54 protein-coding genes and 1 pseudogene are annotated in these 52,544 nt (G+C 65.3%); 33 read left to right on the top strand and 22 right to left on the bottom strand.

What is annotated here, in order from left to right; translation table 11 throughout:
- Window positions 1–12: 12 nt before the first annotated feature.
- The 4 genes from ABD53_RS03965 (at window position 13) to ABD53_RS03950 (ending at window position 2,821) form a co-directional block, all read left to right on the top strand.
- Window positions 13–516: a GNAT family N-acetyltransferase gene (locus ABD53_RS03965; protein WP_047864409.1), complete on the top strand. Its 504-nt coding sequence runs from the start codon at window positions 13–15 to the stop codon at window positions 514–516.
- 114 nt (window positions 517–630) lie between these two features.
- The gene (locus ABD53_RS15675) at window positions 631–2,262 is read left to right on the top strand and encodes an ATP-binding protein (protein WP_053057649.1); all 1,632 of its coding nucleotides are present in this window, start codon (window positions 631–633) and stop codon (window positions 2,260–2,262) included.
- 76 nt (window positions 2,263–2,338) lie between these two features.
- Complete coding sequence (locus ABD53_RS03955) at window positions 2,339–2,554, top strand: DUF2795 domain-containing protein (RefSeq protein WP_047864408.1); 216 nt, start codon at window positions 2,339–2,341, stop codon at window positions 2,552–2,554.
- Window positions 2,555–2,632: 78 nt separating this feature from the next.
- Window positions 2,633–2,821, top strand: a complete 189-nt coding sequence (locus tag ABD53_RS03950; RefSeq protein ID WP_047864407.1) for a hypothetical protein — start codon at window positions 2,633–2,635, stop codon at window positions 2,819–2,821.
- Between the two features lie 336 nt (window positions 2,822–3,157).
- Here the strand turns inward: ABD53_RS03950 and ABD53_RS03945 are convergent, their stop codons facing one another.
- The 4 genes from ABD53_RS03945 to ABD53_RS03925 form a co-directional block, all read right to left on the bottom strand.
- The gene (locus ABD53_RS03945; RefSeq protein ID WP_160309619.1) at window positions 3,158–4,375 is read right to left on the bottom strand and encodes a DUF4352 domain-containing protein; all 1,218 of its coding nucleotides are present in this window, start codon (window positions 4,373–4,375) and stop codon (window positions 3,158–3,160) included.
- 448 nt (window positions 4,376–4,823) lie between these two features.
- Window positions 4,824–5,309 carry a DUF4188 domain-containing protein gene (locus ABD53_RS03935; protein ID WP_047864404.1) on the bottom strand — a complete coding sequence of 162 codons (486 nt, stop codon included), beginning with the start codon at window positions 5,307–5,309 and terminating at the stop codon, window positions 4,824–4,826.
- Between the two features lie 127 nt (window positions 5,310–5,436).
- Window positions 5,437–5,709, bottom strand: a complete 273-nt coding sequence (locus ABD53_RS17410; protein ID WP_200900269.1) for a hypothetical protein — start codon at window positions 5,707–5,709, stop codon at window positions 5,437–5,439.
- 157 nt (window positions 5,710–5,866) lie between these two features.
- On the bottom strand, window positions 5,867–6,298 hold the full coding sequence (locus ABD53_RS03925) for a hypothetical protein (protein WP_047864403.1): 432 nt from the start codon (window positions 6,296–6,298) through the stop codon (window positions 5,867–5,869).
- A 235-nt stretch (window positions 6,299–6,533) separates the two neighbouring features.
- On the opposite strand from ABD53_RS03925, the gene ABD53_RS03920 reads away from it, so the two are divergent.
- From ABD53_RS03920 to ABD53_RS15670, 5 genes are all read left to right on the top strand, one after another.
- On the top strand, window positions 6,534–7,100 hold the full coding sequence (locus ABD53_RS03920) for a PadR family transcriptional regulator (protein WP_047864402.1): 567 nt from the start codon (window positions 6,534–6,536) through the stop codon (window positions 7,098–7,100).
- Window positions 7,101–7,212: 112 nt separating this feature from the next.
- Window positions 7,213–8,415: a GNAT family N-acetyltransferase gene (locus ABD53_RS03915; protein ID WP_047864401.1), complete on the top strand. Its 1,203-nt coding sequence runs from the start codon at window positions 7,213–7,215 to the stop codon at window positions 8,413–8,415.
- A gap of 139 nt (window positions 8,416–8,554) precedes the next feature.
- The gene (locus tag ABD53_RS03910) at window positions 8,555–9,568 is read left to right on the top strand and encodes a TIGR03557 family F420-dependent LLM class oxidoreductase (RefSeq protein ID WP_047864400.1); all 1,014 of its coding nucleotides are present in this window, start codon (window positions 8,555–8,557) and stop codon (window positions 9,566–9,568) included.
- A gap of 20 nt (window positions 9,569–9,588) precedes the next feature.
- Complete coding sequence (locus ABD53_RS03905) at window positions 9,589–9,942, top strand: DoxX family protein (protein ID WP_047864399.1); 354 nt, start codon at window positions 9,589–9,591, stop codon at window positions 9,940–9,942.
- A 190-nt stretch (window positions 9,943–10,132) separates the two neighbouring features.
- Complete coding sequence (locus tag ABD53_RS15670) at window positions 10,133–10,696, top strand: class E sortase (RefSeq protein WP_053057648.1); 564 nt, start codon at window positions 10,133–10,135, stop codon at window positions 10,694–10,696.
- A gap of 111 nt (window positions 10,697–10,807) precedes the next feature.
- Here the strand turns inward: ABD53_RS15670 and ABD53_RS03895 are convergent, their stop codons facing one another.
- Window positions 10,808–12,388 carry an amidohydrolase gene (locus ABD53_RS03895; protein WP_047864398.1) on the bottom strand — a complete coding sequence of 527 codons (1,581 nt, stop codon included), beginning with the start codon at window positions 12,386–12,388 and terminating at the stop codon, window positions 10,808–10,810.
- A 213-nt stretch (window positions 12,389–12,601) separates the two neighbouring features.
- On the opposite strand from ABD53_RS03895, the gene ABD53_RS03890 reads away from it, so the two are divergent.
- The 4 genes from ABD53_RS03890 to ABD53_RS03875 are packed head-to-tail and all read left to right on the top strand — an operon-like array spanning window position 12,602 to window position 17,246.
- Entirely contained in the window at window positions 12,602–14,317 is a 1,716-nt protein-coding gene (locus tag ABD53_RS03890; protein WP_047864397.1) for an ABC transporter ATP-binding protein, read from the top strand.
- Window positions 14,317–15,096, top strand: coding sequence for an energy-coupling factor transporter transmembrane component T family protein (locus ABD53_RS03885; RefSeq protein WP_047864396.1), 780 nt, complete (start codon window positions 14,317–14,319; stop codon window positions 15,094–15,096). Before ABD53_RS03890 ends, ABD53_RS03885 begins: the two co-directional genes overlap by 1 nt.
- 49 nt (window positions 15,097–15,145) lie before the next feature.
- The gene (locus tag ABD53_RS03880) at window positions 15,146–15,994 is read left to right on the top strand and encodes a QueT transporter family protein (protein ID WP_047864395.1); all 849 of its coding nucleotides are present in this window, start codon (window positions 15,146–15,148) and stop codon (window positions 15,992–15,994) included.
- Window positions 15,984–17,246 (top strand): adenosylhomocysteinase, encoded by a 1,263-nt coding sequence (locus tag ABD53_RS03875; protein ID WP_047864394.1) that lies wholly within the window; start codon window positions 15,984–15,986, stop codon window positions 17,244–17,246. The genes ABD53_RS03880 and ABD53_RS03875 overlap by 11 nt, the downstream gene beginning before the upstream one ends.
- 20 nt (window positions 17,247–17,266) lie before the next feature.
- On the opposite strand, the gene sugE is transcribed toward ABD53_RS03875, so the two are convergent.
- Together sugE and ABD53_RS03865 are read right to left on the bottom strand one after the other, a co-directional pair.
- Window positions 17,267–17,587 (bottom strand): quaternary ammonium compound efflux SMR transporter SugE, encoded by a 321-nt coding sequence (gene sugE, locus ABD53_RS03870; protein ID WP_047864393.1) that lies wholly within the window; start codon window positions 17,585–17,587, stop codon window positions 17,267–17,269.
- 151 nt (window positions 17,588–17,738) lie between these two features.
- The gene (locus ABD53_RS03865; protein ID WP_047864392.1) at window positions 17,739–18,293 is read right to left on the bottom strand and encodes a hypothetical protein; all 555 of its coding nucleotides are present in this window, start codon (window positions 18,291–18,293) and stop codon (window positions 17,739–17,741) included.
- Window positions 18,294–18,522: 229 nt separating this feature from the next.
- Between ABD53_RS03865 and trxB the strand changes: the two genes are divergently transcribed.
- Entirely contained in the window at window positions 18,523–19,533 is a 1,011-nt protein-coding gene (gene trxB / locus ABD53_RS03860; RefSeq protein WP_407690102.1) for a thioredoxin-disulfide reductase, read from the top strand.
- Window positions 19,534–19,627: 94 nt separating this feature from the next.
- Here the strand turns inward: trxB and ABD53_RS16420 are convergent, their stop codons facing one another.
- Window positions 19,628–19,852, bottom strand: a complete 225-nt coding sequence (locus tag ABD53_RS16420) for an SMR family transporter (RefSeq protein ID WP_084709271.1) — start codon at window positions 19,850–19,852, stop codon at window positions 19,628–19,630.
- A gap of 69 nt (window positions 19,853–19,921) precedes the next feature.
- A complete protein-coding gene (gene polX, locus ABD53_RS03855) occupies window positions 19,922–21,640 on the bottom strand; it encodes a DNA polymerase/3'-5' exonuclease PolX (protein WP_053057647.1) in 1,719 nt (572 codons plus the stop codon).
- Window positions 21,641–21,795: 155 nt separating this feature from the next.
- On the opposite strand from polX, the gene ABD53_RS03850 reads away from it, so the two are divergent.
- The 5 genes and pseudogenes from ABD53_RS03850 to ABD53_RS17170 all read left to right on the top strand — a co-directional run.
- A complete protein-coding gene (locus ABD53_RS03850) occupies window positions 21,796–22,500 on the top strand; it encodes a phosphatase PAP2 family protein (RefSeq protein ID WP_047864390.1) in 705 nt (234 codons plus the stop codon).
- A 7-nt stretch (window positions 22,501–22,507) separates the two neighbouring features.
- A complete protein-coding gene (locus ABD53_RS03845; protein ID WP_152670559.1) occupies window positions 22,508–22,822 on the top strand; it encodes a hypothetical protein in 315 nt (104 codons plus the stop codon).
- A 173-nt stretch (window positions 22,823–22,995) separates the two neighbouring features.
- The gene (locus ABD53_RS03840) at window positions 22,996–24,447 is read left to right on the top strand and encodes a cation diffusion facilitator family transporter (protein ID WP_047864388.1); all 1,452 of its coding nucleotides are present in this window, start codon (window positions 22,996–22,998) and stop codon (window positions 24,445–24,447) included.
- A gap of 80 nt (window positions 24,448–24,527) precedes the next feature.
- Complete coding sequence (lepB, locus tag ABD53_RS03835) at window positions 24,528–25,145, top strand: signal peptidase I (RefSeq protein WP_084709269.1); 618 nt, start codon at window positions 24,528–24,530, stop codon at window positions 25,143–25,145.
- Between the two features lie 227 nt (window positions 25,146–25,372).
- Window positions 25,373–25,525 (top strand): annotated as a pseudogene (locus ABD53_RS17170) (signal peptidase I); the annotation flags it as partial.
- A 150-nt stretch (window positions 25,526–25,675) separates the two neighbouring features.
- Here the strand turns inward: ABD53_RS17170 and malQ are convergent.
- Complete coding sequence (gene malQ, locus ABD53_RS03830) at window positions 25,676–27,214, bottom strand: 4-alpha-glucanotransferase (protein WP_084709268.1); 1,539 nt, start codon at window positions 27,212–27,214, stop codon at window positions 25,676–25,678.
- Window positions 27,215–27,529: 315 nt separating this feature from the next.
- Here malQ and ABD53_RS17405 point away from each other — a divergent pair, with 315 nt between their 5' ends.
- Window positions 27,530–28,312 carry a glycine/sarcosine N-methyltransferase gene (locus ABD53_RS17405; protein ID WP_200900267.1) on the top strand — a complete coding sequence of 261 codons (783 nt, stop codon included), beginning with the start codon at window positions 27,530–27,532 and terminating at the stop codon, window positions 28,310–28,312.
- Window positions 28,312–29,157, top strand: coding sequence for an SAM-dependent methyltransferase (locus ABD53_RS17400; protein WP_047864386.1), 846 nt, complete (start codon window positions 28,312–28,314; stop codon window positions 29,155–29,157). The genes ABD53_RS17405 and ABD53_RS17400 overlap by 1 nt, the downstream gene beginning before the upstream one ends.
- Before the next feature lie 117 nt (window positions 29,158–29,274).
- Here the strand turns inward: ABD53_RS17400 and ABD53_RS03815 are convergent, their stop codons facing one another.
- The 6 genes from ABD53_RS03815 to ABD53_RS03795 all read right to left on the bottom strand — a co-directional run bounded on the left by ABD53_RS03815 (window position 29,275) and on the right by ABD53_RS03795 (window position 36,122).
- Window positions 29,275–29,796 carry a peptidylprolyl isomerase gene (locus tag ABD53_RS03815; RefSeq protein WP_047864385.1) on the bottom strand — a complete coding sequence of 174 codons (522 nt, stop codon included), beginning with the start codon at window positions 29,794–29,796 and terminating at the stop codon, window positions 29,275–29,277.
- 93 nt (window positions 29,797–29,889) lie between these two features.
- The gene (locus ABD53_RS03810) at window positions 29,890–31,002 is read right to left on the bottom strand and encodes a polysaccharide deacetylase family protein (protein WP_160309617.1); all 1,113 of its coding nucleotides are present in this window, start codon (window positions 31,000–31,002) and stop codon (window positions 29,890–29,892) included.
- Window positions 31,003–31,090: 88 nt separating this feature from the next.
- Window positions 31,091–32,398, bottom strand: a complete 1,308-nt coding sequence (locus ABD53_RS03805; protein WP_053057645.1) for a putative glycoside hydrolase — start codon at window positions 32,396–32,398, stop codon at window positions 31,091–31,093.
- 38 nt (window positions 32,399–32,436) lie between these two features.
- Window positions 32,437–33,792, bottom strand: coding sequence for a hypothetical protein (locus tag ABD53_RS03800; protein WP_200900266.1), 1,356 nt, complete (start codon window positions 33,790–33,792; stop codon window positions 32,437–32,439).
- 393 nt (window positions 33,793–34,185) lie between these two features.
- Window positions 34,186–34,368 carry a hypothetical protein gene (locus ABD53_RS16790; RefSeq protein ID WP_152670557.1) on the bottom strand — a complete coding sequence of 61 codons (183 nt, stop codon included), beginning with the start codon at window positions 34,366–34,368 and terminating at the stop codon, window positions 34,186–34,188.
- A gap of 68 nt (window positions 34,369–34,436) precedes the next feature.
- Window positions 34,437–36,122 carry an ABC-ATPase domain-containing protein gene (locus ABD53_RS03795; RefSeq protein WP_084709266.1) on the bottom strand — a complete coding sequence of 562 codons (1,686 nt, stop codon included), beginning with the start codon at window positions 36,120–36,122 and terminating at the stop codon, window positions 34,437–34,439.
- Window positions 36,123–36,295: 173 nt separating this feature from the next.
- Between ABD53_RS03795 and ABD53_RS03790 the strand changes: the two genes are divergently transcribed.
- The gene (locus ABD53_RS03790) at window positions 36,296–37,306 is read left to right on the top strand and encodes an alcohol dehydrogenase catalytic domain-containing protein (RefSeq protein WP_047864482.1); all 1,011 of its coding nucleotides are present in this window, start codon (window positions 36,296–36,298) and stop codon (window positions 37,304–37,306) included.
- Window positions 37,307–37,615: 309 nt separating this feature from the next.
- On the opposite strand, the gene ABD53_RS03785 is transcribed toward ABD53_RS03790, so the two are convergent.
- Entirely contained in the window at window positions 37,616–38,506 is an 891-nt protein-coding gene (locus ABD53_RS03785) for a LysR family transcriptional regulator (protein WP_047864383.1), read from the bottom strand.
- 114 nt (window positions 38,507–38,620) lie between these two features.
- On the opposite strand from ABD53_RS03785, the gene solA reads away from it, so the two are divergent.
- The 5 genes from solA (at window position 38,621) to ABD53_RS03760 (ending at window position 43,980) form a co-directional block, all read left to right on the top strand.
- A complete protein-coding gene (solA, locus tag ABD53_RS03780; protein ID WP_084709263.1) occupies window positions 38,621–39,808 on the top strand; it encodes an N-methyl-L-tryptophan oxidase in 1,188 nt (395 codons plus the stop codon).
- Complete coding sequence (locus ABD53_RS03775) at window positions 39,801–40,616, top strand: M24 family metallopeptidase (RefSeq protein ID WP_047864381.1); 816 nt, start codon at window positions 39,801–39,803, stop codon at window positions 40,614–40,616. Before solA ends, ABD53_RS03775 begins: the two co-directional genes overlap by 8 nt.
- The gene (locus ABD53_RS03770) at window positions 40,613–41,053 is read left to right on the top strand and encodes a M24 family metallopeptidase (RefSeq protein WP_047864380.1); all 441 of its coding nucleotides are present in this window, start codon (window positions 40,613–40,615) and stop codon (window positions 41,051–41,053) included. Before ABD53_RS03775 ends, ABD53_RS03770 begins: the two co-directional genes overlap by 4 nt.
- A 165-nt stretch (window positions 41,054–41,218) precedes the next feature.
- The gene (locus ABD53_RS03765; protein ID WP_235401293.1) at window positions 41,219–42,550 is read left to right on the top strand and encodes an aromatic ring-hydroxylating oxygenase subunit alpha; all 1,332 of its coding nucleotides are present in this window, start codon (window positions 41,219–41,221) and stop codon (window positions 42,548–42,550) included.
- A complete protein-coding gene (locus ABD53_RS03760; RefSeq protein ID WP_047864379.1) occupies window positions 42,547–43,980 on the top strand; it encodes an aldehyde dehydrogenase family protein in 1,434 nt (477 codons plus the stop codon). The genes ABD53_RS03765 and ABD53_RS03760 overlap by 4 nt, the downstream gene beginning before the upstream one ends.
- A gap of 8 nt (window positions 43,981–43,988) precedes the next feature.
- On the opposite strand, the gene trpS is transcribed toward ABD53_RS03760, so the two are convergent.
- The 3 genes from trpS to ABD53_RS03750 all read right to left on the bottom strand — a co-directional run bounded on the left by trpS (window position 43,989) and on the right by ABD53_RS03750 (window position 46,739).
- Complete coding sequence (gene trpS, locus ABD53_RS03755; protein WP_047864378.1) at window positions 43,989–44,981, bottom strand: tryptophan--tRNA ligase; 993 nt, start codon at window positions 44,979–44,981, stop codon at window positions 43,989–43,991.
- 125 nt (window positions 44,982–45,106) lie between these two features.
- Window positions 45,107–45,928 (bottom strand): restriction endonuclease, encoded by an 822-nt coding sequence (locus ABD53_RS16410; protein ID WP_084709261.1) that lies wholly within the window; start codon window positions 45,926–45,928, stop codon window positions 45,107–45,109.
- 91 nt (window positions 45,929–46,019) lie between these two features.
- Entirely contained in the window at window positions 46,020–46,739 is a 720-nt protein-coding gene (locus ABD53_RS03750; RefSeq protein ID WP_047864377.1) for an IclR family transcriptional regulator, read from the bottom strand.
- A gap of 47 nt (window positions 46,740–46,786) precedes the next feature.
- On the opposite strand from ABD53_RS03750, the gene leuC reads away from it, so the two are divergent.
- The 5 genes from leuC to ABD53_RS17165 all read left to right on the top strand — a co-directional run bounded on the left by leuC (window position 46,787) and on the right by ABD53_RS17165 (window position 51,366).
- Window positions 46,787–48,196 carry a 3-isopropylmalate dehydratase large subunit gene (leuC, locus tag ABD53_RS03745; RefSeq protein WP_047864376.1) on the top strand — a complete coding sequence of 470 codons (1,410 nt, stop codon included), beginning with the start codon at window positions 46,787–46,789 and terminating at the stop codon, window positions 48,194–48,196.
- The gene (gene leuD / locus ABD53_RS03740; protein WP_047864375.1) at window positions 48,196–48,783 is read left to right on the top strand and encodes a 3-isopropylmalate dehydratase small subunit; all 588 of its coding nucleotides are present in this window, start codon (window positions 48,196–48,198) and stop codon (window positions 48,781–48,783) included. Before leuC ends, leuD begins: the two co-directional genes overlap by 1 nt.
- A 470-nt stretch (window positions 48,784–49,253) precedes the next feature.
- A complete protein-coding gene (locus ABD53_RS03735) occupies window positions 49,254–50,405 on the top strand; it encodes a glutathione-independent formaldehyde dehydrogenase (protein WP_047864374.1) in 1,152 nt (383 codons plus the stop codon).
- Between the two features lie 108 nt (window positions 50,406–50,513).
- Window positions 50,514–51,089: a type 1 glutamine amidotransferase domain-containing protein gene (locus ABD53_RS03730; protein WP_047864373.1), complete on the top strand. Its 576-nt coding sequence runs from the start codon at window positions 50,514–50,516 to the stop codon at window positions 51,087–51,089.
- A gap of 133 nt (window positions 51,090–51,222) precedes the next feature.
- Complete coding sequence (locus tag ABD53_RS17165) at window positions 51,223–51,366, top strand: hypothetical protein (protein WP_160309616.1); 144 nt, start codon at window positions 51,223–51,225, stop codon at window positions 51,364–51,366.
- A 70-nt stretch (window positions 51,367–51,436) separates the two neighbouring features.
- On the opposite strand, the gene ABD53_RS03725 is transcribed toward ABD53_RS17165, so the two are convergent.
- Window positions 51,437–51,886 (bottom strand): PIN domain-containing protein, encoded by a 450-nt coding sequence (locus tag ABD53_RS03725; protein WP_047864372.1) that lies wholly within the window; start codon window positions 51,884–51,886, stop codon window positions 51,437–51,439.
- A gap of 9 nt (window positions 51,887–51,895) precedes the next feature.
- On the bottom strand, window positions 51,896–52,186 hold the full coding sequence (locus ABD53_RS15665; RefSeq protein ID WP_053057642.1) for a hypothetical protein: 291 nt from the start codon (window positions 52,184–52,186) through the stop codon (window positions 51,896–51,898).
- A 162-nt stretch (window positions 52,187–52,348) separates the two neighbouring features.
- Here ABD53_RS15665 and ABD53_RS17775 point away from each other — a divergent pair, with 162 nt between their 5' ends.
- The gene (locus tag ABD53_RS17775; protein ID WP_268778266.1) at window positions 52,349–52,480 is read left to right on the top strand and encodes a hypothetical protein; all 132 of its coding nucleotides are present in this window, start codon (window positions 52,349–52,351) and stop codon (window positions 52,478–52,480) included.
- Window positions 52,481–52,544: the final 64 nt, after the last annotated feature.

Genomic DNA, 52,544 nt, shown 5'->3' with positions numbered 1-52,544 from the left:
TAGTCGGAGGGGGTGGGCGGCGTGCTGATAGGCACCTTCGACACCGGGGCGCACTACTCGTATCTCGTGCGCCGGCACGGTCCCGGTCTCGCCCTGAGCACCCTGCGCCGGTCCGTCGGGAGGCCCGGCCTGGCGTTAGAGCTGTTGCGGACGCGGCTGCTGCGCTACCTGCGGGGGATTTTGCGCTCCCTGGGCTACGCGGCGGGCGGGAAGCAGGACGCCGCCGTGCGAGACGGGGAGCGAGTCGGGTTTCTGGCCTACGTGGCGGTGGATCACGGGCTGCGGGGACGGGGCGTCGGGGGCCGGCTCTTCGAGACCTACGAGGAGCTGGCGCGCAAGGCCGGGCTCGACAGGCTAGAGCTGGTCACGCTACCCGACGAGCGTGGGGCCGCCCCGTTCTTCGAGAGCATGGGCTGGGAGAGGAAGGGTGAGATCACGAGCCGCAGCGGCGAGCGTTACGCTTTCTTTAGCCGGGATCTTAGCCGGGATCTCGGCGGAGAAAAGGAAGTTTCCTAGAGTCCCGTAAAGGCTGTTGGCCACGGACGACGGTGGCGCGAGCCGTGGTTTAGAATCAGGCGCTATGGTGAGGATGCCCGACGCGACGATTCTAAAGGCTCTAAAGAGTCTAAAGTGCCCAACCGGCCTGACGATCCCGGCGGGTGGGCCGTGAAGGTCGAGGTCACGTTCCCGATCCGGACCGAAGGCCCCACTAGGCGGGCCGCCTCTCTGGCGGCCGCAGATCCCAGCTACCGCTCCTACGCGCCGGACGTTTCGGAGTCTCCGAACTCTCCGAACGGCTCCGGCCTGCCGGAGGCTGCGGTCGAGATCGGTCTTCCCGAAGGCTGGGGCGAGCTGGACCAGCTCATGGAGCTGCTGCGGGGCGAGGCTGCCGGGTACGCCGTGGACGGCGAGGAGGTGCCGGTCGAAGAGCTGCGCGAGGGGCTGCGGTGCTTCTTCAGAAAGCAGCGCGCCGGCCTGCCCGAGGAGGAGTGGTGTACTCCGCCCGGTCTGGCCGGGCGTCAGATGTTCGGCTGCAAGCAGATCCACGTCTACGACAACGAGCACGCCACGAAGAACTCCTGGTACACCTTTGGAGAGATGGGAGCGGACGGCGTCTTCCGGGTTGACCGCGAGAGGATAACCGACCGCGTCCTCACCGACCTCGGGCCCTGCGCCCACTGCCCGATACTCGACCTCGACGCCGTGGCCGAGACCATCGCTCGGCTGCCGGAGACCATAGATCCGAACCGCGACGAGGGCTGGCGCTACCGGGGCGGGGGGGACGTCTCCGGCTGGTCGGTCGCCAAAGATACCAAGGATACCAGGGGCACCAGGGAGAACAGTGCCCCCGAGCCCCGGAGGGACGGCGCGGGCGGCGAGAGCTTGGTGGAGCGTTTCGCCCGGAACCTGCGGGGAGCGCCCGCCGCGGCCCCGGGAGGGGGCGCCGGGACCCGAAACGTGCCCGACACCCGCTACGAGGACGTCGGCGGCATGGACGAGGCGATAACCCTGATCCGGGAGGCCGTGGAGCTCCCGGTCACGAACCCGGCGCTTTTCGAGAGGCTCGGCATAAAGCCCCACCGGGGCGTCCTGCTGCACGGACCGCCGGGCACCGGCAAGACGCTCCTGGCCCGCGCCGTGGCCCGCGAGACCGGGGCGCACTTCATAGCCGTTTCGGGGCCGGAGATCCTGAACAAGTACTGGGGCCAGAGCGAGGCCCGCCTGCGAAACATCTTCGCCGAGGCCAAGAACCGCTCCCCGGCGATCATCCTCTTCGATGAGCTCGACTCCTTCGCCTCGGCCCGCGACTCTGCCAGCGAGAGCTTCGAGGCCACCCTCGTCTCCCAGCTACTCTCCCTGATGGACGGCCTCTCGGAACTGGGCCGGGTCTGCGTCGTGGCGACGACCAACCGGCCGTCGTCCGTGGACCCGGCGCTCCGGCGTCCGGGACGCTTCGACCACGAGGTGCGCGTCGGGCTGCCGGACGAGGCCGGCCGGACGAACATCCTGCGCATCCACTCCCGCCGCATGCCGCTCGCCCCCGGCATGAACCTTGAAGATGTGGCCCGTTCCATCGGCGGCTACTCCGGGGCGGACATAGAGGCGCTGTGCCGGGAGGCCGCGATGGCCTGCCTGCGGCGCTCGGTGGATCTCAAGGACGTCTCGCGTCCGGTCTCCGCGGCCGACGTGGACGGCCTTACCGTCACCGAGTACGACTTCCGCAACGCCATGAAGCGTATAGTCCCCACGGCCCGCCGCTAGTATCGGACGCGGGCTGTTAGAGTAGGGGTAAGGTGCAGATAGTGCCATCTGTAAAGCCAGAGATAGGAGCCGCAACGTGGATTTCATTCGCAAATACCTGCCGGGCGGGCTGGAGAAGTACATCGAGGGCATAGAGTTCCCCATAGGCAAAGAGGACGCCCTGAACAAGCTGCAGGAGAACGGCGCGCCAGGGATGGTGATAAGCCAGCTGCAGCAGCGCCTTCCGGAGGGCGAGTACGGGAGCCCGCAGGAGGTGGTGGACGCCCTGAAGAATCAGGGGAGCCAGGGATAGCGCCGGCCTCGTATCGGCCCCGCACACGTCCTATAATGTGGGGTGGGTAGAGGGAGCGAACACGGAGGATAGACTGCAATGATCGAGGAGATCAGGATCGGGGACTGGATCAGCTGGCCCGGGGTGCTGGGCAAGGACCAGGGCAAGGTAATCTCCACCGACGGAGAGAGCTACCACGTCCAGACCCAAAAAGGCGATAACCCGCGCTACACGACCATCCCCAAGAGCAAGGGCGTAAAAAAGATAGAGCCCCCCAGAGGATGGTAGAGGTAGCCGCTCTCAGGCTGCCTCCGCGGGCCCAGAAAACCTCTAACCTTCGAGGTACTGCCGGATGGTCTCACCGTATCCGGTAACGAAAACGTGTCGCCTCGGAGCGGAAGCGCGAGGACTGTTAGATGTAGGCGTGGGCAGACAGGATCCTCTGCAAGGTTCTCAATGAAGGCTACGAGCGCCAGGTCAAGGAGACGGTGAGAGCTTTGGAAGATGGACCTAAACGTTTCTATAGAAGTAACTAGGGTAGTTTTCAGTAGGCAGAGAGTTCTGGTCGCCGCTAGCTGCTTTTCTGACTGCTCTTGGTCGCCTTAAACAGCCGCCTTTAGCTATTTAGCTACTGTTGGCTCGGACGAACTCCTCGAAGGTCGCATCCGGCATGTACAGCGGCATCCCGCCTTCGGGGTACTGCACGACCCACATGCCGTCCTCGTAGACGAAGGTCGTCTCGCGGATCTCGCTGTAGCCGGTGGCGTCTATCGTTAGCTCTCGTTCTACGTTTGCTATGGGCTGCTCCGAAGAAAGCGTGCTCTCGTCGAGGTCCACACTCACGAGTTCGGTAGTGGTGGAGTTCGTGTCCTCGAACCACCCATTTCTCCTGGCCCACTCCTCTTCGGTAAAGGCGGACTGGGTGCGAGAGTCGCGGTGGGCGTAGGTGTAGCTCCAGTCACCGGCGTTCACGGCCTCGTAGTAGCCCTCGACCGCTAACCGAACATCCTCTTCTATCTCCGTTGGGGAGCCGGTGAGCGGGGCGCTATCCTCCCCGGAGGAGTCCGAAGCTTGTTGGGATTCCTGGGACTCCAAATCTATGCGGGCGGTATCGTTACCTAGGAACCCCGAACTCACCTCTAGCTCGAAGTCACCGGCTCCGGGCGGTATCTCGTAGATGGTCTGTACGTCCCGGCTAAGGCCCGGGTTCACCCGATCGACCATGTACAGCGCCGTCTCGTCGGGCAGGTAAAAGGCGGCGTCTGAGTCGGTCTCGTAGCGGTTGCCTTCACCGTCGTAGAGGTACAGCCCCAAGTCGGAGACCGTTACGGGTTCGCTAGAGTTGTTGGTAAAGGTAAAGGAGAGCACCATGAAGTTGCCTGTGAGCGGCTCGTCAAGGCCGTAAGGGTCCTCCAGGCGGCTGACACGCTCGGCGTCCGTAACGGTGTAGCTCACCTCGCCGACGCTCACCTCGTCGCCGATAGTTGCGAGCTGCTGGTCCTGTTGAGATTGCTCCGGCGCCTGTTGGCTCTCTTGTTGGTCGGAGTTCGCGTCCGAGCTTCCATTACCATCATTACCTTCGTTGGAGCTGTTAGAGGGTTCGGAGCCTTGGGTCTGCTCTTGTGGCTGGTCGGGGTCTTCGGAAGGTTGCTGGGTTTGCTGGGTCTCACCGGCTGCGTTGTCCTCTTCGACTGCGTTGTCTTCCGGGCTCGCGGCCTGTTCGCCACAACCCGCAAGGAGCCCTAGAGAACATACTAAGAGGATAATCAAAGCCGCCCGGCGGTAGCTAGAGGGGAGTGTGGAGGTGAGGCTCACAAAGCTCGTAAGGTTCGTAGGCTTCATAGGTTCGCAAGTCTCCAAAGCTAGTGGTTTCTCCAGTTTCTCAAGGTCTGGTAACTCCATTGATTCTAACGATCCTCTAAACTCCCAGGGTTATCCTACATCGCTACGCATTGAGCGACCGTCTGGATTACGCTCTCCACTGCAGATTCGAGACAGGTGCAGTAACCGGCGTTTCTGACGGGAGCGAAGCTCTGCCATCAGTCCGCACTAAGTTTGGACCCAAAGGGAGCATCGGCAGTACGCTAGTGGACGGTGTTCAGGCACCAACCGTTCAATTCGGCTACGTGGTAAGACTAGATGACGGGAGCAAAACCTCGGTCGGCAAGTACACCGTCACGAAACCGACCCATCCGAGACCCGGAGCTAGTATCACCCGCTCTCGGCTCGCTACGTTCCTACTAGCTCCACGCTCGCCTCGCCCTCTGGCGTGAGCACGATGCGGAAGGCTCTACGTCTGCCGCTCTCTTAGCAGACGGCGGCGGGCGGTCTCCCGGCCTCCGACCGCCGGAACATGCTCCGTAGCCTTTGCCAGCCCGAACTCCGGCATGTTTGCGTAGATGGCCTCGTAATGTCCCGGCTCGATTAGGTAGGTCTCGTGCCAGATGCCCACGCTCCCGCTCTGCCGGGCTTCCCTGTTGAAGCGCTGCCACGCGGGCATGTGCGGGTCTTCGGGGCTACGGGCGAAGTGTTCCAGATCCTCAAAAGAGCGCCAGTACTGGACCAACATTACCTCGCGCCAGCCAAGGTAGGTCTGTGCATGGAGGAAGCCCTTCTCGGGATGCCGGTAGAGCTCTCGCAGCATCGGACCCATGGCGCTGGCCGTGGGCACCCACTTGCGGAAGTCGCGGAACCGGTTTATCCGCAGACCTATAATGAAGACCACGAACGGCTCGTCGGTCCTGGCGGTGAAGCGTCCCGGCATTACTCGGGCCATGATGCGTACACGCTCCTCTCCTGTTTTCCGCGTTCAATGGGGCCAGGGCCTTCGTAAATCGGAACCCGCCTCCCGATAACGAACACCACGAACGAGTCCTCTACCTCCGCGCTAAACCTGCCGTTCATTACTCTTGGCATTCGTCACCACCCCGGTAGTTTCGGATCAGGCCCACACCGAGCACGAGCAGCCCCACGGTGAGTGAGGCCGCGCCGGCGTAGGCGAGGTTTATCAGGGCGTTCGGCTCGGTGGCCTCTGGCGAGAGCACAGAGAGAAAGAAGGCGGCGGGCAGCAGGATCGCGGCCGCCGGGATGGCGTGCCGCGCCACGTTTCTCAGCCACCCGGGCAGCTCCGCCTCGTCCGCGTAGCGCAGCGTAACGAGCGAGAGCACCAGCAGCACCCCGGCGTGGGCGTGTCCCGCGTGCCACAGGTCCTGGCGCAGGGGATTGTTCGTGTACTCCGGTCTCCGACGAGCATCGTCAGGATGCTCGCTCCCCCGAATACCACCGTTGGCAGGACTACAAGCAGGATGCCCGCCGTTAGCCGCGAGTGCGGGCTCACGGTCCGACCTCCCCGCCCGCCAGAGGCTGTATCCGGCGCGTCTCCGGCTCCCAGAGCGCGTAGAAGATAGCTCCTCCGCGGGCCCTGACCTCCAGGTGTCCGTCGCTGGCGAGCCCGCCGAGCCTCTCGTCGGCCTCCGCGACCGAGAGCGAGGTCTCCGCCGCCGCGAGGCCGCTCGTCAGCTCTCCGTGCCGCCGCAGGGCGGTGAGCAGTTCCCGCTCCACGTCTCTCTCCGGAACCCGGCGCGGCCTCTCTTTAACCGCGCTTGCCAGACCCTGCCGCAGCGTCCCGAGCGCCGGGAAGGCTACCCAGAAGTACGTGGTGAAGATCCACCACAGCTGCGGCACGAAGACGACGAGAAACACTCCCGAGAGGACGACCGGGACCAACACGGAGAGAGCGGACGCTATCCGCGCCCCGGGGCTCATCTTATCCTCGGCAGGATGCGGCGAGCCGCTCGCCCCGCTCGACCCACTGGAGCCACTCCGAAACCCCTTATCCCTCCGGCTCTGCGACAGCCTGGACCCACACACGCTCGTCCTCCTTTCAAGTCTGCCCCTCACAACAAATATGTAAATAACGACATATAGAACCGTACCTGGACCGTGCTAATATGTCAATAGTGTCATATAAAAATTCGGGAAAGTTTTTAGAGGGGAGATCTTGAGAGGATCGAAGGTCTCGACGCTCGGGTATGCGCTCCTGGGGCTGTTGGCGCGGGAGGCGTTGACGGGTTATGAGTTGACGGGTCGGGTGCGGGAGAGGATCGGGTTTTTCTGGGGGGCGGGGCACAGTCAGATCTACCCGGAACTCGCAAAGCTCGAAGGTGCGGGGCTGGTGACTTACGAGCCGGTTGCGCAGGAGGGCAAGCCGGACAAGAAGATTTACTCGATCACGGACGCCGGTCAAGCCGCGCTCGCGGGGTGGGCCGTGACCCCGGTGGAGCCCGGTCCCACCCGGGACGAGCTGACCCTGAAGGCGTACTCGGCGTGGGCGGCGGACTCTGTGAAGGCCGCGGAGCTGTTCCGCGGCGAGGAGCGTCGGCACCGCGAACGGCTCGCCGAGTACGAGCGGCTACAGGCCTGGATGCACGAGGAGTGGGCCGAGGCGCTGTGGGACCCAGGGACCCCCGAGTTCGCGACCTACGCCACCCTCCGGCGCGGCCTCGGCTACGAGCGGGAGTACGCGGAGTGGTGTGGATGGCTCGCCGGCAGCCTGGAGCAGCGGTAGACGGGTAGATAGGTAGATACCAGGTAGATACCGGGATACGGGCCGTGAGCCCCGCCAGAGGCTAGAATTTCGGCGGCGGCTGTAACGACTGTAAGAGGCGGAGGGAGGCCGGATGAGGATACGCGGTTACGAGAAGGACGACCAGGCCGCTCTGGGGCGTGTGATCTCGCTCGCCTTCGGTGGCACGGACGCCGGGGGCGAGCGTTACCTCGACCCCGGCCACAACCGCCGCCTCGACCCGGACCTGGTCTACGTCGCCGAGGAGGACGGCGCGCCGAGGGCAACCGCGGCTGAGTTGCCCATGCAGGTCCATCTCGACGGCCGCGCCGTCCCGATGGGAGGCGTGTCGGGGGTGGCGACCCATCCGGCGTACCGCAGGAGGCGGCTCGCCAGGAGTCTGCTGGAGAGGGTGCTCTACGGTATGCGCGAGCGGGGGGTGCACATCTCCATGCTCGCGCCCTTCTCCCACTCCTTCTACCGGGCCAGCGGCTACGAGCTGGCCGGAGAGGCCATAGCCTACGACCTCTCACCGGCGGACCTGCCGACGAGCCCGGAGCAGTCGCACGTGCGGGCCCACCGCGAAGCGGACCTTCCCGCGATGAAGCACATGCTCGAAATGGAGGCCGCCTCGCACCGGCTCTGCATCCGGCGCGGCGAGAGCCGGTGGCACGAGATCCTGGAAAATCCTGCTCCCGTGGACGAAGATGACGAGGCAAAAGAGAGTGCCGTGTACGAGCGCGACGGTGCGGTGGAGGGGTACCTGCTCTACCGCCACCGCAAGCGCGCGGACAGCGGAGAGCGCACCCGGATACTGGAGATCCCCGAGCTAGTCGCCGGTACGCAACGGGCGCGAGAGGCGCTGATCTCTTTCATGGCCGCCTACGACCCGCTCGAATGGCGCGTCAGGTATCAGACTCCACCCGGCGAGCCGCTCCACCCCTTCCTCCAGAGCTCCTACGTCCGGGCCACCATAGAGCCCGAGAAGATGCTCCGGCTCGTGGACGTGGAGGGCGCGCTATCGTATCTCTCGCGCCCGGTGCCCGAGCCGCTCGTCCTTGAGGTCACCGACGACGCCATACCGGAGAACGCCGGGGCTTATACCGTGGGAGAAGGCAACGTGCTCCGCGGAGCCGCCGCCCCCGAGCGCGTCGCGCTGGACGTGCGCCAGCTCGCCCAGCTCTACGCCGGATACCTCTCCGCCCAGCAGCTACACCGGCGCGGCCTTGTAACGCCCGGCTCCGGCCATGCGCTTGATTTGCTCGACGCCATCTTCCCTCCCGCCGACCCGTGGGTGTTCCCGCTGGATCGCTTCTAGACCATTCCGGGGCATTTTGGGGTCTGATGTAAGAGGGCGCATTCGCCGCCAGCCTCGGGAGAATATAATCTGGCGATAGTTTGGTGGAACGGGTTATTAGAGTGGGCGCCTGGAGCGGGTGCTAGAGACGGGAGGCGCGATGGAGAGGGCCAGACACACCGGCACGGTCGGCTACGCTGCGATGTTCGAGCAGTTTCATCCGACGGAGCTGCTGGAGTACTGCAAGCAGGCCGAGGAGGCCGGTTTCGGCTCGGTGATGGCCTCCGATCACTTCCATCCCTGGACCCCGGATCAGGGCCAGAGCGCGTTCGTGTGGTCCTGGCTCGGCGCTCTCGGGGCGCAGACGAACCTCCGCTTCGGCACCGGCGTCACGCCGCCGGGGTTCAGATACCACCCGGCGATCATCGCCCAGGGCGCGGCGACGCTAGAGGCGATGTATCCGGGCAGGTTCTGGCTCGGTCTCGGCGCGGGCGAGGCGCTGAACGAGCACGTCGTAGGAAGCTACTGGCCCGAGGCCCCCACGAGGCTCCGCATCCTGATGGAGTCCATCGAGGTCATCCAGAAGCTCTTTAGCGGCAAGGTCGTGAAGTACGCAGGAGATCACATAACCCTGGAGAGCGCGAAGCTCTACACCATGCCCGACACGCCGCCTCCGGTGTACGTGGCGACCGCCGGTCCCTTGATGAGCAAGCGCACCGGCAGGATGTGCGACGGCATCATCACCGTCGGCGCGGCCGAGGAGAAGATAAAGGGCCTGATGCAGAAGTTCGAGGAGGGCGCGCGCGAGCAGGACAAGGACCCGGAGACGATGCCGCGCATGATCCAGCTCCACCTCTCCTACGCCGACTCACAGCAGGAAGCCGAGGAGCAGGCGGTCAAGGAGTGGCCCAACGGCGGCATGGCCTTCCCCAAGGGTGACATCCGGAACCCCGAGGACTTCGCCGCGATGGCTAACCTCGTCAGCGCCGAGAACTTCAAGAACCGCGTGCTAATGAGCGCCGACCTCGACGAGCACCTCGATCACCTCCAGCACTACGTCGACCTCGGGTTCGACGAGATCTATGTCCACAACGTCGGTAAGAACCAGGAGCAGTTCATCCGGGACTTCGGCGAGCGTGTGATCCCCAAGCTGAACTGGCCGGACCGGACTTAGCTCTCGTGGTGGGACGAGGCATGGGGCCGGGGGCCAGGCTCGTCGCGGCATCATTCGTGGCGAGCGGCGTATTGCACCTCGTGAGGCCCCGCACCTTCACGGGGATCGTGCCCCGCTCGCTGCCCGCGCCCCGTGCGCTGGTCTACGCCAGCGGGGTGGCGGAGCTGGTGTGCGCCGCCGGACTGTTTCGCCGCGACTCCCTGGCCCCGCTCGCGAGCGCCGCTCTGCTGCTCGCGGTGTGGCCGGTGAACGTGCGCATGGCGCTCGACGCCAGCGCCGGTGGAGTGGAGCCCTGGAAGGCTGCCGTCGCCTGGGCCCGGGTACCCCTGCAACTACCGCTCATCCTGGCCGTGCTGCGGGAGCGCGATAGTTGAGGCTCGGACGTCCGTCTTGCCTTTAGGTCATCCACGCTGTGGGAGAGTATTTTCGGGAAGTATGTTGTTTTCTTCCCGTTTTGTAACCACTTTGTGACCTTTCGCCGGTAGTATATCTCTGGCGCGGTCTTCTCCGCGCGGCCCGGTGCGGTCCACGCGGCGGAGTCAGGATCAAGCGGGAGGACGCGGAATGCGGGTATACAGGAGGAAGCGCAGCTCCGGGGTATTCAGCCTGCTGGTAATGGTCGCCGGGCTCGCCGTCATGGGGTACGCGCTGTTTGGGCAGGGGCCGTCCTCGGCCGGCGACGCCCGGGCATCCGACGCGCCCCTGAATCAGACCATGAGCCTGACCGTGCCGGAGATGTCGCGGGTCTCCGACATACCGGTCTACACCGGCCCGGCGGACGCTCCGGAGCTCGACGAGGGCGCTCTGCACCTGCAGGGCACGGGATTCCCGTGGCAGGGCGGGGCGAACACGTACATCGCCGGTCACCGTCTCGGATACCCGAACACCGGCAGCTTCCTCGTGTTCCGGGATCTGGACAGGCTCCAGAACGGCGACGAGGTGATCCTGACCGACTCGAACGGGACTACATACACCTACAGCGTATTCCGCGAGTTCGTGGTCGGCCCGAACGAGCAGCGGGTCACCCAGCCCGTGCCGGGCAGGACAGTCGTCTCTTTGCAGACCTGCACCCTGCCGAACTTTACCGACCGGCTCATCGTGCAGGCCGAGCTGGTCTCCGTTAGCTAGCCCAATCAATAGCCCCGCCAATCTGGACTCGTAGAGGTGGCTGAAAGTCGCTGGACCCTCCTGGGCTCCCCAGAGGCGTCCGGGTCCCGGCTCGGGGGCAGTCGGGTCGAGCTACCGGCTCCCCTGGCGAGAGTAGACGATCTCACCGTCCAACACGGTGAGGTCCACGCCAACCTGCGTTAGCCCGTCCGGCTCCACCGAGTTCAGATCCTCGCCGAGCACCGCCACGTCGCCAAGCTTGCCGGGCGTCAGGCTACCCTTGACGCCTTCCTCGAAAGAGGCGTAGGCCCCGGATAGGGTGTAGGCCCGGATAGCCTCTTCGAGGCTGATGGCCTCTCTGTCGGGGCGGGAGATCATGGTTTGTATCCCCGCTAGAGGATCGGGGGTGACCACGGGGGCGTCGCTGGAGGCGGCGGCTACTATCTCCCGGTCGGCGAAGGAGCGCATCGCGTTCGCGTACCGCAGCCTCTCCCGGCCAAGGCTCTGCTCGTACATCGGGAGAAACTCCCGCAGAAACGTCGTGCCGGGCACGGGTAACGCCCCGAGGCCGGAGATTCTGTCGAACACCGCACTATCGCCAACGAACTCACAGTGCTCTATGCGGGGCCGGGCGTCTGGACGGGGATGCTCCGAGAATATCCCCTCGTAGACGTCGAGCAGGAGGTCTATCGCGGCGTCGCCGATTGCGTGGGCGCAGAGCTGCCAGCCGGCCTCGTGGGCGCGCTTCAGGGTGTCGCGCATTTCCTCCGGCTCCCGCATCCAGAGGCCGCGGTTCTCCTCTTCTCCGAGATAAGGCTCGCGCATCCGGGCGGTGCCGCCGCCAACGGAGCCGTCCAGGAAGATCTTGGCCGGGCCGATCTTCAGCATCTCGTCTCCGAATCCGGTGCGGACGCCCGCCGGGGCGAAGTGGTCCAGGGCATGATCCGCGATCACCATCAGGTAGGCCCGCAGGGAGCCGCCCGTCTCCCGGAAACGCTGGTAGGCTTGCAGCTCCTCCGAGCGGCGGATGCCGGCCTCGGCGACGCTGGTTACGCCGAGGGAGTTGTAGATGCCGCCGGCCCGCTTGAGCGCCGCCGCAAGCTCTTCCACACTTGGCTCCGGCAGGGCGCTTTCCACGAGTCCGACCGCCGACTCGCGCAAGACCCCGGTCGGCTCGCCCCGGTGGTCGCGGTCTATGCGGCCTCCGGCCGGGTCCGGGGTCCGGGCGGTGATGCCCGCGAGGAGGAGCGCCCGGCCGTTCGCGACGGCGACGTGGTGGCAGGCGCGGGTCAATAGGATGGGATGCTTCTCCGAGGCACGGTCGAGGTCGTGGCGGGTGGGGTGGCGGCGCTCGGCGAGCCGGGTGTCGTCGTAGCCCCGGGCCGGCACCCAGCGTCCCGGCTCCGTGGCGGCGGCCCGCTCCCGCAGCCTCTCGACCAGCGTAGTGAGATCCGGCGCACTCGCGGGACTCGCGTCAACCTCCGAGGCGGCGAGCCCGACCTGCATCGGGTGGCAGTGGGCGTCGTTGAAGCCGGGGACGGCGGTGCGGCCTCTCAGGTCCACGACCTCGGCGTTTTCGCGATGGGCTAGCGCCTCGTCGTCCCGGCCCACCGCCACGATCCTGCCGCCCCGGATCGCGACCGCCGCCGCGCGCGGCCTGTTGGCGTTGGCCGTGATCACGCTTCCGTTTATCAGCACGACGCTTCCCGGCATCCCGTCTCCACTCTGGCCACTCTGGCTTCCGGCTCAGGAGACCCAGGATAGCAACTTCCTCCCTGATTGGGCCGCGGGGATTGAGTTATCCGGCATGTAGCTGCAGAATGCACGAGAAGACAGCGGTGAAGATGTTGACGGTGGCGATGGCGGCGAGATTCGAGCGAGGAGACCTGACTTTATCTTGGACGAAGAGATAGCCGGAGTGGGGGGATCGGGATAGCCGCGCCGGTTATCAGCATCCGGGGCCTGGGCTTCCGCTACCGGGGCGGCAAGGAGGCGGCGCTCCGGGGCGTGAACCTCGCGCTCGAAGAGGGTGAGTTCGTGGTCGTAATGGGGCCATCCGGCGCGGGCAAGAGCACCCTGTGCACCACCCTGAACGGCCTCATCCCACACTTCACGCGGGGCGCGATGGAGGGTGAGGTCGAGGTCCGAGGCCGTCCGACACACGAGGGCCGGGTCGGGGAGTTCGCCGGCGAGGTCGGGCTCGTGTTCCAGGACTTCGAGGCCCAGCTCTTCTCCACCAACGTCGAGCTCGAGGTCGCCTTCGGCCCGGAGAACTTCGCCGTGGAGCGCGAGGAGATGCAGCGGCGGGTGAAGGAGTCCCTCGGGCGGGTGCGGCTGACGGGCTTCGAGGAGCGCCAGCCGGCCACGCTCTCCGGCGGCCAGAAGCAGCGGCTCGCGATCGCGTCGGTCCTCAGCATGCAGCCGCGCATCCTATGCCTGGACGAGCCGACCACCGACCTAGACCCGGTAGGCAAGCTCGGGGTGTTCAGGATCGCGGCCGAGCTGCGGGAGATCGAGGACGTCACCCTCGTCGTGGTCGAGCACGAGACCGAGGAGACGCTCGGCGCCGACCGCATAGTCCTGCTGGAGAACGGCGGCATAGTCTGCGACCGGCCGACCGGCGAGGTGCTGCGCGACGTAGAGCTCATGCGGAAAACGGGGGTGATGCCGCTGCAAGTCCCGGACCTCTTTGCCGAGCTCGGGGTGGAAAAGGAAGACCGACCCCTCACTCCGGAGGAAGGATTGGCGGAGTTCCGGCGGCGGGGGCTTTCGGTGAGCCAGGAGGCCCACCGCGGTCTCGTCGAGTCCGACGAGCGCCGGGAGGAGGGCTACGGCGAGCCGGTCGTCGAGGTGTCGGGGCTTTCGCACCGCTACCCGAACGGCCTCACGGCGCTCGAAGGCGTGGACCTCACGGTGCGCCGGGGCGAGTTCCTGGCGGTCCTGGGCCAGAACGGCTCCGGGAAAACCACGCTCGTAAAGCACTTCAACGGGCTCCTCGCACCGACTGAGGGCACGGTGAGCGTCGGCGGCGAGGAGACTGGGCGGCAGGGGCTGCAGAGGCTGGGGCAGACGGTCGGCTACGTGTTCCAGAACCCGGATCACCAGATCTTCTCCGACACCGTCCGCGACGAGGTCGCCTTCGGGCCCAGGATCCGGGACCTATCCGACGAGGAGGTCGCCGAGAGGGTGCGGGAGGCGCTCGAGGCGGTCGGGCTCTCGGGCTACGAGGAGGAGGACCCCTTCGGGCTCACCAAGGGCGAGCGCCAGCGGGTCGCGGTGGCGAGCGTGCTGGCGGTCAGGCCGGAGGTCCTAATACTGGACGAGCCCACCACCGGACTCGATCACGCCGAGCAACGCTCCATGATGGGGCTCGTAAGGAGCCTGAACGAGCGTGGCTCGACCATAATCATAGTGACCCACACCATGTGGGTCGTCGCCGAGTACGCCCACCGGGTCGCCGTGGTAAAGGATGGGCGGGTCGCGATGTCCGGCAACGTGCGAGAGGTGTTCGCCCGTGAGGAGGAGCTACTGGACGCCGCCCTGCGCCCGCCGCATGTCGTCACCATGAGCAACGCTCTCGGGCACACCGCGCTCTCCGTGCGGGAGATGGCCTCTATGGTGTCTACCGGAGAGGACGGGTAGTGGACCCGTTTCTGTACCTGGACCGGGACACGCCGGTACACCGGCTGGACCCACGCACCAAGATGTTTATTCTCGCCGGGGCGTTCGTGCTGGCGTTTTTGTTCGTGAACCCGCTGTATCAGGCGGTGATACTGGCCGGGGTGCTCGTCTACGGGTACGTCGCCCGGTCGCTGGTGAACCTGAAGCGCATCCGGTTCATACTCGTGATGATCGCGCTGGTTACCGTGGTGTTGTGGACGCTGTTTGGCAGCGGTGAGACGCCGCTATTTCTGTTCGTGGAGTGGGAGTCGCTGCTGTACGGCATCGGCACCGCCATGCGCATAGACCTCACGATTATCGCGGGCATGATCTTCCTCTCCACCACCCGAAACGAGGAGATGGCGACCGGCCTCGTGCGTCTGGGCATCCCGTACCGTTTCGCATTCGCCGTCTCCACGGCGCTCCGGCTGGTCCCGACCATAGCCGCTACCGCCTCCACCATCGTGCAGGCCCAGCGTTCGCGCGGCCTGGACCTGGAGTCCGGGAGCTTCATCCAACGGGTGCGCAAGTACGTGCCGCTGCTGGTCCCCGTCTTCGTCTCCACCATTCGCTCGACCAACACGTTCTCGATGGCGCTGGAGTCCAAGGGCTTCGGGGCGAGCTCGTCCCGGACCTACTTCCTGCGCATCGCCGTGCTGCGGCGGGACGTGCTGGTGATGGTGGCTGGGGCGATTCTGGTGGTGGCGGCGGTCGCGCTGAGGCTCGCCGGGTTCGGCGGCATCGAGGGCTTCAGCCGGTGAGCGCCGGTGGAGCGGTTGGAATGTTAGATGACCCTACAGGAGGTGTAAGGTGAAGGAAGTATTCACGATGTGGCGCCACACCCAGATGGTGGTGCTGGTCGCGCTGAGCGCGGCGATCTACGCCGCGGTGCTCATACCGTTCAAGGGCTTCGTGCTGGTGCCGGGCTTTACCGAGCTGCGCCCGGCGAACGTGTTCCCGTTCGTGTTCGGGCTGCTCTTCGGCCCTGCCGGAGCCTGGGGCGCTGCCATAGGGAACCTCATCGGGGACTTCTTCGGAACTTTAGGCATCGGTAGTATCGCCGGGTTTATAGGAAACTTCTTCCTCGGCCTGCTGCCGTACAAGCTGTGGGGGGCCTTCTTCCGGCGGGGCGAGAACATGGAGCAGAACGTTAACTCCGGCAAAAAGCTCGCCGTGTACATAGCCGTAAGCGTGCTGGCCTCTGCGGTGTGCGCGATGTGGATCGCCTGGGGTAACGACGTGCTCGGCTTCGTGCCGTTCGCCGCGCTGGCCTCGATAATCACGGTGAACAACGCCATCGCCGGCATCGTGCTCGGCCCCATTCTCCTCCTGCTGCTCTACCCGCGGGTCAAGCGTTGGGGCCTTTTGTGGACCGACATCATGCGCCCGGAGGAGGTCTCCGCACCCCGGTTCAAGGCAGTGGGTAACGCCCTGGCCTGGATCGGCGGCCTCGGCGGCCTGATCTTCGGCCTCGCCCTCGGGCTCGGGCTCTACTCCCAAGGGTTCGCCGCCGCCGGTTTTGCCAGCGGGGGCGCGGGCAGCCTCGGGATAGGGCTCGGCCTCATACCCTTCCTCCTGCTCGTGATAATAGCCAGCTTCATGCTCGGCGGCCGGGATCAAGTAGAAGCGGCAGAGGCAGAGGAGGACCGTGTCGTCTAAGAGCACTAGGAGCAGAGTCAAGGACCCCACACTCGCCCCGTCCGGCCACGAGAAGATAGACTGGGCCGCCCGCCACTCGCCGGTCCTGAACGCCATCCGCGACCGTTACCTCGCCGACGGCACCTTCGACGGCCTGCGGGTGGCCGTCTCGCTCGCCGTCGAGGCCAAGACCGCCTACCTCGCCGCCGTGCTGGCCGAAGCCGGGGCGGAGGTGTCTCTGGCCAGCCCCGGGCCGTTCTTCGTTCAGGACGACGTGGCCGCCGCCCTCGCCGAACGCGGTGTCACCGTCCACGCCTCGTCGGCGAGCCCACAGGAGGATTCGGACGCCGAGCTCCTCGCCGCCCTCGACGTCGAGCCCGACGTGGTCATAGACGACCGGGCGGGGCTCGCCCGGCTACTGCACACGGAGCGCCGGGACCTGTTACCGAACGTGCGCGGCGTCTCGGAGGAGACGACGAGCGGCGTGGCGAAGTTCGCGGCGATGCACGCCGAGGGCGTCCTCGAAACTCCGGCCATCGCGGCGAACGACGCCCGCTGCAAGCACCTCTTCGACAACCGCTACGGCACCGGGCAGTCCACGCTCACCGCCATCATGCACAACACCAACCTCATGCTCGGTGGCAAGCGCCTGGTCGTCCTGGGCTACGGCTGGTGCGGCAAGGGTATAGCCCGCTACGCCGCCGGGCTCGGGGCTCGGGTCACGGTGTGCGAGGTCGACCCGGTCAAGGGCCTCGAAGCCTATGCCGACGGCCACGACGTCCTACCGGCGCTCGACGCGGCGGAGATGGGCGAGGTTTTCATCACCGCGACCGGCTCCTGCGACGTGCTGTCCCGCGAGCACTTCTCCCGCATGCGGGACGGGGCCATCCTGGCGAACGCCGGCGGCGTGGACGTGGAGATAGACGTGGAGGGGCTGGCGGATGCCGCCTCAGAGCAGCGACGGGTACGCGGGGCGAACGTCGAGGAGTTCGTGATGCAAGATGGACGCCGCCTGGATCTCATCGGCGGCGGCCGGGTGGTGAACATCACCGCCGGGGACGGGCATCCCGTGGAGATCATGGACCTCACCTTCTCCGTGCAGGCGCTCTGCGCCCACCATCTGGCGAACCGCCGCATCACGGAGCCCGGCGTCCACCTCCTGCCCGCCGAGATAGACGACCGGGTGGCCGCCATCAAGCTCGAAGCCGTCGGCATGGGCGTGGACGGCCTCAGCGACGAGCAGCGGGAGTTTCTCGCCAGCTGGCGCGAGTAGCTCCGGAGCTTCCGGTGAGCCTAGCCTCCAGAGGTCAGCCGCAGGCCGGCGACGCCGGCCAGGATCAGGAGTATAGAGAGCATTCTCGCCACGGTTACCGGCTCCTTGAAGAGCAGGATGCCGAGAATAACCGTGCCCACCGCCCCGATCCCGGTCCACACGGCGTAGGCCGAGCCGACCGGGAGCGTCCTGAGCGCCGCCGAGAGCAGCCAGAAGCTCACGCCCATCGCCGCCACGGTGAGGAGCGAGGGCACGAGCCGGCTAAAGCCCTCCGTATACTTGAGCCCTATCGCCCAACCAGTCTCGAAAAGCCCGGCCAGAAACAGGTAGATCCAGGCCATACCACCCCTCCATCCTCGCTGATAACCTACACGTCTTGTGGAGGCGGCAGGGCTCCCGGGCATGTCCGGGTACCGTAGAGACGTTCGTGGCCCGCCCCTCCGTCGCCGGAGTGTAGTCGAAACACGACGTTACGGGTCGGAGGGTCCGCCGCTAGAGAACAGGCCCGGTGCCGGGGCCGGCTTCCGGGTCCTCCGCCAGCGCCCGCTCGGCGAGAGTGGCGCCGCGGGAGATCATACCCCGCGTCTCCTGCCGCGGGTTGCGGGGGCGCTTATCCACCTCCCGTTGCGCCAGGGCGTAGAGCCTGAATGCCTGTGCGGCCCGCGGGTCCGCCGCTAGCCGGGGACTCCGGCGGCTGGCAGCGTACAACTCGGTGATCAAAGCTGCGAAGCGTGACATCCTGTTGGCGGCGATCTCCCGCCGCCGTGCGCCGGCCAGCTTCGACCGGTACACCCCGAGGGGCAGAACGACCGCGTAGCAAAAGAAGCCCGTAACCACCATCGCCGGGTAGAAAAACTCCGCCGCGAGCAGGCCGCTCCAGATAGAGACCATGACCGGGAGGAAAGAGGCCAGAAAAAGCCACAGCGGCAGCAAAGCCAGGAGCAGAAGATCCAGGCTAAGCCCGAACGCGACGGCACCCGGCTCCCCAGTCTCTGTCCGGGATAGGCCGGTATGCGCGCCGGACGGCAGGTCGGGTGACTCGCCCATACCCCGTAGTTTATATTCGATTACCCGTCTCCGTGCCAGCCGCCCCCGCGTCCCTCTATCCGACCTACCTGATTATCTCCCTCGTGATCCCCGGAAAACGGGCGTCGTAGCCTGGCCGCGGCGTTGACCTGTTCACAATAATGTACAAGATAAAGCTATTGGATTTACGAGATATAATAGAATGACTCTTGTAGCTGAAGTCTGTGTAATTTGTATAAATCGGGAGGCGATTTTGGCGCGCGATCAGTACGACGTGGTAATAGTAGGCTCTGGACCGGCGGGGTATACCTCGGCGCTTTACGCATCGCGGGCGAGCCTTTCGACGCTCGTTTTCCAGGGCTTCGAGATGGGCGGGCAGCTCATGCTCACCTCGGACGTTGAGAACTATCCGGGCTACAAGGACGGTGTCATGGGCCCGGAGATGATGGACGAGTTCGAGGCCCAGGCCGCGCGGTTCGGGGCCGAGATGCGCCCGGACAACGTCGAGCGCGTGGACTTTTCGGAGCGGCCGTTCAAGCTGTGGGCCGAAGGCGAGGACGAGCCGGTGCTGTCCCAGACCGTGGTCATAGCGACGGGTGCGAAGGCCAAGTGGCTCGGGCTGGAGAACGAGCAGCGTCTGATGGGGCGCGGAGTTTCGGGCTGCGCGACCTGCGACGGGTTCTTCTTTACCGGCAAGAAAGTGGCCGTCGTCGGCGGCGGCGACACGGCGATGGAGGAGGCCCTGTTCCTCGCCAAGTTCGCCTCCGAAGTGAAGATCCTGCACCGGCGCGACGAGTTCCGGGCGTCCAGGATCATGCTTGAGCGCGCCCAGAAGAACCCGGTCATCGAGTTCGTTACCAACGTCGCCGTCGAGGACGTGCTCGGCGAGGAGTCGGTTACCGGGGCGCTCCTCAGGGACACCCAGACCGACGAGGAGTACGAGCTAGAGGTAGACGGCTTCTTCACGGCTATAGGCCACGAGCCCTCCACCAAGCTCTTCAAGGGCCTCGTGGAGATGGACGACGCGGGCTACATCCTGCAGAAGGAGCACACCATGACCAGCGTGCCGGGCGTGTTCGCCGCCGGGGACGTCTCGGACATCCGCTACCGGCAGGCCGTGACCGCCGCCGGAGACGGCTGCCGCTCGGCCATAGACGCAGAGCGTTGGCTGGAGGAGCAAGGCGAGGCCGAGGGGGCCGAGGACCCGAGCGTGTGGGAGGCCGCCAAGGACCCGGCGGAGGCCGCCGCAGCGAGGGAGTAGCTCCGGCAACTCCGGCAAAACACTAAAAACACTATCTACCGTCCGCCGAGGCCCTCGCACACCCGCGGGGGCCTCTTTCGCGGTGCGCCGGCCTCTACGAGGTCAGCCGGGGCCCGGCCGCCCCGGCGACCATGAGGAGCGTGGAAAGCACCCTGAAGAGGTCGCCCACCCCGGAGCGGAGTAGGATGCCGAGGACGGCGGTGCCGGTGGCATGGGTCTTTAGGGAGACGGAGAGCAGGTAGAAGCTCGGGGCCCCGGATACGGTCATGCCGACCGCCGGCCACGGGCGGGTAAAGCCTCCGGAGTACTTGAGGCCGATAGTTCAAGGCCGAGGGCGAAGCCGTTCCCGGAGACCCCCGCGATTAGTAGATACATCAGGCCACGACTACTACTTACCCTCCGCCAGGAATGCCTCGAACTCCCGGAGCGGCAGGCAGTTTATTACGTTGTCCTTCCCGGCCCAGGCACGGCGCGCCTGGTCTACGCCGTACCGTATGAACGAGAGCGCCCGTTCGTCGTGGGCGTCGGTGTCTATGGTGATGCGGACCCCCTGACGCACGGCCTCGCGCGCGTAGGGCACCGAGAGATCCAGGCGGTCCGGGTACGAGTTTAGCTCCAGCGCCGTGTTCGTCGTCTTCGCCTCCTCTATGAGCCGGTACACGTCAACCTCGTAGGGCTCGCGGCGGTTCAGGATGCGCCCGGTCGGGTGGGCGATGGTGCGCACGTAGGGGTTGTTTATCGCCCGCAGCATCCGGTCGGTCTGATCTTGCTCGGGCAGGTTGAACGCCGTGTGGACGCTGGCGACGACGAAGTCCAGCTCGGCGAGTAGCGCATCCTCGTAGTCGAGCTTGCCGTTCTTCATTATGTCCACCTCCGAGCCGCAGAGGAGGCGTATCTCCTCGTACTCCGCGTCTGCTTCTCGAACGGCGTGTATCTTCTTCTTCAGGCGGTCGGGGGATAGGCCGTTGGCGACGCGCAGGCTCTGGGAGTGGTCGCAGAACACGAGGTACTCGTAGCCGAGCTCGATGGCGGCCTCTGCCATGCTCTCGATGGTGCCCTGGCCGTCGGAGTAGCTCGTGTGGACGTGCAGGTCGCCCCGGATGTCCTCTACCCGCAAGAGCTCCGGCAGGCTCCCTTCCTCGGCGGCCTGTAGCTCGCCGCCGTCCTCGCGCAACTCCGGCGGGATGTAGGACAGGCCGAGCCGCTCGAAAAGCGCCTCTTCAGTGGCGAATGGCTCGTACTCGCGCTCGTCCGGGGCCTTGTGATCCTCCGCTATGCCGTACTCGGAGATGTTCAGGCCCCGGGCCACCGCCCGCTCGCGCAGGACGACGTTGTGGGCCTGGCTTCCGGTGAAGTGGTGCAAGAGCGCGCCATAGCTCTCGGGCGCGATGATGCGCAGGTCCACGTCGGTCCCGGCCGTCTTTATGGAGACCTTCGTCGGCCCGTGGGCCACCATCTCGTCCACGAACTCCGCCTCCGCGAAGGCGTCTGCAAGCGCCTGCTGGTCGGTGCTCGCGGCGACTATGTCGAGGTCGCCGACGGTCTCCTTGCGGCGGCGCAGCGAGCCCGCGAGCTCGGTCCGTTCGGTGGACGGATGACCCCGGACGAAAGATATTAGCTGCTCGCCGAGATCGGTGGCGTCGTTCAGGAGCATGCGGCGCTCGGTGGAGTTGTAGGTGCGGGCCGCTTCGAGGATGCGATCCTCGCTCTTCTTGCCGAAGCCCTTTAGCGCGGCGATGGAGCCCGGCTCCACCTCCACGAGCCCCTCGACGCTCGTCACGTCCAGCTCGCGCCATAGCCTGCCGGCGGTGCGCGGCCCGACGTTCTGCAGGCGCGTTACCTCTACCAGGCCGGGCGGTATCTCGTCGGTGAGGTCCTGCAGGAGCTGCGGCGTCTCGTCGGCGGCGAGGGCCCGGATCACCTCTGCCGTAGACCCGCCGACGTGGGGGAGCTCTTTCGGGTCGTCCATGTCAGAGACCTCCCGTCCGGAGGCCGCCACGCTCTCGGAGGCCCGCTGGTAGGCGAGCACCCGGTAGTGCTCCTCGCCCCGGATCTCCATCAGCGCCACGATGTTCTCCAGGGCCCGCACTATCTCGCCGTTACGCAACCGCCTGCCTCCCGCGTCTACTTCCCGATTTTCCGACTTCTCGACTAGATTGACTTCTCGGTCCCGGCCGCCCGGATTATACGCCGTGTGCACGCGCCCACCGGGTTATCATGCCTCTCGTGAGGCTCTCCGGGAGATCCAGGTCGTCCAGGGCGGTGGAAAGGCTGCGGCGCGAGGTGCGGCGGCGGCCAAAGTCCGCCCTGGCGCTCCAGCTAGCTCTCGGGCTGGGTCTCTCCTCCGGGCTGCTTCTCCTGTTTCTGGAGCTCTCCGAGGAGGTCGTGCAGGGTGAGAGCCGTCGCGTAGACACGGCGGTGCTCCGGGGCGTCGCCGCGGTCTCTCCCGGATGGTTCGACGTGCCGATGCGCCTCATAACTGCGCTGGGCTACTACTGGTTCGTGATACCGGCCCTCGTCTTCTCCGCCTACCTCTTCTATCGCTCGGGCTACAGGCTCTCCGCCGCACTGCTCGTCGCCTCCACCGGCGGCAGCATCGCCCTGACCACGGTCCTGAAAATAGTCTTCCGCCGGGCGCGGCCCGAGATCATAGACTCCGGCTACGAGGCCTCCTTCTACTCCTTCCCGAGCGGCCACGCGACCGTGGCCGTCGGGTTCTACGGGGCGCTCGCGCTGTTGATAGCCCTCCGCCTCGAAAGTCCCTGGCGCTGGCTGGTAGCCGCCGCCGGGGCCATCCTGATAGCCCTGATCGGCTTCTCCCGCCTCTACCTCGGCGTCCACTACCCGACGGACGTGCTCGCCGGGTACCTCGCCGCCTCGCTGTGGCTCGTCTCCGTGTGGCTGGCCTGGAGGCTGTGGCGGCTCGCCTTTCCGCCCGGCTCCCGGCCGCGCAAGCCTCCGGTATAGAAGGGAGATGCGTAGGTTGCTACCGGGCATGAGACGCGCGCTGCTCAAGGATCCCGGTTTCCCGGGGGACATCGCCTTCTTTCTGGTGGCGCTCTTCGTGGGGCTCTCCAACCTGACGCTCGGGCTGGCGGGCACTCTCCTGATACACGCCCACCCGCTGTTCTTGGCTTTCGTGGCCTCTGGAGTCGGTGCGATCTCACTGGGGACGGGCGAGGTGTTACCGGTGGATCTAACCTGGCTCACGGTTACGCTAAGGATTACAGGGCTCGCGATGGGCCTGCTATTCATGGTGCTCCTACTGAGGACCATCCTCGTCCCCTAACTACCCCGCAATACTCTGAAAGGGCGGTTCTCGCTAACCGCCGTGGTGGGAGCGAGACTCTGGAAACCTCTCTTGCATCGGATTTTGCCAGGCCCCGAGAAACCTTTAGGCAAAACTAAAAAAACGCCAATTTGCAGGGAATTTTTCCGTGTAACCTGTGGTATATTCTCCTGATGTCCGCCGGTGCCGACACGGGACTTTCGAAGGGTGCGCAGCGGGAGAAGAACCGGGTGACGGTGGCCTCGCTGGCGGCTGCGGTGTGCCTGACGGCGGCGAAGCTGGCGGCGGGGCTGGCGACGGGGAGTCTCGGGCTGTTGGCGGAGGCCGCGCACTCGGCGCTGGATACGGTGGCGAGCGTTATCACGTTCTTCTCCGTGCGGGTCGCGGGGCGTCCGGCCGACGAAAATCATCCCTACGGGCACGGGCGGGTCGAGAATCTCTCGGCGGTGGTGCAGGGGGTGTTGCTGCTCGGGACGGCGGCCTGGGTGCTGTCCGAGTCCATAGGCCGAATCTTCTTCGAGCCGGTTGCCGTGCAGGTCTCGGTGTGGGCTTTCGTGGTGATGGGGGTGAGCGTGGCGGTGGACCTGTGGCGCTCCCGGATGCTCTACCGGGTCGCCCGCCGGCACGGCAGTCGGGCGCTGGAGGCCGACGCCCTGAACTTCCGGGCCGACATGTTCAGCTCCTCCGTGGTCATAATCGGGCTTGCACTCTCGGCGTACGGCGCCAGCGTCGGGGGCGGCGGGTGGTTTCTGGAGCGGGCCGACGCGTTCGCGGCGCTGCTGGTCGGGCTGTTTATCCTGGGCAAGGCCGGTCAGCTCGCGATGCGGAGCGTGAACGTGCTGCTGGACCTCGCTCCGGTGGAGCTTCAGGGCAGGATCTCGCGCGGCGCGGAGTCCGTGAGCGGGGTGGTCGAAACCCGCCGGGTGCGCCTCAGGGAGTCCGGCCACCGCAAGTTCGCGGACATCGTCGTGAGCGTGCCGAGGACGGTCAGCGCCGCCGAGGCCCACGGCATCAGCGAGAGGGTCGAGGAGACGGTGCGCTACATAGACGGCCGTACCGAGAGCGTCGTACACGTCGAGCCGGTCGCCACCGAGGCCGAGACGATGGCCGAAGCCATCCACGGCATCGCCCAGGAGATGGGGTTCAGGACCCACCACGAGCGGGTGCAGCGCGCGGGCGGGAGCTATGAGGCCACGCTGCACGTCGAGGTGGACCCGGCGCTCACGTTAGGCGAGGCCCACGAGCGGGCCAGCGGCCTCGGAGACGAGATTCGGCGCCAGGAGCCCCGCATCGCCCGCGTCAACTCGCACATAGAGGTGGCAGAGCCCGATCCCGAGGAGCGCGAGCGGGTGGACGCCGATCACCCGGAACTCGTGGAGGAGATCCGGCGCGCGGTGGCGGGATCCGGTACGGAGGCGAGCTGCCACGAGGTGCGCCTGTACCGGCACAAGGGTCCGGAAGACGCCGAGACGGGGGCACTCGACGCCGTGCTCCACTGTGACTTCCCGCCCCGGATGGGCGTCGGAGAGGTACACCTGCGCACCGAGCACGTCGAGCGGACGCTGCGGGCCGGCCTCCCGGCGCTGGAGCAGGTCGTGATCCACGCCGAGCCCGCCGCCGGGTAGACCGGGGAGTGTGAGCGGAGTGTGAAGTTACCCCGGAATTTTGCCGCATTCCCCCTTTTGGTGGGTTATTCTTAGCCTTTATGAGCGACGAGCGTTTCCAGACGAGCCGGAAAGACGAAGACGGGCAAGCCGGGAATAACGGGGAGCCCTCCTACAAGGGGCGCCGCGACCGCCGGGCCGCGAAGCAGCGGGGCGGGACGGTCGAGCTACTGGTCATCGCCCTCGTCGCGTTCGCGCTGGTCTTCGGGGTGGTACGGCCGTTTATCGTGGAGGCGTTCGTCATACCGTCGGGGAGCATGATCCCGACCCTGATGATCGGCGACCGGGTGCTCGCCAACAAGTTCATCTACGACTTTACCGACCCCGAGCGGGGCGACGTCGCCGTGTTCGAGAGCGTCGAGGTGGAGGGCCAGGACCTCATAAAACGCGTCGTCGCCACCCCCGGTGACACGGTGGAGGTTCGCGAGGGCAAGCTGTACGTGAACGGCAAGCCTCAGAACGAGCCCTACCTGAACCAGGACGGCGGCCTCAGCCCGCCGCAGGAGGAGATCACGATCCCCGAAGACTCCTACTTCATGATGGGCGACAACCGCAGCAACTCGCGTGACTCCCGTTTCTTCGGCCCCGTCCCCGAGGAGAACATGGTAGGCCAGGCGTTCCTCGTCTTCTGGCCCCCGACCCATCTGGACGCTCTGTAGCCGGGTGGACGGTCCAGGCACAAGACTCCCGGAGCACGCGTCACGGACAGGACTTCGCCTCGTCCGCCCTGCTCCTCGGTCTCTCTCTCCAGCGTCGGTGTCCGGCTCCTTGAGGCCGCTCTTCGCTCCGCCGTCCATAATCGCCGGGCCGAGCATGAAACCGACTCTGGAGGACGGCGAGCAGATGCTGGCCGTGAAGCCCGGGTTGCTCGTCTGGGGAGCCGGAGCGCGGGGATGTGGTCCCGCTCCGGGGCGAGAACGGCGGGGCGGACCTCATAGAGCGCGTCGCCGACCTGCCGGAAGAGACGACCTCCATGCAGGGAGGGATGGTGTACGTGGGCGGCGAGCCGCTGCGCGGCGCGAGTGCGGGCCGGCTTTAGCATCGGGTTGCCGCCGGGCCCCGCATCCACGTCCTTGGAGACAGTCACGGCGCTTTCCTGGGCTCTCGCTCCTCCGGCCCGGTTCCGGTGGAGTGGATAGAGGGCGGATCGGCCTCCGGCGAGGAGGGTCGAGCGAGTAAAGGCTAGCGGCTAACTCCCGAGACGGCCGTAGATCCGGGCCTTCTCCCGGATGCCGGAGGCCAGCTCCGTGGTCAGCTCTCCGCCGGATAACCCCCAGGACCAGTTACCCTCGGTGGTGCCGGGGGTGTTCATGCGGGTCCCGGAGCCCAGGCCGAGGTGATCCTGCATCGGGACCACGGCCCGCCGCGCCGTGGAGGCGTAGGCGAGCCGGATAAGATCTTCCACCCCGGCATACTCCCGGCCCAGGTAGCGCCGGGCGTACTCCCGCTCCTCGCGCGAGGCGGAGGTCCACCAGCCGGCTGTGGTGTCGTTGTCGTGGGTGCCGGTGTAGACGACCCACTCCTCGTGGCCGTAGTTGTGGGGCAGGAAGTGGTTGTCCGGCCCCGAGAAAGCGAACTGCAGGACCTTCATCCCCGGCAGCCCGAGCCCGTCGCGCAGCGCCTCTACCTCGGCCGTGATCTCCCCGAGGTCCTCCGCTATCACCGGCAGCTCTCCGAGCTCTTTCTCCAGCTTATCGAAGAGGGCCCGCCCCGGCCCCTCGACCCAGCGCCCCCTCTTGGCGCTCTCCGCCTCGGCCGGGATCTCCCAGTGGGCCGCGAAGCCGCGGAAGTGGTCCACGCGCACGGCGTCGTACAGCTCGAGCGCCCGCCGCATCCGGCGCACCCACCACGCGTACCCCTCCCCGGCCATGCGCTCCCAGTCGTAGAGCGGGTTGCCCCAGAGCTGGCCGGTCTCGGAGAAGTAGTCCGGCGGCACCCCGGCCACCACGGAAGGCTCGCCTCCCTCGTCCAGGTGGAAGAGCCCCTGATTCGCCCACACGTCGGCGGAGTCGTGGCTGACGAAGATAGGGAGGTCCCCGACGATCTCGACCCCCGCACCGCGCGCCGCGCGGCGTACCTCGCCCCAGTGCTCGTCGAACAGGTACTGCACGAACTCGTGAAACCCTATCTCCCCGGCGAGCTCACGCCGGGCCTCGGCCAGCGCGTCGCTCTCCCGGCCTGCGAGCCCCCCGGGCCAGCGGCTCCACGGCTCGCCGCCATACCTCTCCTTGAGCGCCCGGTACAGCGCGTAATCCGGCAGCCAGTCCTGATGCGCCTCCCGGAACGCCGAGAGCTCCTCCCGGAGCCCCTCTCCGCCCCTGGCGTAAGCCTTCCTCAAAAGCCCGTCCTTGCGCGCGGCCACCCTATGATAGTCCACCGGTCCCGGCTCCTCCGGCGGGGCCTCGTCCCGGCGGAGCAACCCGGTCTCGATCATCCGCCCCGTGCTAACCAGCAAGGGACTCCCCGCAAAAGCCGACCCCGAGGAATACGGTGACCCCTCGGCGTCCGGGGGGTTCAGCGGCAGCACCTGCCACAGCCGCTGCCCCGCCTGCTGCAGAAAGCCCACGAACCCCACCGCCTCGCCGCCGAGCTCCCCGATACCATAAGGACCCGCCAGCGAGGTCGGGTGTAACAGTATCCCGGCGCTCCTCGAGCTACCCGCGCTCTCCGTACCCTCTGCGCTCTCCGAATTCTCCGCACTTCTCGCACTTCTCGAAATCTCCGTCATGCCGCAAATTCTATACGCCGTCGGGGCCACGATGCCGCCCGCCGCCCGGAACCGCAAACAGCCTGCAAAAGCATGGATTTGGCATGGATTTTATGCTTGAATCTGTTTCTCCAAGTGAAATCTTTGCATAATTTCGAATATTTGACCGCTCCAGAGGTCTTTGTTTGGCCTCCCAGAGGTGGCAAGACGTTACGAAAGGGTGTAGGATCGCATACTTATTCATCCGAGGGATCCAGAGAGAGGAGTTGGTGACCTATTTCGGACGAGATTCGGGAGAAGGAACGAGAGACGCAGCAGGCGTTTGGCGACAATCCGGTGGAGGTTCGGGAGTCGGACCACTACACGATGGAGTACGTCGAGAGTTTCGTGGACAAGTGGGACGAGCTCATAGACTGGGAGGCCCGCGCCGAGAGCGAGGGCGACTTCTTTATCGAGCTTCTGAAGGACCGCGGCGCGCGGTCGGTGCTAGACGTCGCCACCGGGACGGGGTTTCATTCCCTGCGGCTGCTCAACGAGGGGTTCGACGTGGTGAGCGCGGACGGTAGCGCGGAGATGCTCGCCAAGGCCTTCCAGAATGGCCAGAGGTACGGCGGGCATATACTGCGCACGGTACACGCCGACTGGCGGTGGCTGAACCGCGACGTGCGGGGCACTTACGACGCGATTATATGTCTCGGCAACTCCTTTACCCACCTGTTCGACGAGCGGGACCGCCGCAAGACGCTGGCGGAGTTCTACGCCATGCTCAACCACGACGGCGTCCTGATCATGGACCAGCGCAACTACGACGCCATCATGGACGACGGTTACTCTTCCAAGCACACGTACTACTACTGCGGCGACGACATCAGCGTCTACCCGGAGCACGTGGACGAGGGGCTCGCCCGCTTCCGCTACGATTTCCCGGACGACTCCGTCTTCCACCTCAACATGTGCCCGGTGCGCAAGGACTACATCCGGGGGCTAATGGAGGAGGTCGGGTTCCAGAGGGTAGAGACCTACGGCGATTTCCAGGAGACCTACCGCGACGCGGACCCGGACTTCTTTATCCACATCGCTGAGAAGGCCTACGAAGTCCACGAGGAGGATGAGCGGTAGTGACACAGAAATATGAAGAGTACACCGGAGCCGTAAGGACCGCGCAGGAGTACTACAACTCCGACGACGCGGACAACTTCTACTTTACCATCTGGGGCGGCGAGGACATCCACGTCGGGATGTACCGCTCCGATAACGAGCCGATCTTCGACGCCAGCCGCCGCACCGTCGAAAGGATGGCCGGGCGGCTGGGTGGTCTCGGCTCGGAGGCCCGGGTTCTGGACGTGGGGGCCGGTTACGGCGGCTCGGCGCGCTACCTGGCCCGGGAGTACGGCTGCGAGGTCGTGGCTCTGAACCTGAGCGAGGTAGAGAACGAGCGCGACCGGCAGATGAACCGGGAGCAGGGCCTCGACCATCTCATAGAGGTTGTGGACGCGAGCTTCGAGGACCTGCCCTACCCCGACAACGCCTTCGACTTCGTCTGGTCCCAGGACGCGATGCTGCACAGCGGCGCGCGGGCGAAGGTCATAGACGAGGTCGTGCGGGTTCTCAAGTCCGGCGGCGAGTTCGTCTTTACCGACCCCATGAAGTCCGACGGCTGCCCGGAGGAGGTGCTACAGCCCATACTGGACCGCCTGCACCTGGAGACCCTGGGCTCGCCCGGCTTCTACCGCGAGCGTACCGCGTATCTGGGCATGACAGAGCTTGACTACGAGGATCACCATGAGCAGCTCCCGGAGCACTACGGCCGCGTGCTGCGCGAGACGGAAGAGCGGGAGGAGGAGCTCGCCGGGGCGGTTAGCCGGGAGTACATAGACAACATGAAGAGAGGCCTCGGGCACTGGGTCGAGGGCGGCCGCAACGGCCACCTGGAGTGGGGGATCTTCCACTTCCGCAACGGCTAGCAGCCGCCAGAACCGTAAGGTAAGTAAGGTAAAGCCGAACATAGCCGGGGGCCGCACCTTACACATCCTGGGTGCGGGCCCCGGCTCTACTTTGTCCGGGGCGATCCCGGACGTTGTTTAAGAGGCGGGGGTCTCCTCTATCTCCACGCTCTCGATGCGGTTGCCGGGCTGGCGGTCGCGCTGGGGGTCGCGCTCGCGGATCTCGTTCAGGGTGTCCATGCCCTCGACCACCTCGCCGAAGATGGCGTGCCGGCCGTCGAGGTGGGGGGTGGCGGCGTAGGTGATAAAGAACTGCGAGCCGCCGGTGTCCGGTCCGGCGTTCGCCATCGAGAGGATGCCGGGCCTGTCGTGGCGGAGGCTCGGGCCGAACTCGTCCGGGATGCGGTAGCCGGGGCTTCCGGTCCCCGTGCCGGTCGGGTCTCCGCCCTGGACCATGAAGTTCTTTATGACCCGGTGGAAGGTGGTGCCGTCGAAGTAGCCGTCGCGGGCGAGGAAGACGAAGTTATTAACCGTTACCGGGGCCTCCTCTGCGAAGAGGCGGGCCCGGATGCGGCCCTTCTCGGTGTCGAAGACGGCATGATACTCCGCGCCCTCTTCTAGCTGCATCTCCGGCGGGTCATCGTAGCTCTGCTGGGCCAAGATATCTCCTATCTGCTCTGTCTGTCGTGCTCTGTCATCAGTGATCTACCCGCACATGCTAACCCGGAACCGGCGTGGAGTCGGTGCGGGCTCTCAGTAGGGCCGGATGCGCTTTCCCGCACTCTGTATCTCGGCGGTGTCGAGGCTCTCTCCCGAGCCCTTTGGGAAGGAGACCACGTCGGGGTTGCCGTCGCTGACATATCTTTCACCCGGATTCTGCTCAAAGTACCGGAAAAGGGCCTGGCTCTGTCCCGCCAGCTCGCCGGTCTGGATGCGGGGTACGTGGTAGGGATCCAGGCGTGAGCTATACGGGGCCGGGCTCGGTCCACCGGCGACCTCGGCGGCCCCTTCCAGGTCGTACCCGGAGCCCTGCCACGTGCCGGACCTCAGCAGCGCCTCGTTGGAGGGATACTCGCCGAAGGGCAGGGAGAGGCTGTCCACTTCGTAGTCCGGGAGACGCTTCTTTATCTCCGCCACGGAGAGTGCGAGCTGCTCTCTGACCCCGGCCGGCGTGGCCTGCGCGAGGTTCGCGTGATACAGGGTGTGAGTGCCGATCTCGAACCCGGCGTCCGCCAGATAGCGCAGCTTCTTCTCCGCCAACTCGGGCTGCCCGAAGAGGTTGTTCGGGGCGTTCGCCTCCGGCAAGACGAAGAACGTGCCCTTCATGGGCCAGTCCTGGTGCTTGCGGTGGAACTCGGCCAGCACACCCACGGCTCCCGCCGGCTCGGGCACCCAGTCTCCCTCCTCTCGCACCATCGTGAACTGGGTGTCGCTGGAGTCGTCGAAGGTCAGCACGACCGGGGTCTTCCCCGCCGGGACCTCCAACGCACCTTCTACGAGGTCCCGGAAATTCACCGGGTAGTAGTCGTTCTCGTACAGGTAGGTAAGTTCTTGCCGGAACTGCTGTGTGGAGATGGTCCAGTCGGGGGAGAAGGTCGGATCCCCGCCTATGCGATGGTACTCGAGCACCATGATGCTCCCGGTCTCATCCGCTCCAACCTCCGCCGGGCTCCTGGACTGCTTTGTAGTGTCTGCCGTGTCTGCCGGGCTCGTCGTGCCTCCACCGCCGGACTTCTGGTCCGTGCCCTGCGAGCCGCCGTTCTGCTCCCGCTCGGCACTCGAAGAGCCTCCGGACTCCGTATCTCCGCTCCCCGACTCGTCGCCCGAGCCTCCTCCGCATCCGGTGAGCAGGGCCAGCATTAGCATCGTTAGCAGGATCCGCGGCATCGAGAGCGGGCGGGGGAGAGGGCGGCGTCCGCCGGCCGGTTGCGTCTCTGGCCTCAACCACATCACGCTACTGCCCCCCGACTCCGAGGACAGTTTCGGTGTACTCTCCGGCGGCGTTCCACAACAGCCAGCCCCGGATGCCGGAGTCCCGGGCCGCGTTTATCTGGGCCTCTATCTGGGTCGGGCCGTAGGCGGAGACGTAGTCGAAGTCTTGGAGCCAGGGCCGGATCTCGATCTCCGGGTTCGCTTTGCGGGCCTTCTTGGAGAAGTCGTCCATCGCGAGCTCGACGATCTCGTACGGGTAGGCGTCCGGGTTTCCGTAGCCGTAGGCCCCGGCCGGGTAGTGGGAGGGGTACACCATCGGGGAGAGCACGTCCAGGTGCGGGGACATCTCGGAGACGATCTGACCTATCCCCACGCGGTCGTTCATCCCGACCAGGCCGAAGACGTCGGCGGAGAGCTCGGCGCCGGTCGGCTCCAGCTCCTTTTGCGTGTGCTCCAGAAAGCCCGCGATTGCCGCAGCCTGGGTCGGGGCGGTCTTTTCTCCGTAGCTCAGGCGGTTCATCGGGCCGTCGGACGGGAAACGGACGTAGTCTAGCTGTATCTCGTCGAAGCCGGCCTCTGCGGCCTCTTTCGCTATCGCGGCGTTGTACTCCCACGTGCTCTCCCGGTACGGGTTCGCCCAGGTGCCGCCCTGATAGGTCCGCCACGGCCCGCCGGTCGCGGAGTCCAGCACGGCGAGGTCCGGGCGCTCGCGCGGCAGCACGTCGTCCTGGAAGACGGAAAGTCGGGCGATGGTATAGATGTCGCGGTCTTCCAGCTTCTCGACCAGCTTCTCGAGGTCCGGGATCTGGCGCGTGGTCGCGCCGATCTCCCGCGCCAGTGGCACCTCGGAGGGATACGTGGTGTGACCGGCCTCCTTTACGTCCACAACGAGAGCATTGACCTCGGTCTCCTCAGCCGTCTGCAGTATCCCGGCCATTTTCTGACCGCCCGCCGCGGTCCCCGGCACGTAGAGCCCCTTCACGGCCTCCGGCTTATCTCCGCCGCCCTCTTCGCCGCCCGGGGACTCGCCAGCGGACCTGCTCGTGGCTTCGCTGGTACCTCCCATACTTTTCGTGGCTTCCGTAGCTTCCATGCCTCCGCTCGTACCTTCGCTATTTGAGGCGTTTTTCGAGGCGTTTTGCGAGGTGGAGCCGGAGTCTGCGTCGGCGTTCCCGGAGGACTGCCCGCTATTCTGGCCGGACCCGCCGCAGCCGTAGAGCGCGAGCGACAACAGCACCAGCATCCCCACCAGGGCCGGGATCTTGAGTAGCCCGGAGCCTGGCCGCCTCTCCGGTGCTCTTCCGCTCCGCGAAGGGTTATCGAGTTTCACGTATCCGCCTCCTGGTTCGCGTCTTACACGGTCGGCGTTCACTGGTAGTTGACGACGGCGGGGGCCGGCTCCATCTGCAGCACCTCCTCTGGTGAGAGGACCGGGTAGTCCTGACGGTAGAAGATCTTGAACCCCCCGTACTGGATGGGCTGCTGACCGACCAGGATGTCGTACTTGGAGAGCTTGGCCGCCGCGCCCCCGAAGCCGTCGGCGTTCAGGGATACCTGGACGTTCTTAGTCGGGCTTATGTTCTGCTTGCCGGAGACGATGCCGGTCTCGAACTGGTGGACGACCACCAGCTTGTCCGGGATGTTCTCCTTCTCGACGAGCTGATCCATGTACCGGACGGCGCGCTGGATGTCGGAGCCCGCGATGGTGCCGAGGTTTATGCCCGGGACCTGTCCGGGGCCCACGGAGTACTCGGTGTCTATGGCGAGGTGGACGTGCTCCTGCTTGAGGAACGGCTCGAGCTTTCTGACCTCGTTCATCAGGTCGTCGCGCCCGAGCTGGACGTCGAGCAAGAGCAGGGCGTCGTTTTTCTTCGCGAGCCTGGAGTAGCGCCGGATCTCCTCCACCGGCGTCTGCTGCACGTAGAGTCCCTCCGGCCCCGGGTTACGCTGGGCCACCGACGCTATGAGCTCGATGGTGGGCACGGCCGGGCGCTCGGGGTCGGCGGCGGAGTAGGCCCTGGTCTGCTTCTTGAGCTGGGCCATCATCTCTTCCGGCGGCAGCTCGCCGAGGATGCCCATGTAGCCCGAGAGCGGCGTACCGTAGTAGGCGACGAGCCGGTTCTCCTGCAGCGGACCGTTTGATGGGTCTTTCGCCCCGCGTACCAGCATCCGGCCCGGAGGGAAATCCTTTTCTCCATCGGACTCACCCCTGCCACCATACCGGCCGTGGGCGGTGTCGGCCTCGGAGCGATCTTGTAGAGGTTTCGCGCCTTCCGGGGGCGGGATCGCGGCGAAAGGCTTCTCTGCTTTCCGGGACTTATCACCGCCCGAGTCTCCAGAGTCTTTGGAATCTCCGGAGCCACCCCCCAGGCCGAACAGACCCCCTTTACTATTATCCTCGGCATTCCCCGAATTTCTCGCGTCTCCGCCCCGCCCGCCTTCTCCGGCCTCCCTGTCCGCTCTCGCGCCCTCGTAGCCCGCTTTCGGGGAGTCCTGGGAGCCCGAAGATCCAGAGGAGCTCGAAGAGTTGGCGGATTCAGAAGAGTCAGAAGAGTCAGAGGAGCCGGAGGATAGCGAGAGGCTCTGATCCCCGGAGGAGAACAGCCAAGCGCTACAGCTTTGAGCGAACACGAAGAGCACGAGAACCACCAACATCAGCAGCCCTATCACTCTCAGACGGCGTCTTCTGAGGTACCGGGCGTTCCAACCGGCGCGTTCGTCCAAGGCTTCTCCCTCTAGCTCTCCCGCCCGTCTCCCCGAGCAGAGTCAACCTGTTCGGCTACGATCGCCCTTCCGGAGTTTCCCGGATGGCACCTCCCCGTAGCCCGTGGCCGGAGGTTACTACCCGAAAGTACGTTTGTCTCAATCTTGTCCTTGGCGAAATTCGGCCTCTGGGATTACGTGTACGGTCCACGACACCGGACTAGACACTATAAAGAGTATGTTGCCAGACTCACCCACAACACCCGGTGGAATAGAGATCTCAAAGGATCTCCGTGCCCGGTCGCGGAGCCGGCACGTATAGGCCTGGTCTCCTTCCCACCGTGCCCCGGTGCGGGATGGAACGAAAGGGCGGCGCAAACTCGCGACTCACCGGCCACCGCTGACCGCGCCGGATCAGACGTTAAAGAAAGCCCCCGCTATGGCCGAAGCCAGTATGGCGGCCCAGCCGATGCCGGTCAGCGTCGAGGATCCCGCCAGGAGGCTTATCAGCACGAGCAACACGCCCAGCACGACGAGTATCTTGGCTACCGGCCTTTCTGAAAGGATACCTCTACTGTTACCACGAGACCTGTTCACTTGTTCTCCATCCTCCTCGCTCGTCAGCCGCCCGAAGCGGATTTCCCCCGCATATTCTACGGATAATTCTAGACGGTCGTGGCCTTGAGGGAGCGGATGCGATTTATGGCGGCGGCGACCTCCTGCGGGCGGGGCTGGCTCATCTCACCGGGGTGGCCCTTGAACGGGCCCAGGGAGTCGAGGCCGTTCTTCTCCACGTCTGCCAGGGCCTCTTCGGCGACCTCGCGGGCGCTCTGGCCGTTCTTGCTCTTGGCGAACTCGCCGATGATCCTGGCTATCGCCTCGGTCTGGCCGCCTTCAGCGAGCTGCTCCAGGTAGGTGAGGTCCACGCTCTCCCGGCCAAGCTCCACGGTTGAGAGGCCCTTGCCCCGGGAGGTCTCCTTCTTGCCGCGCCTGAGATCTATGGAGCCCGGCTCCAGGCTGCGGTCCCTGGGGTTGGAGATCCCGGCTCCGCCTATCGGTGCGCGCGGCGGAAACTCCTCTGTCACCTCCCCGGCGCGCCCGGTGGCGTCGGTTGCGGCGTAGTCCTCCAGGAGTATGACGTGATCCGCCACGTCCAGATAATCCCCGACGCCACCGACCACGACTATGGTGGAGACGCCGAGGTCCCTGTGAAGCGGGGCGACCACGTCTATGAAGGGGGAGATGGGCTCGCGCTGGATCAGCTCGCGCATCCTCTCGTCCCGGATCATGAAGTTGGTAGCGCTGGTGTCCTCGTCCACCAGAAAGAGCGACGTGCCGACCTCCAGCGCCTCCGCGATGTTCGCAGCCTGCGACGTCGAGCCCGAGGCGTTGGTGGTCGAGAAGTCCTCGGTGGAGCCGCCGCCCGGGAGCCCGCCGATAGAGCCGGATATGTCCACCCCGGCCACACTCCTGCCGTCCTCGGCTCTGATCTTGACCGCGTCCTCGCGTGTGACAACCAGCTCGCGCCCGTCTCCGGGCAGGTGATCGTACACGCCCCACGACAGCGCGCTGAGCAGCGTGCTCTTGCCGTGGAAGCCGCCGCCCACGATGAGCGTTACTCCCTCGGGGATGCCCATGCCCGTGACCGCGCCACGGTTCGGGAGATTTACCTCCACCCGATACTCCTCGGGCGTTGCGAACGGCTTCGCACCGCTCTTCATCGGGCGGTCGCTCGCGCCGCTCTCGCGGGGGAGGATCGCGCCGTCCACGACGAAGGCGACCAGCCCGAGCTCCGCCAGCCGTCCGCGCAGGTGCTCGGCGTCCTCAACCGTCTGGACGTGCTCCAGCGCTTTCTCCGTGTCAATACCTTGATGTATTAACGCGCTGTGCACGATCTCGGGCAGCTCATCCAAGAGCACCTCACGGGCGGCGCGGCCGTCCACGGTGCGGCCTTTAGCCGGAAGACCCACGGCCATGCGGGCCTCGACGCCGCTCTCGTCGACGACGCAGGAGGTGCGGGGGACGATCACCTGAGAGGGACGCTGTATCTCGACGCGCCCGCTCTTGCCGGAGCCTCGGTTGCCCTGGACGGCGCGTTTGATCTCCTGCTCGGCCTGGCGGGTGAGGAAGTCCTCGAAGGCGAAGCGGCGCACGAGATTCTCGTACAGGGCGCGGTCGAAGCCGTTGTCGTGAGTGCGCACCCGGATGAGTGACGGCGGGGCGAACGGGTCTCGCTGTACCTTGTCCACGTACAGGGTGAAGTCCCCGAACTCGTACGTGCCCTGCAGGTCCTTGTAGGCTCCGTAGCCCTTGTTGTCTATGCGGTCTAGCGTGCTCTTCAGATTCTTCACTGAGTGCTCGTCTCCTCGTGCCGCGACGCCCCCGCGCCGCACTCGCCGACTCTGCAGACTCTCGTATCACCGGGTTACCCACTATAACGCTCGCGGAACCGGGCTTGCACATCTCCGCCGGGCGGTTAGGATTTGCGGGTCTCATACACGAATTCGTATCGGAAGGGTGTTTGATGAAGGCGATGGTAATGCAGGATACGGGCAGCGCGGTTTCGCAGGAGGAGCGGCAGAGGCCGGAGCCCGGCGTTGACGAGGTCTTGATCCGGGTCCGCGCCTGCGGCGTGTGCCACAGTGATCTGGCGGTGCAGCAGGGCGCGTTCCCGTTTGCGCAGTTCCCGCTGGTTCCGGGGCACGAGGTCGCGGGCGTGGTCGAGGAGGCCGGCGAGAACGTCGAGTGGCCCCAGAAGGGTCAGCGCGTCGGGATGCCGTGGCTCTACGACTCCTGCGGGCACTGCGAGCAGTGTACCGCCGGGGACGAGGTCCTCTGCAACGAGGTCCAGGTTACGGGTGTTACCCGGGACGGCGGATACGCGGAGTACATGATCGCACCCGCAAGCTACGCCGTCCCGATCCCGGATGCCCTGAGTGACTCGGAGGCCGGGCCGCTGATGTGCGCCGGGCTGACCGTGCACAATGGCCTCAAGCGGGCCGAGTTCCGGCCGGGCGAGAAGGTCGCCGTTATAGGGCTCGGCGGGCTCGGCCATCTCGCGGTGCTGTACGCCCGGGCGATGGGGGCGCGGGTCGCCGTTCTCTCGGGCAGCCCGGACAAGGAGGGCGAGGCCCGCGAGCTCGGGGCCGAGCGCTTCATAAATACCAAGGAGAAGTCGCTCGCCGACGCGCTACAGCAGTGGGACGGCGGCGCGGACATCGTGCTCGCAACCAGCCCCTCGGGCGAGCTGATGAGCCAGGCCGTGAACGGGCTCGCCCAGGACGGTCGGCTCGTGGTGCTCGGCGCCGCCGGGGATGAGATCGAGGCCGCACCGGCTGCTCTCATAATGGGCCGCCGCAAGATCATGGGTGTACCCTCGGGCTCGCGTAAGGACGCCCGCGACGCCCTCGCCTTTGCCGCCAGCCACGACATCCGGCCCCGCGTTACCGAGCGCCCGCTGGAGGATGCGGACGACGTCCTGAAGGAGATGGCGGACGGCCGCCTGCGTGACCGGGTGGTGCTGACCTTCGGCTAATCGCATCGCCGGCTTTGGGCGGCCGGTTTCGGCAGATAGTGCCGGCCACTGTGAGAGGCGGGGTCATTCGGGTGCAACCCCGCCCCTCCTAGCGAGACGGAAACGCTGACACAGGAGTTGTGTAGCGGTTGTATGGTGAGGCTGTCCGGACTTCTTTCAGATAGCTCTCCCCGGTGTATTCCGGGGAGAACTCCTCCTCGATGGTGCTCCCGGAGAGATGCGCCCTCCGATCCCCACTGGTGGCACCCTGGGCCATGGGTACATACAGTGCTGCTCTCGCCCGGTTAAGCTCCTTTCTCGTCTATCGGCCTACTCCTCTCCCCGGGCCACCTCCCGCAGGGTCCTGGTGAAGTTCTCCGCGAGCAACGAGTCCTCGTTCTCCAGGGACGCCAGGCCGAGCCAGCTCCCCGTCTCCTCTGCGTCCAGCGGCCGGTAAGTCACACCCTCGCGATGGACGCGCCGGGCTGAGTCGGGGAGTATCGCCAGCCCGACTCCGCTAGCCACGAGCCCGACTATGGTCTGCAGGTGTATCGCCTCCTGCACGACCTGGGGGTAGGCCCCGACGCTCCGGTACAGCTCCAGGATGTGCTCGTGAAGCCCTGGCACCAGCCTGCGGGTAAAGAACACCAGTGGGAGATCCGAGATCTCCTGCATCGGCACCTGGTCCAGCCTCTCCAAAGGATGACCCTCGGGTAGCGCAACCAGCAACCTCTCTTCTAGCAGAGGCTCCACACGGATGCCGGGAGCCTCCAGCGGCAGCCGTGCCAGCCCGACCCCGATCCCTCGCTCGTACAAAGCGTCGAGCTGCTCCCCGCTCGTAAGCTCCTTGAGCTCCAGCTCCACGCCGCCGAACCGCTCCCGAAACAGCCTCACAGCCGGCGGCAACAGGCTCAGCGTCGCCGAGCTTACGAACCCCACCGTGAGCCGCCCCGTGAGCCCGGCCCCCGCGCTCCGGGCTACCTCCGCCGACTCCTCGACCGAGCGGAGTATCTCCGCCGCCCGTGGCAAGAACGCCCGTCCGGCGTCCGTGAGGCTAACGCTGCGGGTGGTCCTCGCGAAAAGATCCACCCCGAGCTCCCGCTCCAGGGCTTTGATCTGCATGCTGAGTGGCGGCTGACTGATCCGCAACCGCCGCGCCGCCCGCCCGAAGTTCATCTCCTCCGCCACCGCGACGAAGTACCGTAGCTGCCGCAACTCCATAATACATATATACAACATATTAATTAAAGGTACAAAAATATATTAGACACAAAAGATACTTCTTCTTAACATCCCGGGCAGAGGCAGGCTATTCGCAGACGGGAGGCGGGTACGGTGAATGCGGACTACGAGGTCATAGTAATAGGGTGCGGGGGCCTGGGTTCGGCGGCGCTGTACCGGCTCTCGCGGGAGCTCGGGGACGGCGTGCTCGGGCTGGAGCGGTTCCGGCTCGGGCATCACAACGGGGCGTCTCAGGATCACTCGCGCATTATCCGGCTGGCCCAGCACCAGTCGCAGTACGCCGCGCTGGCCCCGGACGCCTATCGCGCCTGGGAGGAGGTCGAGGAGGAGTCCGGGCAGCGGCTGGTGACCAAGACCGGCGGGCTCGTCATAGAGGACGCCGCCGGGCGGGACCCGGAGAAGGTCGGGACCCGCAACATCGAAGGCTACGTCGCGGCCTTCGAGGAGTTCGGCTTCGACTACGAGGTTCTGGACGCGGGCGAGGTGATGAGCCGCTGGCCGCAGTTCCGGCTCGGAGGGTCGGAGCGGGCCATCTACCAGGAGGAGTCCGGCATCGTGGACGCGGGCAGGGCGAACGCGGTACATGCGGCGCTCGCCCGACTGAACGGCGCTACCATACTGGAGGAGACGCCGGTGCGCGCGGTGCGGCCGAGCGGGAGCGGGGTGGAGGTAGAGACGTATGAGGAGACCTACTACGCCGACAGGGTCGTCGTGGCCAGCGACGCCTGGACCAACCAGGTGCTCGCCGGTACGGGCTTCCAGATGCCGCTGACCGTGACCCAGGAGCAGGTCACCTACTACTCTACGCCGAATCTGCGAGAGTTCTCGCCGGAGCGGTTCCCGGTCTTTATGTGGCACGGGGCGCACAACTACTACGGATTCCCGGTATACGGCGAGGTCGCGACGAAGCTCGGCGAGCACATGGGCGGCCACGAGGTTACCGCCGATACGCGGGACTTCGAGCCAGACCCGGAGAGGCAGCGGCGCTACCGGGAGTTTCTCGAAGAGCACGTACCCGGCTTTCTGGGGCCGGAGCTGTACACGAAGACGTGCCTGTACACGGTGCCGCCGGATCAGAACTTCGTGCTGGACACGTTGGACGAGCATCCCCAGATCTCGGTCGCCATAGGGGCCGGGCATGCCTACAAGTTCGCGGCGCTCATCGGTGAGATCCTCTCGGAGCTCGCGCTGGATGGAGAATCTCGCCACCCGATAGATTCCTTCTCCGTCTCGCGTCCGGCGCTCACCGACCACAGCTTCGAGAAGGCGTTCCATGCTTGACGAGACGAATAGGGTGGAGCGCGCCGCGCCCAGAGACCGGCGCACGCTGGGCCAGACGAGCACGCTGCTGGAGCGCGGCGTGGACTTCGGGCGGCTGCGCCGGGAAAGGCTGTACAAGGTGCAGGCCGAGATGCGGGACCGGGAGATCGGTGCGCTGCTCCTCACGGATACCATAAACATCCGCTACGTCACGGGCGTGAGCGTGATGCCGCTGTGGACGGCGACCAATCTCGGCCACTACGTGCTGGTGCCCGTCGAGGGCAGCCCGGTCGTCTTCGAGATGGCCCAGGCTAAGTTCCGGGCCGAGGAGTTCTTCTCCGACGTCAGGAACGCCTACCACTGGCAGGCCCGGTTCGCAGACCACATGGCCCCCGAACGCTCCGGCGAGTGGGCGGCGGAGATAGCCTCGGAGCTAAGGAGCCGGGGCGTCGCCGGCTCGAAGCTCGGCGTAGACCGCCTCGATTACCACGGCTTCTCCGCCTTGCAGGCGCAGAGACTGTGTCTCACCGACGCTGACGAGCCACTGGAGGCCGCGCGCATCATAAAGACGCCGGACGAGATCGAACTCATCCGGCAGTCGGCCGCCGTCTGCGAGGCGGCGCTGTACGATCTCGAAACGGCGATCCGGCCCGGCGTGAGCGAGCACGAGCTGCTCGGGGTCTTCTACCACAAGATGCTCTCCCTGGGCGGCGAGTACTGCTTCTCGCGGCTGCTCTCGACCGGCCACAAGACCAACCCCTGGTTCCAGGAGGCCGGGAGCAAGCTCGTCAGGCCCGGCGACCTCGCGTCGCCTTCGACACCGACATGACCGGCCCCGAGGGCTACGTCTGCGACGTCTCGCGCACGTTCCTGTGCGGAGACCGCGCGACGCCCGCGCAGAAGGAGGCCTACCGGGCGGCCCACGACTTCACGCAGGAGGTTGCCGCGAAGCCCCGGCCCGGCCTCGCGTACGCCGATCTGCTGGCGGATCTACCAGAGTATCCGAAAGCGTACGACGAGCAGCGATACCCGTTCGTGTTGCACGGTATCGGCACCGACGACGAGCCGCCGTTCGTGCCGTTCCCCGGGACGCCGGAGGCTGCGGAGCTTGAGGGGGAGTTCCGGGAGAACATGGTGGTGAGCGTGGAGTTCTACGCCGGGGAGGTCGGAGGTCAGGACGGCGTGAAGCTGGAGGATGAGGTCTGGATCTCCCCGGACGGGCCGGTGATACTCTCGTTGTATCCTTTCGAGGAGAGGCTGCTGTAGTGCGGCGCGTGGGGACCGGTGAAACCGGGTTTAGAGACCCCGGTCGGTGGCAAAGGAGGTGAGCGTGCCCTGCAGTAAGAGGCGTTGGCCGGGAGGCTGACGCGACGAGGGACCGGCATGGCAGTCGCCGACTCCGGGGCGGGAGCGGCAGTCAAGGGAGCAAGATTGACCACGGAGCATACCAACGGCAGCAACGGCAGCAAGGATAGCAAGAGGGGCACCGGACGCCTGTATCGCTTCTCCACCGAGGATTTTCTAAGAGAGGAGACCTACCGGCAGACGAGGCTGCCAGTGGATCTCGCTTCCACCCTCACCCCCGACGCCTACACCCGCGAGGACTTCTTCGAGCTGGAGCAGGAACGGGTCTTCGCCACGAGCTGGGTCGCCGTCGGCGTCACCTCGCAGCTAAAGAGCCCCGGAGACGTCGTGGTCGCCGAGGTTGCCGGGCGCTCCATAATCGTCACCGTGGACAAGCAGGGCGAGCTCCAGGCCTTCCAGAACGTCTGCCGCCACCGGGCCGCAAAGCTCCTGGACGACGGCTGCCGGCACGTAAAGTCCCGCATCCGCTGCCCGTATCATTCCTGGACCTACGATCTCGAAGGCAACCTGCTCGGCACCCCGCTGTTCGAGGGCTCGGACATCCCAGAGGACCAGCAGGGCATCTTCGACATGTCCGACGTAAAGGGCTTCGACAAGCGGGACTACGGCCTGATGCCGGTGAGGGTGGATAGCTGGGGCTTTCTGGTGTTCGTGAACCTGGACGACGAGGCCGCCCCGCTCTCCGAGCAGCTCGGGGATCTCGACACGCGTCTCGGCGGCTACCGGCTGGACGAGTGGGAGCTCGCCCGCGAGAAGCCGTACACGGTTCACGCAAACTACAAGCTGATCGGCGAGAACTTCATGGAGTACTACCACCTGCCCTGGGTGCATCCCGAGCTCGTCGAGGTCAGCCGCATGGAGGACCACTACCGCTGGCAGGGGCCGGGGATGTACACGGGCATGTGCACCAGCCCTGTATCGCGCAACACCGACGCCGGTGGCTGGGACGGGCTGCCGCCGCTCTCCAAGCTAGGCGAGCAGGATTCCCAGAGCGGACGCTTCGTGTGGCTGTTTCCCAACACCGCCATCGTAGTGCTGCCGAACCACGTGTTCGTGTTGATGGCGAAGCCCGTCGCGGCGGGCCACACCGAGGAGCACACCATGCTCCTGGCCCACCCCGAGTCCGAGAAGAACGAGGGCTCAGAGGCTGCGTTGGATCAGCTCGCGGAGTTCTGGGATCTCGTAAACCGGCAGGACATCGAGATCGTCGAGCGGGTGCAGCAGGGCCTCTCCAACCCGGCCTACCGCGGCGGCCGCATGTGCTACCGCTTCGAGGAGCCGCTGCACCGCTTCCAGAACATGGTCATAGACAGGATGGTCGGCGTGTACCGCATCCCCGGCGGCGACGACGAGGAGATGGTCCAGATGTTCGTCACCGAGGAGGGGCCTGGAGAATGACGGGGCCGAAGACCGGCATCTTTATCGGGAACGAGTGGGTGGAGGGGAACGGTACCTTCGACACCGTGAACCCCTCAACCGAGGAGGTCATCGCGGGCGTCGAACGCGGCGGAGAGCGGGAAGTAGATGCTGCGGTGGCGGCCGCCCGCGAGGCGTTTCGGGGTGAGTGGAGCAAGGTCAAGCCCCCCGAGCGCGCCCGGATGCTGTACGGGGTCGCCCGTGAGCTGGAGCGCCGGGCCGAGGAGTTCGCCCGGCTGGAGACGCTGGACGCCGGCAAGCCGCTGCAGCACGCGCGGGCGGAGATGGCCTCCTGCGCCGCCTACTTCGACTACTATGCGGGTGCGGCGGACAAGATCCACGGCGACACCATCCCGCAGGGTCCGGATCACCTCGGATTCACCGTGCGAGAGCCCGTCGGCGTCACGGCCCACATCGTCCCCTGGAACGTGCCGCTCGGCATGGTCTGCCGGGGCCTGGCCCCCGCACTGGCCGCCGGAAACACGGCGGTAGTAAAGCCCGCAGAGCAGACGCCCCTGACCGCGCTTAAATTTGCCGAGATATTCCTCAGACTCGGCTTCCCCGCCGGCGTGTACAACGTCGTGCCGGGTTACGGCGAGGAGGCCGGGAAGGCCCTGAGCGAGCACCCGGAGATAGACTCAATGACCTTTACCGGCTCCGTCGAGACCGGAAAGGCAGTGCTCCGGGCCGCCGCCGAGCACGTAAAGCCGGTGGTCGCCGAGCTCGGCGGCAAGTCGCCCCAGGTAGTCTTCGCCGACAGCGACCTGGACCTCGTCGCTTCGGAGGTATCGAAGGGCATCTACTCAAACACCGGCCAGTACTGCGACGCGGGCTCACGCCTGATCGTAGAGGACTCCGCGCGCGAGCCGCTACTGGAACGCCTCGTCGAGAACGCGAAGGGATGGAAGATCGGCCCGGGGATGGAGAGCCTGGACCTCGGCCCGCTCGTCAGCGAGGAGCACTTCGGCCGCGTCACCGGCTACATCGAGTCCGGCGAGCGGGAGGGCGCGGAGATGCTGATCGGCGGTCGCGCGGAAGAGTTCGACCGGGGATACTTCGTCTCACCGACCATCTTCGACGGCGTGGAGCGGGGGATGCGCATCGAGCGGGAGGAGATCTTCGGCCCCGTCCTGACCGTCCAGAGCTTCGCCGATGCCGGGGAGGCCTCGGCGATGGCGAACGACACCCCCTACGGCCTAGCCGCCGCCATCTACACCAAAGACATAGACAAGGCGCTGGCCTTCGCCACCGACGTGCAAGCCGGTAACGTGATGATCAACGAGTACTACGCCGGCGGCATGGGCTCACCGTTCGGCGGCTACAAACAGAGCGGAACCGGCCGCGAGAAGGGCCTGGCGGCCCTGGACAACTACACCCAGATCAAAAACGTCACCGTCAGAATACGTAGGTGAAGAGAGGCCTAGCCTAACCCCATCCTCTCCCACGTCCGCAGCAGGTTGGGGTGGGCGACCTCGCGGGCTTTCTCCGCACCGGCGTCTAGCAGCCTGTCCAGCTCCGCCGGGTCGTCGAGGAGCTCCAGCGTGCGTTCGCGGATGGGGGCGAGCCCCTCGGCCACGACCTCGCCCAGGTCCTTCTTGAAGTCGCCGTAGCCCTTGCCCTCATAGCGGCGCTCTACCTCAGGTATCTTCTCGCCGGTCATGCCGGCGTAGACGCCTAAGAGGTTCGCGATTGCGGGCTTGTCTTCAGTGGCGATGATCTCCGAGCCGGAGTCGGTTTTGGCGCGCCGGATCTTCTTTCTTACCTTGTCCGGCTCGTCCAGGATGGAGATGTAGCTGCCGGGGCGTGGGGATGACTTGCTCATCTTCTCCTTCGGCTCGTCCAGGGACATCACGCGTGCGCCGGTGGTCAGGATCATGGGCTCCGGCACCACGAACGTCTCGCCGTAGTCGTGGTTGAAGCGCCGGGCGATGGTGCGCGTAAGCTCCAGGTGCTGGCGCTGGTCCTCGCCGACGGGGACGGCGTGGGCGTTGTACAGGAGGATGTCGGCGGCCATCAGCACCGGGTAGTCGAAGAGCCCGGCGCTCGCCACCTCCGCGCCGCCCTTCTGGGCCTTGTCCTTGAACTGGGTCATGCGCGAGAGCTCGCCGTAGCGGGCGACGCAGTTGAGCAGCCACGAGAGCTCGGCGTGCTCCGAGACCCGGCTCTGGCGGAAGATGACGCATCGCTCGGGATCCAACCCCGACGCCAGATACACCGCCGCAACCTCGCGCACCTTGCGCGACAGCTCCTCCGGCTCCTGCGGCACGGTCAGCGCGTGTAGATCCACGATGCAGAAGTAGTTGTCGTACTCCTCCTGCATCCTGACCCAGTTGTTGATCGCGCCGAGGTAGTTGCCCAGATGCAGGTTGCCGCTCGGCTGTATGCCGGAGAATACCCTACGCTTCTGCTCCATAGACTCCTAGATGCTCCGTTCTCTCGCGCCCACCAGATGTGAGGGCGAGTATATCCGCGCTGCGTGCGGGTTTCATCCGAAGCCTAGTATTAAATGCTCGGATGTACAGTCTGGTTGATTGAACGCTATGAGGGCTGGTTTGTAGGAGGTGACTGATCGCTTACGCCCGCCCAAACTAATAATATAGTGACCACAATAATGGTGATAATAGTAATGATCCACTTGGTTCTATTGCTCCACTCTGTATATCTCCACATTAGATACAGTCCTACAGGTGGAACGAGTAGGAGAATTACACTGATAATTACGGGAAATAGGAAGAATACTATTACTATCCACCAAAAGTATTTTCCGTATCTAGGCTTCGTATCCCCATAGGTTTCTTGTCTATCAGAACTTCGTTCTAGCAGCCTCTCGATGCCATCTAAATCGATCAGTTGCGTATCTGTTCTTCCTGCTAGCTCTTCCGCTCCTGGGGTAAATCCTGCTGGTGCCACTACTATAGTTCGATCCGCATTGTGATATTTCGCTCCTGCGAATACCTCCTGGACAGGCGTATTACCGACTGGACGGTCATAGTTCTTGCATTGGACTGCTACCAATTCGGTATTAGACCTGAAAAGGAGATCTACACCTTGGTCGCCTGAAGCTCCCATAGGAGAGACCTCGTGCCCAAGACGCTGAAAAACACCAGCCATGAAAGCTTCAAACTGGTACCCATCCATAGAGCTAATACGGTGAAGTTGAGTTCGTGGATCTGGTTCATTGGATTGTCGGCGTTGCTCGTTTAACTCTCTTAGTTCGCGCCAAATTCTTTCCAGAATCACATAGAAATCATGAAGACCCTTCTTAGAGTTCTCTTCTTCTGGAGTTTGTTGCGTCTTTAAACTGCTCATAAGAGCGACGCTAGCTATTAGAGTTGCTGTAAGTAATGTGAGTAACCCCATTCAAACACCATCGTTTCAGCAATCGAAGTTCTTAGCACTCTAATGCTAGCAGGCGAATCTGCAAACTGTCCTCTGAGCCTACTACTCTTGATTAGACCTCCGCGATCCCACCCTCGATCTCCCGCGCCGCCCGCAGCACCAGCTCCGAAAGCCTCTCGCCCGGCTTCTCACCGAGCCGCGACACCGGCCCGCTCACGCTCACCGCCGCTAGCGTCCCGCCGGAGACCACCGGCGCGCTCACGCTCGCAACCCCACGCTCACGCTCGGCCACGCTCTCCGCCCAGCCGCGCCCGCGCTCCGTCTCGAACCCCACCCGCTCCGCAGGCTCGGGCGACCACGCCAGTAGCACCTTCGCCGCAGACCCGACCGACAGCGGCATAACCGCCCCGACCGGCACTGTGTCCCTGAGGCCCGACGCCCGCTCCCGCGAGGCTACACACACCCGGTTCTCGCCCTCGCGCACGTAGAGCTGCGCGCTCTCCCCGGTCTCCCCAACCAACCACTCTAAGGCGGGCCGGGCCGCCTCAACCAGTCCGGCGCCGCTCTCGACCCGGCTTGCCCACCCGAGCAGCCGTGCCCCGAGCACGTACCGGCCCTCACGCCGCGCCACTAGGTGGTGCGTCTCCAGCGCCGAGAGGAGCCGATGCGCCGTCGGGCGCGGTATCCCGGTCCCCTCGACCACCCCGGACAGGCTCGAAGCCCCTTCCGCCGAGAGAAACGAGAGTACCGCAACCGACTTGTCCAACACCCCAACTCCGCTCCGGGTGGGGTTGCCCCCGGACGCCGCATCGTCTACACTCTTGCTCAGCATATGAGCAAAGTATCTCACATTTTGAGATAAAGCAAGAGGGAGCGGCGATGGAGACACCGAATAAGCCGAAGACGCTGGCGGAGAAGCTGTGGGACTCGCACGTGGTGCGGCAGGCGGAGGGAGAGCCGGACCTTTTGTACGTGGACCTGCATCTGGTGCACGAGGTCACCTCGCCGCAGGCGTTCGAGGGGTTGCGGCTCGCGGAGAGGACGGTGCGCCGCCCAGACCTGACCATCGCCACGATGGACCACAACGTGCCGACCTGGGGCGCGGATCGGCCCGTGGAGGACGAGGTCTCGGCGAAGCAGATGGAGGCGCTGCGCAAGAATACAGAGGAGTTCGGCATCGAGCTGAACCCGATGGGCGCCATCGGGCAGGGGATCGTGCACGTCATCGGGCCCGAGCGCGGCCTGACGCAGCCAGGGATGACCATCGTCTGCGGCGACTCCCACACCTCTACCCACGGCGCGTTCGGGGCGCTCGCGTTCGGCATCGGGACCAGCGAGGTCGAGCACGTGCTGGCGACCCAGACCATCAGCCAGCGCCGTCCGCGCACGATGGCGGTCACGGTCGAGGGCGATCTCCCGGTCGGGATCACCGCGAAGGACGTGATGCTCGGCATCCTGAACCGCATCGGGACCGGCGGCGGCGTGGGGCATGTGATCGAGTACCGGGGCGAGGCGATCCGGCAGCTCTCCATGGAGGGCCGCATGACGATCTGCAACATGTCCATAGAGGGCGGTGCCCGGGCCGGGCTCATAGCCCCCGACGAGACCACCTTCGAGTACGTAAAGGGCCGCCAGCACGCCCCCGAGGGCGAGGACTGGGACGCCGCGATGGCCGAGTGGCAGGAGCTCCACACCGACGAGGGCGCAGAGTTCGACAAGGAGGTCGTCATACACGCCGAGGACCTCGTCCCGTACGTCTCCTGGGGCACCACCCCGGCCCAGACCGTCGGCCTGGACGACGTCGTCCCCGAGCCCGCCAACGAGAGCCAGGAGCGGGCGCTCAAGTACATGGCGCTGGAGCCGGGCACGCCGATACGCGGCATCGAGCTCGACACCGTCTTCCTCGGCTCGTGCACCAACGCCCGCATAGAGGACCTGCGCGCCGCCGCCTCGGTGCTCGAAGGTCACAAGGTAAAGGATGGCATCCGGGCGCTGGTCGTGCCCGGCTCGATGCGGGTCAAGCAGCAGGCCGAGGAGGAGGGGCTGGACGAGATCTTCACGGAGGCCGGCTTCGACTGGCGCGACGCCGGATGCTCGATGTGCCTCGGCATGAATCCCGACATCCTCACGCCGGGCGAGCGATGCGCCTCGACATCCAACCGCAACTTCGAGGGCCGTCAGGGCAAGGGCGGCCGTACGCACCTCGTGAGCCCGGTGGTGGCGGCGGCGACGGCGGTAACGGGACGGTTCGCCTCTCCGGCGGACCTCAGCGTACTGGAGGTCAGCTAATGGAGCCCGTAAGCCGCGTAGAGGGTAAGGCGCTTCCGCTCGGGTACAGCGACGTCGACACGGACCAGATCGTACCCAGCGACGCTCTCAAGCGCATCGAGCGCACCGGATTCGGCCAGTTCCTCTTCCAGGAGTGGCGCGAGGACCCGGACTTCATAATGAACCGGACCGAGCACGTCGGGGCGACGATACTCCTCGCCGGTGACAACTTCGGTAGTGGTTCGAGCCGCGAGCACGCCCCCTGGGCTATCCAGGACTTCGGCTTCGGGGCGGTCGTCGCAAAGAGCCTGGCCGACATCTTCAAGAACAACTGCGCCAAGATAGGCCTCCTCGCCGTGGAGCTTCCCGAACCCGCCGTGGACAAACTCCTGGAGGAGACCCGCAAGGACCCCGAGGCCAGGATAACGGTGGACCTCGAGACCCGCACCGTCGAGGGACCGGGCGTTTCGGAGAGCTTCGAGATGGACGACTTCACCCGCCACCGTCTCCTGAACGGCCTCGACGACATCGGCCTGACGCTGACTTACGAGGACGAGCTGGAGAGGTTCGAGCGGTCGCGTCCGGGCTACAAGCCGAAGGTTCTGTAGCAAACGGGCTCACTCCACGTCGCATGAGTCTGAAGCTCATACTATAGGGTACGCGCAGGCTATACTCGGGTCAGATACATTGTTGCGATACTCTGTAACGAAACTAGCCGTCCGGGGGTTGTAGCGGGAGTCGCCGGGTCGCTCTGGTGGGAGCTATACGCAGGGTAGCTCCCACCACTTCTCCACCACTTTGCGATGGCTTGCGGCCGGGTGGTTCGTTCTCTGATCCCGGATGTAGAAACGGCCTTATCCGTACCCGCCTTTCGTAGATCGGGGCGTTCAATACCTCTGGTAGTGCATCCAGCCCCGGACCACGGGCTGGCATATATCTTTATCCGTCGTTGGGTCTCTGATGGCTTTGGAAGAAGGTTAACGTGGGGTGGTTTCAGAGTCTGGTAAACCGGGCATCTGGAGTTCGTCGGCGGAAAGGATTTCGCTGGCGGAGCAGTGAGCTTTGAGAAGGAGTTTTCGTGAAGGCACTGGTTTACAGGGGGCCTAAAGAGGTCCAGGTAGAGAACGTCCAGGACTCGAAGATCGAGCATCCGAACGACGTCGTCGTAAAGCTGACGACCACGAACATCTGCGGCTCGGACCTGCACATGTACGAGGGGCGCACGCCTCTGGAAGAGGGCAAGGTGCTCGGCCACGAGAACCAGGGCGAGGTGGTCGAGGCCGGTTCCGGGGTAACGAAGGTACGGGTCGGCGACATGGTAAACCTGCCGTTCAATATCAGCTGCGGCTTCTGCAAGAACTGCGAGCGCGGCCTGACCAACTACTGCTACACCATGCAGCCCGCAGAGGGCGCTGCGGGGGCGGCCTACGGCTTCGCCGGCATGGGGCCGTACGACGGCGGGCAGGCCGAGTACCTGCGGGTGCCTTTTGCCGACCATAACTGCCTCATTCTGCCGGAAGACGCCCGGGAGAAAGAGAACGACTACGTGATGCTCTCCGACATCTTCCCGACCGGCTACCATTCCACCGAGATGGCCGGAGTTGGTCCCGGGGACTCGGTCGTGATCTCCGGCGCGGGGCCCGTGGGCCTGATGGCCGCCTACTCCTGTTATCTGAAGAGCGCCTCGAAGATCATGGTCATAGACCGCCACCCCGACAGGCTACGCCTCGCGGAGAAGATCGGGGCCATCGCCATAGACGACTCCGCCGAAGACCCCGTAGAGCGGGTCCTGAACGAGACCGACGGCGAGGGCGCGGACTGTGGTTGTGAGGCCGTCGGCTACCAGGCCCACGACCATCACGGCAACGAGGACCCGGCGATGACCATGAACACCCTCGTGAACGCCGTACGCTACACGGGCTCCATCGGCACCGTGGGAATCTTCTTGCCCCAGGACCCGGGCTCCCCGGACGAACTGTATCAGGAGGGCAAGGTCGCCTTCGACTACGGCCTCTCCTGGTTCAAGGGACAGAAGATCGGCTCGGGCCAGGCCCCGGTCAAGCGGTACAACCGCGAGCTATCCAGGCTTATACAACAGGACAAGGCAAAGCCCTCGTTCATAGTCTCACACGAGCTAGGCCTCGACGATGCGCCCGACGCCTACGAGCGCTTCGACAACCGCGAGGACGGTTGGACCAAGGTCGTCCTCAAGCCCCAGAAGGCCGCCTAGCTACCTGGCGCCTCGGAGGCGGAAAGCTCCCGCGTCCATCCGGGGCCTGGATGGGCGCGGGAGGGAAGAGCAAATCACGAAAGTATACGGAGATACGAGGAGGCAATCGTGGCAAATGAGCTGCAAGACCGCAAGATCGCCATCCTGCTCGCCCCGGTGGGCACCGAGCAGGCGGAGTTCACCGAGCCGAAGAAGGCCGTCGAGGAGGCCGGGGCCGGCGTGGACGTCATCGGTCTACAGACCGGCGACGCCCAGACCATGAACTCCGACGTGAATCCGGGCGAGACCTACCAGGTGGAGAAGACCTTTTCAGAGGTCTCATCCGACGACTACGACGGCCTGATCGTACCGGGCGGCACCGTGGGCGCTGACAACCTGCGCGGCAACTCGGAGGCGGTTAGCTTTATCCGCTCCTTCTTCGAGCAGCAGAAGCCGGTGGGTGTGATCTGCCACGGTCCGTGGACGCTGGTGGAGGCCGACGTGGTGAGCGGCAGGACCCTAACCTCGTACCCCACGCTCCAGACCGACATCCGGAACGCCGGAGGCGAGTGGGTGGACGAGGAGGTCGTCACCGACGGCGGGCTCGTTACCAGCCGCAACCCCAACGACCTGCCCGCATTCTGCGACAAGATCGTGGAGGAGTTCGCCGAGGGCAAGCACCAGCGCCAGTCCCAGAGCGTCTAGCTTCAGCAGATAGCCCGGCCCGGGGTCCACGTACACAAGAGACTCCGGGCCAAGGCGCCTGACGGCGAAGAGAGCACCGGTTCCATGTTCCGGTCCCTAGAGCGGAAGCATTTCGTCCCTGACGAGCTTCGGGATGGACGACTTCACCCGCCACCGCCTCTTGAGCCTCCACGACATCGGCTTGACGCCTACTTACGAGGATGAGCTTGAGGGGTTTGAGAATACGCTTCCCGGCCGTGATCTGAAAAGAATGAAGTCCTGGCCCCAGTTTAAGTAGTGCGAAATCTTCAAACGTTAGCGGTCGGCCATCAGCGGAAAGCTGATCACTGATAAGCTGACTGCTGAACCTACTCTAACGCTGTGGGATCGAACACGGAATCGAGCGGGTTTACAAACGAGACGCCCTCCAGGGTAGATCCTGGGTTGAAGTCCTCGCTCAAGATTACGGGGATCTGTGCCAGGCGGGCTGCGGCCCAGATCTGGGCGTCGTAGTAGGAGAACCGGTATTCTTCTACCCCACGCAATGCCTCCATAATCACCGGGGCGGTAAGCGGGATCACCGGGAAAGCTACTTGCAGCCTCTCGATCTCCTGCTGTATCTCCCGAGGCTCCAGGGCGGGCTCCAGCTTTTTCAAGCAGACGTTGGAGAACTCCGAGAGGCCCTGGGCGGGCAGCGCCGCACTCCCACCCAGAGCAGCCCTACGGATTGTCTCCTTCGCCCATTCCCTCTTATCAGGCTCCCGGGCGTCGAGGGTATAAACCAGAATGTTACTATCCAGCAGGTAGCGTGGGCTCACCTTGCTTGACTATCCGCGTCTAGCGCGCTTGCCGGCTCCACGGTCCTCGTATAGCCCTTCCCGGTCGAAACGATAGTCCTCGGCGAAGTAGTGGGAGGCCGAGATCTCATCCGTGGACTCCAGAAAGTCCAGCGCGGCCCGCGCCCGACCCAGAGGCATTCCGCCACTATCCTCGGAGCCGAGCAGGAGCTTATCGAGGAACCGGCGCATCAACTCCGCCTCCGACACTCCCGCTTCCCTGGCCCTAGCCTTCAGAGCCCGCTCGTGGTCCTCGCTTATGTAGAGCTGCTTGCGAATCATGCCTACATCATATACATCATCATGAACTCTTTCCAATCAGGAAGTCACGCGATTGAGTATCTGCTTCCTGTTAAACATGATGAAGTCCGTGATGCTGGTAACGGTGGACGAACCACGAAAGGTGCATTGTAAAGAGAATCGGACTTCTTCGAGGGTTTTGAGATGGACGGTTTCACCCGCCAACGTCTGTTAAACGGCCTGGATGACATCGGCTTCACGCTGACCTACGAGGACGATCTTGAGAGGTTCGAGCGGTCGCGCTCGGGCTACGAGCCGAAGGTCCTACAAGGCTAGAGTAGCAAGCGAGCTGCAGAGAGTTGAATCTTTGCAGTAGACTCATCTTTCCTGTTGAATACGT

This window comes from Rubrobacter aplysinae (assembly GCF_001029505.1).
GTDB lineage: Bacteria > Actinomycetota > Rubrobacteria > Rubrobacterales > Rubrobacteraceae > Rubrobacter_A > Rubrobacter_A aplysinae.
This window is presented reverse-complemented; position numbering and strand designations above follow the sequence as displayed.

What these genes read in the sequence shown, in the direction of transcription:
- ABD53_RS03950 (WP_047864407.1), top strand. Translation starts at nt 2,633, where the DNA reads ATGATCGAGGAGATCAGGATCGGGGACTGGATCAGCTGGCCCGGGGTG.
- ABD53_RS03945 (WP_160309619.1), bottom strand. Translation starts at nt 4,375, where the DNA reads ATGAAGCCTACGAACCTTACGAGCTTTGTGAGCCTCACCTCCACACTC.
- ABD53_RS03935 (WP_047864404.1), bottom strand. Translation starts at nt 5,309, where the DNA reads ATGGCCCGAGTAATGCCGGGACGCTTCACCGCCAGGACCGACGAGCCG.
- ABD53_RS03925 (WP_047864403.1), bottom strand. Translation starts at nt 6,298, where the DNA reads ATGAGCCCCGGGGCGCGGATAGCGTCCGCTCTCTCCGTGTTGGTCCCG.
- ABD53_RS03915 (WP_047864401.1), top strand. Translation starts at nt 7,213, where the DNA reads ATGAGGATACGCGGTTACGAGAAGGACGACCAGGCCGCTCTGGGGCGT.
- ABD53_RS03910 (WP_047864400.1), top strand. Translation starts at nt 8,555, where the DNA reads ATGGAGAGGGCCAGACACACCGGCACGGTCGGCTACGCTGCGATGTTC.
- ABD53_RS03905 (WP_047864399.1), top strand. Translation starts at nt 9,589, where the DNA reads ATGGGGCCGGGGGCCAGGCTCGTCGCGGCATCATTCGTGGCGAGCGGC.
- ABD53_RS15670 (WP_053057648.1), top strand. Translation starts at nt 10,133, where the DNA reads ATGCGGGTATACAGGAGGAAGCGCAGCTCCGGGGTATTCAGCCTGCTG.
- ABD53_RS03895 (WP_047864398.1), bottom strand. Translation starts at nt 12,388, where the DNA reads ATGCCGGGAAGCGTCGTGCTGATAAACGGAAGCGTGATCACGGCCAAC.
- sugE (WP_047864393.1), bottom strand. Translation starts at nt 17,587, where the DNA reads ATGGCCTGGATCTACCTGTTTCTGGCCGGGCTTTTCGAGACTGGTTGG.
- ABD53_RS03865 (WP_047864392.1), bottom strand. Translation starts at nt 18,293, where the DNA reads ATGGGCGAGTCACCCGACCTGCCGTCCGGCGCGCATACCGGCCTATCC.
- ABD53_RS03845 (WP_152670559.1), top strand. Translation starts at nt 22,508, where the DNA reads ATGCGTAGGTTGCTACCGGGCATGAGACGCGCGCTGCTCAAGGATCCC.
- ABD53_RS03840 (WP_047864388.1), top strand. Translation starts at nt 22,996, where the DNA reads ATGTCCGCCGGTGCCGACACGGGACTTTCGAAGGGTGCGCAGCGGGAG.
- lepB (WP_084709269.1), top strand. Translation starts at nt 24,528, where the DNA reads ATGAGCGACGAGCGTTTCCAGACGAGCCGGAAAGACGAAGACGGGCAA.
- malQ (WP_084709268.1), bottom strand. Translation starts at nt 27,214, where the DNA reads ATGACGGAGATTTCGAGAAGTGCGAGAAGTGCGGAGAATTCGGAGAGC.
- ABD53_RS03810 (WP_160309617.1), bottom strand. Translation starts at nt 31,002, where the DNA reads ATGCTAATGCTGGCCCTGCTCACCGGATGCGGAGGAGGCTCGGGCGAC.
- ABD53_RS03790 (WP_047864482.1), top strand. Translation starts at nt 36,296, where the DNA reads ATGAAGGCGATGGTAATGCAGGATACGGGCAGCGCGGTTTCGCAGGAG.
- ABD53_RS03785 (WP_047864383.1), bottom strand. Translation starts at nt 38,506, where the DNA reads ATGGAGTTGCGGCAGCTACGGTACTTCGTCGCGGTGGCGGAGGAGATG.
- ABD53_RS03775 (WP_047864381.1), top strand. Translation starts at nt 39,801, where the DNA reads ATGCTTGACGAGACGAATAGGGTGGAGCGCGCCGCGCCCAGAGACCGG.
- ABD53_RS03770 (WP_047864380.1), top strand. Translation starts at nt 40,613, where the DNA reads ATGACCGGCCCCGAGGGCTACGTCTGCGACGTCTCGCGCACGTTCCTG.
- ABD53_RS03760 (WP_047864379.1), top strand. Translation starts at nt 42,547, where the DNA reads ATGACGGGGCCGAAGACCGGCATCTTTATCGGGAACGAGTGGGTGGAG.
- trpS (WP_047864378.1), bottom strand. Translation starts at nt 44,981, where the DNA reads ATGGAGCAGAAGCGTAGGGTATTCTCCGGCATACAGCCGAGCGGCAAC.
- ABD53_RS16410 (WP_084709261.1), bottom strand. Translation starts at nt 45,928, where the DNA reads ATGGGGTTACTCACATTACTTACAGCAACTCTAATAGCTAGCGTCGCT.
- ABD53_RS03750 (WP_047864377.1), bottom strand. Translation starts at nt 46,739, where the DNA reads ATGCTGAGCAAGAGTGTAGACGATGCGGCGTCCGGGGGCAACCCCACC.
- leuC (WP_047864376.1), top strand. Translation starts at nt 46,787, where the DNA reads ATGGAGACACCGAATAAGCCGAAGACGCTGGCGGAGAAGCTGTGGGAC.
- leuD (WP_047864375.1), top strand. Translation starts at nt 48,196, where the DNA reads ATGGAGCCCGTAAGCCGCGTAGAGGGTAAGGCGCTTCCGCTCGGGTAC.
- ABD53_RS17165 (WP_160309616.1), top strand. Translation starts at nt 51,223, where the DNA reads ATGGACGACTTCACCCGCCACCGCCTCTTGAGCCTCCACGACATCGGC.
- ABD53_RS15665 (WP_053057642.1), bottom strand. Translation starts at nt 52,186, where the DNA reads ATGATTCGCAAGCAGCTCTACATAAGCGAGGACCACGAGCGGGCTCTG.
- ABD53_RS17775 (WP_268778266.1), top strand. Translation starts at nt 52,349, where the DNA reads ATGGACGGTTTCACCCGCCAACGTCTGTTAAACGGCCTGGATGACATC.